Here is a 57,671-nt window from a genome sequence, read left to right as displayed (position 1 = left end):
CACCACGTATGGCGCGGCACTGTCACCGGAGACATACGCTGCCACCTCCACGTCGGAGCCGGCATGATGCAAGGCGTTGCCGATCAGGTTGTTCAGCAGGCGCTTCATCGACACCCGGCGCAATGCAAACGGCTGGATCGGCTCCAGACGCATGCGCACCTGTTCACCGTTCTGGTTATAGGGCGCAACCACCTCACGCACGAGGTCCGTGAGGTCGACTTCCTCCACCACCTCATCACGTCCATCGCGGATGAACGCCAGGAACTGATCCAGGATGGCGTCCATGTCCTCGATGTCGCGCACCATGTCATCGGTGAGGTCGGTATGGTCCCCCATCAACTCAAGGGACAAGCGCAATCGTGTCAACGGTGTGCGCAAATCATGGGACACCCCCGCCAGCATCAGCTCGCGCTCGCGCCCGGCCTGCTCGACGTCTTCCGCCATCTGGTTGAACGCGCCGTACACCTCGGTCATCTCACTGGGCGTGTCGCTGACCGGCAGGCGCACACTGCGCCCTTGACCCAGTTGGCGTGCGGCAAACACCAGACGCTTGAGTGGCTGGTTGAGCTGTCGGACGAAAATCCACGCAGACGCCGTTGAAAGCAGACCAATGGCCAGGAACCAGCCCAGCACATTCCAGATTTTCTGCCCGCGCAGCGGGTGCGGATAAAGCGGCACCTTGATCCAGGCATCACCCAGGCTGGGCGCCCTCACCCACAGCGCAGGCGAAACATGCATGCGCAGCCTCACCTCGGTGTCGGCGCCCAGTTCGGCCTGCATCTGGCGCTGGTAGATCTCGCTGTAAGGCCAATGCTGCTCGCCTTCAGGCACGCCGGCACCATCAACCCGAGTCAAGGTCGACGCCTTGGCTACTTTTTCTCGGTTCTCAGGGTCTACGGCCCAATACCCCCGCAACGTCAGGGCCACACCGTGGCTGTACTGCCGGTCCACCAGCACGTCTTCGTTCATCAACAGATAAACCAGCGTAAGTGCCTTGGAAAACAGAACGACGATAAGCACCAGCCAAAGGGTGCGCGAGAAGAAACTTTGTGGGAACCACAGCGGGGTTTTCATAGATGAAAGCTGCACACCTTGCAGGAACGAGCGGTGCTCGCAGAATTGCAGACGCCGGGCATCCCGTCGACTCTTATGGAGTCAAACGTCGGATACCCGTCCCTGCAAATCATCGGTCACTTGGTTGCGGTGCCATCCGGCACAAACACATAACCCACGCCCCACACCGTCTGGATATACCGAGGCTTGGACGGGTCCGGCTCGATCATCCGGCGCAGTCGGGAGATCTGCACGTCGATGGAGCGCTCCAGGGCGTCCCATTCACGGCCACGGGCCAGGTTCATCAGCTTGTCACGGGTCAACGGTTGGCGAGCGTTCATCACCAGAGCCTTGAGCACCGCGAATTCGCCGGTGGTAAGCATGTGCACTTCTTCGCCACGCTTGAGCTCACGGGTGGCCAACGACAGTTCGTAGTCGCCAAAGGTGACGCTTTCGTCTTCGCTGCCCGGTGCGCCCGGCACGGCCGGTGCCTGGCGACGCAATACGGCCTTGACCCGCGCCATCAGCTCATCCGGGTTGAACGGCTTGGCAAGGTAGTCGTCAGCGCCCAGTTCAAGGCCCTTGATGCGGCTCAACTCATCGCCCTTGGCGGTGAGCATGATGATTGGAATCTGGTTGTTGGCACCACGCAGGCGCTTGCAGGCAGTAAGGCCGTCTTCGCCGGGCAGCATCAGGTCGAGCACGACCAGGTTGAACACTTCACGCCCCAACAGGCGGTCCATTTGCTCGGTGTTCGGCACCGCGCGGGCACGGTAGCCCTTGGAGTTGAAAAACCGCTCCAGCAGGCTGCTCAGCCCAGGATCGTCATCAACGATGAGAATTTTTTCGCCTTCAGCAGTTTGTGCGGTGCTGCTCATTGGATGCTCCTCTTATCTCGGCGCGCATTATGGCGTAGCTGCCGTTATACGCACCGTGTGCATTGTTAGCAGATTTTTCATCTACTGCCAGCGAACCCGCGCCCTACAACCTCCGGCGCAGTACCCCCCAATGGCAGAACGCTGGTTATAATGCGGCGCCTCCGTGCAGGGCAACGTCAGATCGTTACCGTTTGCTGCCGGGCTTTTTTTACCCGCTTGTCGTGACTTTTTCGATTTCGAGGGTCAATAGCCAGCCTCTTGACCCAGGCAGCGGCGCCAGTCGGGCCGCTCAACCAGCCTCGCCGAGCCTTGTTTTTACGGGCCGGTGCGCTGATTTTAAGAATTTCAGGTGGTTTTATGGACAGCATCAACAGCCGCATCGCCGAGGAACTCGGTGTACGCCCACAACAGGTCGAAGCGGCCGTCGCTCTACTGGATGAAGGCTCCACGGTGCCCTTCATCGCCCGTTACCGAAAAGAAGTGACCGGCAGCCTCGACGACACCCAACTGCGTCACCTGGAAGAGCGCCTGCGCTACCTGCGAGAACTCGACGAACGGCGTATCAGCATCCTCGCCAGCATCGAGGAACAGGGCAAGTTGACTCCTCAACTGGAACGCGACATCAAACTCGCGGACACCAAGACCCGCCTCGAAGACCTTTACCTGCCATACAAACAGAAACGTCGTACAAAGGGCCAGATCGCCCTGGAAGCCGGCCTGGGCGATTTGGCCGATGGCCTGTTCAACGATCCATCGTTGACGCCGGAAACCGAAGCCGCCCGCTTCATCGACGCTGAAAAAGGCGTCGCCGACGTCAAGGCCGCCCTCGAAGGCGCCAAGTACATCCTGATGGAGCGCTTCGCCGAAAACGCCAGCCTCCTGGAAAAACTGCGTACCTACCTCAAGCAGGAAGCCATCCTCAGCGCCCGCGTCATCGCCGGCAAAGAGGAAGAAGGCGCCAAGTTCCGCGACTACTTCGAACACGACGAGCCGCTCAAAAGCATGCCGTCGCACCGCGCCCTGGCGATTTTCCGCGGCCGCAACGAAGGCATTCTCAGCTCCGCGCTGAAAGTCGGCGACGAACTGCCGGGCACCATGCACCCGTGCGAAGGCATGATCGGTCAACAATTCGGTATCCAGAACCAGAACCGCCCGGCAGACAAGTGGCTCGGCGAAGTGGTGCGCTGGACCTGGAAGGTCAAGCTCTACACCCACCTGGAAACCGACCTGCTGGGCGAGTTGCGCGACGGTGCCGAAACCGAAGCGATCAACGTGTTTGCCCACAACCTGCACGACCTGCTGCTGGCCGCACCGGCCGGCCCGCGTGCCACCCTGGGCCTCGACCCGGGCCTGCGCACCGGTTGCAAGGTCGCAGTGGTCGACGCCACCGGCAAGCTGCTGGACCACGCCACCGTGTACCCACACGTACCGCACAACAAGTGGGACCAGACCCTCGCGATCCTTGCCGCCCTGTGCGCCAAGCACGCGGTGGACCTGATTGCCATCGGCAACGGCACTGCCAGTCGCGAGACTGACAAGCTGGCCGCCGAGCTGATCAAAAAATACCCGGCCATGAAGATGACCAAGGTCATGGTCTCCGAGGCAGGCGCTTCGGTGTACTCGGCGTCGGAGCTGGCCTCCAAGGAATTCCCGGACCTCGACGTGTCGATCCGTGGCGCGGTGTCCATCGCCCGTCGCCTGCAAGACCCGTTGGCCGAACTGGTGAAAATCGACCCTAAATCCATCGGCGTCGGCCAGTACCAGCACGACGTATCGCAGCTGAAACTGGCACGCGGCCTGGATGCGGTGGTGGAAGACTGCGTAAACGCCGTGGGCGTAGACGTGAACACCGCTTCGGTGGCACTGCTGGCGCGAATTTCGGGCCTCAACGCGACCCTGGCGCAGAACATCGTCAGCCATCGCGACGAAAATGGCGCGTTCAAAACCCGTGCTGCGCTGAAAAAAGTCGCACGCCTGGGTGAAAAAACCTTTGAACAAGCGGCCGGCTTCCTGCGCGTCATGAACGGCGATAACCCGCTGGACGCCTCGGCAGTTCACCCGGAGGCCTACCCGCTGGTGCAACGCATTGCCGCCGAGACCGACCGTGATATCCGTTCGCTGATCGGCGACGCTGCGTTCCTCAAGCGCCTGGATCCAAAGAAGTACACCGACGAAACCTTCGGTGTGCCGACCATCACCGACATTCTGCAAGAGCTGGAAAAACCTGGCCGCGACCCACGTCCCGAGTTCAAGACCGCCGAGTTCCAGGACGGCGTCGAAGACCTCAAGGACCTGCAACCGGGCATGATCCTGGAAGGCGTGGTGACCAACGTGACCAACTTCGGTGCTTTCGTGGATATCGGCGTGCATCAGGACGGTTTGGTGCACATCTCTGCGCTTTCGGAGAAGTTCATCAAGGACCCGCGTGAAGCGGTCAAAGCTGGCGACGTGGTCAAGGTCAAGGTCATGGAAGTCGACATCCCGCGCAAACGCGTCGGCCTGTCGATGCGCATGAGCGATACCCCCGGCGAGAAAATCGACGGTGCTCGTGGCGCTCGCCCAGGTTCGGCACCGCGCCAGTCGCAGAACAACGCGCCGCGCAAGGAAGCGACGACTGCCGCGCCGAGCAACAACGCCATGGCGTCGCTGTTCGCCAATGCCAAACAGTTGAAGAAGCGTTGATGGACATCCCGGCCGGCTTGACCCAGAGCGCGTTCAGCGAACTGATCGGCTGCCGCCTGCAGCGCCTGGACGAAGGCGTTGCCGAGGTGGCCCTGACCCTGGAGCCGCACCTGCGCAACCGCGCGGGCAAGCTCCATGGCGGGGCGATTTTCAGCCTGGTGGACATCACCATGGGCCTGGCCTGTTCCAGCGCCCATGGTTTCGACCAACAGAGCGCCACCATCGAATGCAAAATCAACTATATTCGCGCCGTCGAAGACGGTGACGTGCTGTGCACCAGCCGGGTGATTCACGCCGGCCGGCGCACGTTGGTGGTCGAAGCCGACGTGTACCAGGGCGAAAGACTTGTCGCAAAAGCGCAGGGCACGTTCGCTGTCCTATAGCTCCCCACCCTCGATTTGAGTTAATTTCGGCGCTGCGATAACAGCGTCGGAATTTTCTCGCTGCGCTGTAGCCCAATTCATGGAGTGAAGTCGGCATTTTCAGAGCGGGTCAAATCGACTCAGAACCAGGCGATCACGCCAGTTTCCACTTCACCCTTGTAGACCGTCCTGCCCACCCCCATATTGGGGCGACTGACGCGTGAAGGAATCCAACTTGAGCGAACTTCTCAACCGCCGCCTGGCCCTGCTCGGCAAGCGCGAACACCTCTCCCTGCTAGAGCAGTGCTTGCACGGCATCGAGCGTGAATGCCTACGTGTCACCAGCGAGGGTCGCCTGGCGCAAACGCCACACCCCGAAGCCTTGGGCGCCGCGTTGACCAACGAACAGATCACCACTGACTATTCGGAATCGCTGCTGGAGTTCATCACCCCAGCCCTGCCCAACCCGGCCGACACCCTGAACAGCCTGGACAAGATCCATCGCTTTGCCTATTCCAAGCTGGGCAGCGAATACCTGTGGAGCCCCTCGATGCCGTGCCCGTTGCCGGCTGAGGAAGATATTCCGATCGCCTACTACGGCACCTCCAATATCGGCCAGCTCAAGTATGTGTACCGCAAGGGCCTGGCCCTGCGTTACGGCAAGACCATGCAGTGCATCGCCGGCATCCACTACAACTTCTCGCTGCCGGAACAGCTGTGGCCATTGCTCAAGGAAACAGAAGGATTTGTCGGCACCGACCGTGACTATCAGTCCACGGCCTATATCGCGTTGATCCGTAATTTCCGGCGCTACAGCTGGCTGTTGATGTACCTCTTTGGCGCCTCGCCAGCCCTGGACGCCGGTTTCCTGCGCGGGCGCTCGCACCAGCTTGAAGTGCTGGATGCCGACACGCTGTACCTGCCCTACGCCACCAGCCTGCGCATGAGCGACCTGGGTTACCAGAGCAACGCCCAGGCCGGCCTGACGCCGTGCTACAACGACTTGGCCAGCTACACCGACAGCCTGCGCGAAGCGGTGGCAACGCCCTACGCGCCCTACGTCGAAGTCGGCACGCACAAGGATGGTGAGTGGGTGCAGCTCAACACCAACATCCTGCAGATCGAAAACGAGTACTACTCCAATATCCGCCCCAAGCGTGTGACCTACACCGGCGAGCGGCCGATCCAGGCGCTGATGGCCCGTGGCATCCAGTACATCGAAGTGCGTTGCCTGGACATCAACCCGTTTCTGCCGATGGGTATCGACCTGCCGGAGTCGCGCTTCCTCGACGCGTTCCTGCTGTACTGCGCGCTGAACGACAGCCCGCTGTTCGCCAACAACGAGTGCGGCAACGCCACCTCCAACTTCCTCAGCGTGGTCAAGGAAGGCCGGCGTCCGGGCCTGCAATTGCAGCGTGACGGCCAGCCGGTGGACATGAAGGAATGGGCGGCCGAGTTGCTGGAGAAGATTGCCCCGCTGGCCGCCCTGCTCGATCAGAGCCATGGCATCACCGAGCACAGCGAGGCACTGGACGCCCAGTTGGCGAAGGTCAAAGACCCGTCCCTGACGCCGTCGGCCCAGGTATTGGCAGCCATGGCTGAGCGCAAGGAGAGCTTTGCCCAGTTCTCCCTGCATCAGAGCGAGGTCCATGCCGAATACTTCCGCAAAGAACCTTTGGCGCCTGAGGAACAAGCGCACTTTGAAGACCTGGCCCGTGCGTCGCTGGCGCAACAGGCAGAGCTGGAGCAGAACGAAGTGGGCGATTTCGATGTGTTTGTCGGCTCGTACCAGGCCAGCATCCTCGCCATCAGCAACTAACCTAAGGCTCGCTCCCCTGGGGAGCTGGCTTGTGTGGGAGCTGGCTTGCCTGCGATAGCGGTGGGTCAGCAACCCACCTGTTGACTGATACACCGCTATCGCAGGCAAGCCACACATTATTCTGCCAGCCTGAAAACAGGCGTCGCCATTTCCTCTCATAAGCTAATTCGAAAAAGTTATTTATTTTCGAATTATTAGATCATTTAGTCTCCTCTCACGCCGACCCTCGGCCGCCTGATTGAGGAGCTTCCCCTTGAAACTGCTGACCCCTCTGCGCCTGTTGGCTGCATTGTCCCTGGCCGGTGCCAGCCTGTTTGCCCAGGCGGCGGACGTGACCATTGCGTACCAGACCACCGTAGACCCGGCAAAAGTCGCCCAAGCCGACGGCGCCTATGAAAAGGCCACCAATGCCAAAATCGACTGGCGCAAATTCGACAATGGCGCCGACATCATCGCCGCCATTGCCTCCGGCGACGTGCAGATCGGCTACCTCGGTTCCAGCCCGCTCACCGCCGCGATAACCCGCAAAGTCCCGGTGCAAACCTTCCTCGTCGCCACCCAGATCGGCGGCGCCGAAGCCCTGGTGGCGCGTAACGGTTCGGGGATCAACAGCCCGCAGGATCTGATCGGCAAAAAAATCGCCGTGCCCTTCGTCTCCACCGGCCATTACAGCCTGCTCGCCGCGCTGAAACACTGGAACATCGACCCGGCCAAAGTCACCATTCTCAACCTCGCCCCGCCGGCCATCATTGCCGCCTGGAAGCGCGGTGATATCGACGCCACCTACGTGTGGGACCCGGCCCTGGGCGTGGCCAAGGAAAACGGCAAAGTGCTGATCACCTCCGGCGAACTGGCCAAGTTCGGCGCGCCGACGTTCGATGCCTGGATCGTGCGCAAGGATTTTGCCGAAAAGCACCCGGAGATCGTCACCGCCTTCGCCAAGGTCACTCTGGATGCCTACGCCGCCTACCGCAAAGACCCACAAGCCTGGCTCGCCGATGCCGGCAACGTCGACAAACTGGTGAAACTCTCCGGCGCCAAGGCCAGCGACATCCCCTTGCTGCTGCAAGGCAACGTCTACCCGCTGGCCGCTGACCAGGTGACCCTGCTGGGCGCACCAACCACCAAGGCCGTCACCGATACCGCTGTGTTCCTCAAGGAACAAGGCAAGGTCGATGCCGTATTGCCCGACTACGCCCCTTACGTCAGCGCCAAGTTCATTACTAACTGATCCAAGGAGTTCATCGCGATGGCCTTGCTACAGCTGGAGCGCATCAGCGCACAGTACCCAGGCGCCCCGGAACCGGTACTGTCCGATATTTCACTGGAGCTTGGGCCCCAGCAGCTGCTGGTTGCCCTAGGCCCGTCCGGCAGTGGCAAGACATCGTTGTTGAACCTGATTGCCGGATTCGTCGAACCGTCTGCCGGGCGCATCACCTTAGATGGCGTGCCGGTCAAGGGCCCCAGCGCCGAGCGCGGCGTGGTGTTCCAGGACGACGCCCTGCTGCCCTGGCAGGACGTGCTGGCCAACGTCGCCTTTGGCCTGGAACTGGCCGGCGTGCCCAAGGCGCAGCGCGAAGTGCGCGCCCGCGAAATGCTCGCGCTGGTGGACCTGGCCGGTTTCGACAGCCGGCGCATCTGGCAGCTCTCGGGCGGCCAGAAACAGCGCGTCGGCCTGGCCCGCGCCTTGGCGGCCGACCCTCGCGTATTGCTGATGGACGAACCCTTCGGCGCGCTGGATGCCTTTACCCGCGAACAAATGCAGGAGTTGCTGCTGCAAGTGTGGCGGCGCACGGCCAAGCCGGTATTCCTGATTACCCATGACATTGAGGAAGCAGTGTTCCTGGCCACGGACCTGATCCTGCTGGCGCCCAACCCCGGCCAGATCGTCGAACGCCTGCAGCTGGATTTCGGCCAACGTTACGCCGCCGGTGAATCAGCCCGCGCAATCAAGTCCGACCCGCGCTTTATCGAAACCCGTGAACATGTGCTGGGCAAAGTGTTCTCCCAACGGCAGGTATACGCATGAGCAGCTACGAACTTTCCGCCACGGCCAGCAAGCCGGTGTCACCTGCCGTTATTGCGGTACGCCGCAGCCTGAGCACGCGTTGGATCAGCGTGCTGACCCTGTTCGCTCTGCTCGCCCTTTGGTGGGCAGTGACCGCCACCGGCTTGATCGAACCTCTGTTCCTGCCGCCCCCGTCCGCCGTGTTGCAAAAAGGCTGGCTGCTGGCGACCACCGGCTACATGGATTCCACCTTGTGGCAGCACCTGGGCGCGAGCCTGAGCCGCATCGGCGTGGGCCTGGGTTTTGCGGTGCTGACCGCCGTGCCGGTGGGGATTGCCATCGGCGCCAACCGCATTGCCCGAGGCGTTTTCGATCCGTTGATCGAGTTCTACCGGCCGATTCCACCGCTGGCCTACCTGCCGCTGATCGTGATCTGGTGCGGCATTGGCGAGCTGTCCAAGGTGCTGCTGATTTACCTGGCGATTTTCGCCCCGATCGCCATCGCCACCGCAACCGGGGTGCGAACCGTCGACCCGGCCAAGCTGCGGGCTGCGCAGTCGTTGGGTGCCACCCGTGCGCAACTGATTCGCCATGTGATCCTGCCCAGCGCCCTGCCCGACATCCTCACCGGTGTGCGTATCGGCCTGGGCGTGGGCTGGTCGACCCTGGTCGCCGCCGAGTTGATTGCCGCCACCAGCGGCCTGGGTTTCATGGTGCAGTCGGCAGCGCAGTTTCTGGTCACCGATGTGGTGGTGCTGGGCATCCTGGTGATCGCCCTGATCGCCTTCGCCATGGAAATGGGCCTGCGTGCCTTGCAGCGTAAATTAGTGCCCTGGCATGGCCAGGCACACTGAGTGAAGAGTCCACAATGAGCAGCCTGAACATAACCCCATTAAGCACCGCCCTGGGCGCCCAGATCAGTGGCGTCGACATCACTCAGCCGCTGAACCTTGAGCAGCGCGACGCCATTGAACAGGCGTTGCTCCACTATTCGGTGCTGTTCTTCCGTGACCAGCCGATCACCCCGCAGCAACAGGCACGCTTCGCGGCCAATTTTGGCGACCTGCACATCCACCCGATCTACCCCAACGTGCCGGAACAGCCGCAAGTGCTGATCCTCGACACCGCGGTCACCGACGTGCGTGACAACGCCGTTTGGCACACCGACGTGACCTTCCTGCCCACGCCGGCTCTGGGCGCCGTGCTCAGTGCCAAGCTGCTGCCGGCGTTTGGCGGCGATACGCTGTGGGCCAGTGGCATTGCGGCGTATGAGGCGCTTTCCGAACCGTTGAAGGTATTGCTCAACGGGCTCACCGCCACCCACGATTTCACCAAATCCTTTCCGCTGGAGCGTTTTGGCAATACCGCCGAAGACTTGCTGCGCTGGGAAGAAACCCGCCGCAAGAACCCGCCGCTGTCACATCCGGTGGTGCGTACGCATCCGGTCAGTGGGCGTAAATCGCTGTTCGTCAGCGACGGTTTCACCACCCGAATCAATGAACTGGAACCGGCCGAAAGCGAGGCCATTCTCAAGCTGCTGTTCGCCCACGCCACCCGCCCGGAATTCACCATTCGCTGGCGTTGGCAGGAGAATGACGTAGCGTTCTGGGATAACCGCGTCACCCAGCATTACGCCGTGGATGACTACCGGCCGCAGCGGCGGGTGATGCACCGGGCAACGATTCTTGGGGATGTGCCGTTCTAGAATCCAGCGCAGATCAACTGTGCAAGCTGGCTTGCCTGCGATAGCGGTGGTTCAGCCACTGCACTATTGGCTGAAAAACCGCTATCGCGGGCAAGCCCGGCTCCCACATTTACCGAGTGCGGCAGCTTATTCGGCGGTGGACGGTTTTTCCCACAAGTTGATCCCACCTTCCTGCGCAAACCGATCAATCTCCGCCAGTTCCTCAGCACTGAAGCTCAAGTTCTTCAACGCCCCGACGTTCTCGATAATCTGCTCCGGTCGGCTTGCGCCGATCAGCGCACTGGTTATCCGTGGATCACGTAATGTCCACGCCAACGCCAACTGGGCCAGGCTCTGGCCACGGCGCTTGGCGATTTCATTCAGGCCGCGTACATGGGCGATGTTGGCTTCGGACAGGTGCTGGGCCTGCAACGAGCCACCACCCGGACGATTGACCCGCGCATCGGCCGGTACCCCGTTGAGGTATTTATCGGTCAACAAACCCTGGGCCAGCGGCGTGAAGGCGATCACCCCGGCGCCGAGCTCTTCGGTGGTGTCGAGCAGGTCTTTTTCCACCCAGCGGTTGAGCAGGTTATAAGCCGGTTGGTGAATCAACAGCGGCACTTTCCACTCTTGCAGCAGCGCGGCGATTTCACGGGTTTTGACCCCCGAATAAGACGAGATACCGATGTACAACGCCTTGCCTTGCTGCACAGCGGTGGCAAGGGCGCCGGCGGTTTCTTCCAGCGGCGTGTCGGGGTCGAAACGGTGCGAATAGAAGATATCCACATAATCGACGCCCAGGCGTTGCAGGCTCTGGTCCAGGCTGGCCAACACGTATTTGCGCGAACCGCCACCCTGGCCGTAAGGACCGGGCCACATGTCCCAGCCGGCTTTGCTGGAAATGATCAATTCGTCGCGGTAGTGCTTGAAGTCTTCACGCAGCAAACGGCCGAAGTTGATCTCGGCGCTGCCATAGGGCGGGCCGTAGTTGTTGGCCAGGTCGAAGTGGTTGATACCCAGGTCGAACGCCGTACGCAGCAGGGCGCGCTGGGTGTCGATCGGGGTACTGTCGCCGAAGTTGTGCCACAGCCCCAGGGACAGGGCCGGCAGCACCAACCCACTGCGGCCTACGCGGCGATAGGGAATAGATTCATAGCGGTTTTCGGCAGCAATGTACGTCATCGAATCCTCTCTTGATCTAGGGCAAATAAGGCCCGGGAATATGCATATTCCCGGGCCTTTTAAGCAGCTGAATCGCTTAAGTCTGCCTCTTCCTTTTACAGCAAAGACCTACTTGAGAGGAACGCTATCAGCGCACCATGTGCAGGAACTGCAGGTGGCGCTCGTACTGATCGAGGATGTCGTTGATGATCTGCTCTTTGGTGTAGCCGACCAGGTCGTAGTCCTGGCTGCCCTCGCTCAAGTGCACTTCCGCCCGGTAATAGCGACGGTTGTTGATCTCTTTCTTGCCGATACCACCGAGGGCGAACGACGGCGTGAAATAACCGCGCATCTGCACCTGATAGATAAACGGACGCTCCTCGCCATGGCCAATTTCGAGGCTGACGCTGTCGTTGGACGGGTCGGGCTGGGTTACTACCGTGAGGCCCTTCTCGACAAATACGGCCGTTACTTCTTCGATCGCCGGGCGCACCGTGGTGTCGAGGAAACGGTACACCTCGTCACGCGACGGGAAATGCACGGCCTGGCTCAAGCGCTGGCGCCAGCCGCCTCGACCTTTGCGTGAAGCCGATATCGGCGCCAGGGAATGCAACTGCGCAATCTGTTTTTGCGACTCCAGATAGAACGCCTTGTGCAGCCCCCACATCATCAGCAGCAAAATCAGCGAGAACGGCAGCGAGGTCAGGACCACCGCAGACTTCAACGAATCGATACTGCCGGCAAACAGCAAGGCACTGGTCACCAGGGCCGTCATTGCGCCCCAGAACACCCGCAGCCACTTCGGCCCGTCTTCATCCGCATTGCCGCCTTTGGACGACAGGGTGGACAGCACCACAGTGCCCGAGTCCGCCGAGGTCACGAAGAACACAAAACTGATAAACACCGTGACCGCGATTACCGTCTTGCTCCACGGGTAGGTTTCCAGCAGCAGGTAGAGACTCATCGACGGGTCATCGATGGCCGACTGGCCCAGCGCGGCCATGCCATGGTTGAGCACTTGGTCAATGGCGCTGTTACCGAAGATCGACATCCACGCCAGGGTAAAGCCCAGCGGAATCAGCAGCACGCCAAACACGAACTCGCGGATGGTGCGGCCACGGGAGATGCGCGCGATAAACAGACCCACGAACGGCGACCATGCGATCCACCAGGCCCAGTAGAACACTGTCCAGCCGCCCAGCCAGTCGCTCGGCTCGTTGTAGGCGTACACATCAAAACTCTTGGTCGGCAGCGCGCCCAAATAGTCACCGATGTTCTGGATCAAGGTGTTGAGCAAGTGCTGGGTAGGCCCTGCGAACAACACAAACAGCAGCAGCGCACAGGCCAGCAGCATGTTGATGTCGGACATCACCCGCACGCCCTTGTCGACACCGGCCACCGCGACAATGATCGCCGCGCCCATCATCAACGTGATCAGGCCCACCTGAATCCATTGGGTATGGGCAATACCAAACAGGTAGTCCAGGCCGGAATTGAGGTGCAACACGCCAAAGCCCATGTCGGCGCCCAGGCCGAACACCGTCGCGATGATGCCGAAGCCATCCACCGCATAACCGATAGGGCCATTGATGCGCTTGCCGATCAGCGGGTACAGCGCCGAGCGCAGGGCCAGCGGCAGGTTATGCCGGTAGGCGAAATAGGCCAGGGCCATGCCGACGAACGCAAACACGCCCCAACCATGCAGGCCCCAATGCAGGAACAGCACCTGCATGGCCTGGCGCGCTGCATCGGCATTCATCGCTTCGCCCTGGGGCGGCTGCACCAGGTGCGTCAACGGCTCCGAGACGCAGAAGAAAAACAGCGTGATGCTGATCCCGGCGGCGAACAACATGCCGGCCCAGGACAGGTAACTGAATTCGGGCTCGTCGTGGTCGGCACCGAGTTTTATCTTGCCGTAGCCCGATAGCGCGGTGACCACCACGAAGACCAGATACAGGGTCATCGCCAGCATGTAATACCAGCCGACCGTATTGGCCGCCCAGTTTTGCGCCGCCAGCAGCCAGGCACCGGCCTGTTGCGGGATAGCGATGACCGTGATGCCAAACAGCAGGATGACGGTGGCGGCAAAGTAGAAAACGGGCGCATTCATGCGCACCATGCCGCTGGAAGGGGTGGACGATGCACTCATGAACGATGCACCTCAAGGTTGCGGGATATGGCTGTAAAAAACGGACTCAGCAAAGGTAAGCCTCCTGTTGTGAGCGGGCAGCGAACCACCGGGTTTAACTTGAACGAACGTTCAAGTTAAACATGAATAGGCAGTTTTGGACTAATCGCAGGGCTGAGTGGTAGGTAATTCCTACACTAGCTCAGGGATTGGTATGACGGCTGAAGAAGGCAAATCGTTCAGCGACCCTACGTTGAAACTCATACGAAATGTGGGAGCTGGCTTGCCTGCGATAGCGGTGGGTCAGCCACCCATCTGTTGACTAATACACCGCTATCGCAGGCAAGCCAGCTCCCACACTGGTCGGCGGTTGGCTCAGGTATTACTTCTGCGCCCCATCATCATGCTGCAAGTTCGCCTGGGTGATATTCGCCCCCGCCGGCACGCTGCGGGTCAGCCACACATTACCGCCAATGGTCGAGCCCTGGCCGATGGTGATCCGCCCCAAAATCGTGGCCCCGGCGTAGATCACCACATCATTCTCAACGATGGGGTGGCGTGGATGGCCTTTTTGCAACTGCCCATCCTCATCGGCAGGGAAGCGCTTGGCCCCCAGTGTCACCGCCTGGTAGATACGCACGCGCTCGCCGATGATCGCCGTCTCGCCAATCACCACGCCCGTACCGTGGTCGATGAAGAAACTCGGACCGATCTGCGCGCCGGGGTGGATATCAATGCCGGTGGCCGAGTGGGCGATTTCCGCACTGATGCGCGCCAACAGCGGCAAGCCTGCGCGGTACAGGTGGTGGGCCAGGCGATGGTGGATCACCGCCAGGATGCCCGGGTAGCACAGCAGCACTTCATCCACACTGCGTGCGGCCGGGTCGCCGTGGTAGGCGGCCAGTACGTCGGTATCCAACAGGCTGCGCAGGGCCGGCAATGCCAGGGCGAAATCCTGGATCAGGCGAATGGCGTGGGCATCCACACCGCTGTCATCGTCGCCGCCTTGACGTGCCGCGTAGCGCAACTCCAGGCGAGCCTGGGCCAGCAAGGCGTTGAGCGCCACGTCGAGGGTATGCCCCACGTAGAAGTCTTCGCTTTCTTCACGCAGATCCACCGGGCCCAGGCGCATGGGAAATAGCGCGCCGCACAAGGCTTCGAGGATCTGCGCCACTGCCTCGCGGGACGGCAATTCACGGCCACCGTGTTCGCCGCTCAAGCGACCGTTGCGCGTTCGCCACTGATCCCGCGCGCCGCGCAGCTGGCTGACGATGGTCTGCAATTGCCAATGACTGGAACGCTCACTCACGGTATTCACTCCTGACGAAATGGCCATCACTTTACGGTATGCACCCTGGCAGCTCTTAAGAACCAATGGTGTGATCGTAAGAACTATTGTTCATAAGCGATTGACGGTTGCCCGATGAAAAGTGCCTGCCTATAGTCCTCCCCATCATTCAGTCACCGTGCGTAGCCATGATCAAACAACAGCTTGAGCGCTTTAACCGTCTGGAACTGCTGGGCGGTGCCACCGCTCTGGAAAAACTTGAACGGCTGTCGGCCTGGCTGGGCAGGGATATTTACGTCAAACGCGATGACACCACGCCCCTGGCCATGGGTGGCAACAAGTTACGCAAACTCGAATACCTGGCAGCCGACGCCATCGCCCAGGGCGCCGACACCCTGATCACCGCCGGCGCGATCCAGTCCAATCATGTGCGCCAGACCGCCGCCCTGGCCGCCAAGCTCGGCCTGGGCTGTGTGGCCCTGCTGGAAAATCCTACCGGCACCGAAGATCCCAACTACCTGGCCAATGGCAACCGCCTGCTGCTGGAACTGTTCGATGCCAAAGTCGAATTGGTGGAAAACCTCGACAACGCCGACGCCCAACTCGCCGCCCTCGCCGACCGCCTGCGCAGTAATGGCAAGAAGCCCTACCTGGTGCCGATCGGCGGCTCCAATGCCCTCGGCGCATTGGGTTACGTGCGCGCCGGGCTGGAGCTTGCGGCGCAGATTGAAGACAGCGCAATTGAGTTCGCCGCCGTGGTGCTTGCCTCTGGCAGTGCCGGCACCCACAGCGGCCTGGCCCTGGCCTTGAGCGAAGCACTGCCGCAGTTGCCGGTGATCGGCGTCACGGTGTCGCGCACCGAGCAAGCGCAACTCCCGAAAGTGCAGAGCCTGGCCGAACGCACTGCCGAGTTGCTGGGTGTGGCTATTCCCGAGGCCTTCAAAGTGACCCTGTGGGACGAGTATTTCGGCCCCCGCTATGGCGAGCCGAATGCAGGAACCCTCTCGGCGATCAAACTTTTGGCCAGCCAGGAAGGTCTGTTGCTGGACCCGGTCTATACCGGCAAGGCCATGGCCGGTTTGCTCGACGGCATCGGGCGCCAGCGGTTTGAAGAGGGGCCGATCATTTTCCTGCATACCGGTGGCGCGCCGGCATTGTTTGCCTATGACTCAGTATTCAACTGAATGAATGGGGTCATATTCAAAAATAGAATATGAAATTGTATTTTTATTATTTTCAAGACTTAAAAACCCACCTTATCATCGCGCCGAAGGCGAAGACGCGCTTCGCGCTTTAGGGCAGGATACGACTACCGCGTCACCTGCTTCGCTCACCATAAAAACACAGGGGCTCTCCATGACTATTTCTGCATTTCGTCGCACGCTGTTGGTTGGCACTTTGGGCCTGGCGCTTGGCGCCGGTTGGCTGGGCCAGGCAGTTGCCGGCGAGCAATTGAACACCATCAAGAAGGCCGGCGAGATCAAGATCGGCCTGGAAGGCACCTACCCACCGTTCAGCTTTGTCGATGAAAGCGGCAAGCTCAGCGGTTTCGAAGTGGAGCTGTCCGAAGCACTGGCCAAAGAGCTGGGCGTCAAGGTCAAGCTGCAAGCCACCCCTTGGGACGGCATCCTCGCCGCGCTGGAGTCCAAGCGCCTGGACGCCGTGGTCAACCAGGTGACCATCTCCGAGGAGCGTAAGAAAAAGTATGATTTCTCCAAGCCTTACACCGTGTCCGGTATCCAGGCGCTGGTGCTGAAAAAGAACGTCGACGCGATCAAGAAAGCCGACGACCTTGCCGGTAAAAAAGTCGGCGTGGGCCTGGGCACCAACTACGAACAATGGCTCAAGGACAATCAACCCAAAGCCATTATCAAGACCTACAACGACGACCCAACCAAATTCCAGGACCTGCGCATCGGTCGTATCGACGCGATCCTGATCGACCGCCTGGCTGCCCTCGAATACGCCAAGAAAGCCCCCGACACCGCTGCGGCCGGCGACGCCTTCTCCCGTCAGGAATCCGGTATCGCCCTGCGCAAAGGCGAGCCTGAATTGCTCGATGCGGTCAACACGGCCCTCGACAAACTGCGCGCCGACGGCACCTTGAAGAAGCTGTCCGAGAAGTACTTCAACGCTGACGTCACTCAATAATGGAAGCAGGTTTCCAACTCGCGCTGGACTCCGCGCCCTTTCTACTCAAGGGCGCGTACTACACGGTAATCCTCAGCCTTGGCGGGATGTTTTTCGGCTTGCTGCTGGGCTTCGGCCTGGCCTTGATGCGCCTGTCGCGCTTCAAGTTGCTGAGCTGGACCGCCCGTGTCTACGTGTCGTTCTTTCGCGGCACGCCGTTGCTGGTGCAGCTGTTCCTGATCTACTACGGCTTGCCGCAAGTAGGCATCGAGCTGGATCCGATCCCGGCAGCCATGATCGGCTTTTCGCTGAACATGGCCGCCTATGCCTGTGAAATCCTGCGGGCCGCCATCGCCTCTATCGAGCGTGGCCAGTGGGAAGCCGCTGCCAGTATCGGCATGACCCGTGCGCAGACGTTGCGCCGGGCCATCCTGCCTCAGGCGATGCGCACGGCGTTGCCGCCTTTGGGCAACAGCTTTATTTCATTGGTCAAGGACACGGCGCTGGCCGCCACCATCCAGGTGCCCGAACTGTTCCGTCAGGCCCAACTGGTATCGGCGCGTACCTTCGAAATTTTCACCATGTATCTGTCCGCAGCCCTGATCTACTGGATCCTGGCGAGCATCCTGGCGCATCTGCAAAATCGTCTGGAAGACCGGGTCAACCGGCATGACCTGGAGTCTTGAAGCATGATCGTGGTTGAAAAACTGACCAAACAATTCAACGGTCAGGTGGTGCTCAACGGAATCGACCTTGAGGTCAAGGAAGGCGAAGTGATCGCCATCATCGGCCCCAGCGGTTCCGGCAAGACCACCTTCCTGCGCTGCCTGAATTTTCTCGAAGAACCCACCAGCGGCCGCATCAAGGTGGGTGATATCCAGATCGACGGCAGCAAGCCGCTTAACCAGCAACAGGGCCTGGTACGGCGTCTGCGCCAACACGTGGGCTTTGTGTTCCAGAACTTCAACCTGTTCCCCCACCGTACCGCGCTGGAAAACGTCATCGAAGGCCCGATTGTGGTCAAGAAGATGCCACGGGAAGCGGCGATGGAGTTAGGCCGCAAACTGCTGGCCAGGGTTGGCCTGGCGGGCAAGGAAGCGTCCTACCCAAGGCGGTTGTCCGGCGGCCAGCAACAGCGTGTGGCGATTGCCCGCGCATTGGCCATGGAGCCGGAGGTGATCCTGTTCGACGAACCCACCTCAGCCCTCGACCCGGAACTGGTGGGCGAAGTATTGGCGACCATTCGCAGCCTGGCCGAAGAAAACCGCACCATGGTCATTGTCACCCACGAGATGAGCTTTGCGCGGGACGTGGCCAACCGGGTGATCTTTTTCGACAAGGGCGTGATCGTTGAACAGGGCGAAGCCAAAGCGTTGTTCGCCAACCCCAGGGAAGAACGCACCCGGCAGTTTTTGAGCAAATTCCTCGCCCACTGACGCCTCCCACTGTAGGAGCGAGCTTGCTCGGGAAGAACGTTAACGATAACCCGGTGAATCAGGTTGACCGAGTTGCCTGGGCGCTCTTCGCGAGCAAGCTCGCTCCTACAACGGGTTGCAGGTTGATCGCGTAAAAAACCCCTTCGCAAGCGCCTTAAAATCCCCCTCCCCGTCAGACCCTTCTGAATATCCTCAAACCCGCCGTTTAGCCTTTTGCCTCCATTGACGCTCCCCGGCCAACCCTCTTATCTAGCGCCTTGAGGATTGGATCCCATCCCGGCTACTGACTGAATCGTTCCTTTCGAATCGCCCTGTGCCTATGCGCCAAAGGTTCGGAACGATGACTGCTGGCTGCAACAAGGAGATTACTTATGACACACACTCAAACCCTGGCCATGCTGCCTGCCCCGAAGCTGCCCCAGGCGGTAGGAAACGGCATCAGCGCCCTGGCCTCCACGCATCTGCAGGTCGACATATCTCCCTACTCGGGCATGGAGGAAGGCGACCTGATCGAACTGTTCTGGAACAACTGCTTTGCCGCCTCGCGCAAGGTGACCGCGTGCAAGATCGGCACCTTCACTCATCTGTGGGTACCGGAAAGCTTTGTGCAGGACGGGCCGGCACGCGTCCACTACCAAGTCCTGCAAATCGGCCATGGCCCGATGCGCTCAGCCGTCGCCCTGGTGCGGGTCAAGACCAACTACCCCGGAGGCCAACCTGCGCCCTGCCTGAACCACGAAAGTGACGAAAACCAGAATCTCGCCCCTGTTGGCCTGCCCGAAACGATCCGCCGCTATGGCGTCAACAGCAACCAGGTGCGGCGCGGCATTCCGCTGACGATCGAACCTTACTTGAACATGAGCACCGGCGATGCGATCACCCTGCGCTGGGGTGACGTACGCCTGGATCTGCCGAAAATCCAGGCCAAAAACGTGGGTCTGGCAGTGCAGGTGTGGGTGCCGTCCCAAATCATTGTCGAAGCGGGCGACGACTGCCGGTTGGAAGTCACGTACTGCATCCTCGATCGCGTGGGCAATAATTCACGCTGGGCACCGGCCCGCACGCTGCGCATCGCCGCCTGCACACCAGCAACGCCAACCCAGCCTGCCTCGCCCGCGCCTGGCTATCAACCGCGTCGCTTCGGCTCACCCTGTGAACCGGGGTGACAGCCCTTCTATGCATATTCCTAAAAGTTAGTTTATTTAAAGAATTAACACGCTTAGGGTATATGCACCGGACCACCGGACATTCCTGATTTTTCTGTTTTTATTTCATTGAATGCGAGGTCGGTATGGTCAGAATTACCCCGGTGCATAACGCCAGGGCATTGCGTGCAGCCAAGGAGCGGCGCTGATGTCTAACTTGGCTCTAACACCCCCCCAGAGTGATCTGGACGTAGCCCCCCTGTTGTTGCCTGCCACGGTACTGCGCAACGACGCCCAGGCACTGAGTGCGGCCCATGAGCTGGCTCAGGCTGCGCGCCTGCAGGCCGCCACGCGCGACCAGCAGCGCAAGCTGCCGTGGGCGCAGCTGGAACAATTCACCCGCAGCGGCCTGGGCAGTATTTCCATTCCCCGCGAATACGGCGGCCCACAAGTGTCGTTTGTGACCCTGGCCGAAGTCTTCGCGATCATCAGCGCGGCCGACCCGGCACTCGGGCAGATCCCGCAGAACCATTTCGGCATCCTGCACGTGTTGCAGGGCACCGCCACCGAGCGTCAAAAAAAGCAGCTGTTCCAGAGCGTGCTCGACGGTTGGCGCATCGGCAACGGCGGCCCGGAACGCGGTACCAAAAACACCCTGGAGCTCAAGGCACGCCTCACGGCAGAAGGCGATGGGTTCGTGGTCAGCGGCCAGAAGTTCTACTCCACCGGCGCACTGTTTGCCCACTGGGTCGCGATAAAGGCGTTGAACGATGACGGCAAGCAAGTCATGGCCTTCGTGCGGCGTGGCAGTGAAGGGCTACGCATTGTCGATGACTGGTCGGGCTTCGGCCAACGCACTACTGCCAGCGGCACCGTGCTGCTTGACCGCGTGGCGGTAGAGCCGGAGCTGGTGATCGACAACTGGCGCCTGGGCGAAAGCCCGAATATCCAGGGTGCCGTTTCGCAACTGATCCAGGCGGCGATCGACGCCGGCATCGCCCGTGGCGCCCTCGACGACACGATCGCCTTTGTACGCGAGCGTTCACGCCCCTGGATCGACGCCAAAGTCGAGCGGGCCAGTGATGACCTGTATGTGATCGCCGATATCGGCAAGTTGAAGATCGAGCTCCATGCTGCCGAGGCACTGTTGCGCAAGGCCGGCCAGGTGCTGGACCAGGTCAGCGCGGCGCCGATCACCGCGCAGTCCGCCGCGCGCGCCTCGATTGCCGTGGCCGAGGCCAAGGTACTCACCACCGAAGTGGCATTGCAGGTCACCGAGAAGCTCTTCGAACTGGCCGGCAGCCGCGCCACCCTCGCCGAATTCAACCTTGACCGTCACTGGCGCAACGCCCGGGTGCATACCCTGCACGATCCGGTGCGCTGGAAGTATCACGCCATCGGCGCCTATCGACTGAACGGCACCTTACCTGCTCGTCATTCCTGGATTTAACCGACCAGAACACTTTTCCACGAGCTTCTGGAGAAACTCATGACTCTTTCTCAACACGTCGCGGTTATCACCAGCGATGAGCAAGCCCTTATTGTCGCCAGCGACCTTGCTGAAGACTTGCGCCGTGACAGCGCCCAGCGCGACCGCGAACGCCGCCTGCCGTGGCCCGAGCTGGACGTGTTTGCCCGCTCCGGTCTGTGGGGTATTACGGTGCCCAAGGCATTCGGCGGCGCAGGTGTATCCAATGTCACCCTGGCCAAGGTGATTGCACTGATTTCCCAGGCCGATGGCTCCCTGGGCCAGATCCCGCAGAATCATTTTTATGCCCTTGAAGTGCTGCGCGTTAACGGCAACCCCGAGCAGCAAAAGCGCCTGTACGCCGAGGTATTGGCCGGTCAACGCTTTGGCAACGCCTTGGCGGAACTGGGCACCAAGACCGCCCATGACCGCGTGACCAGCCTCACCCGCGATGGCGACGGGTTTCGCATCAACGGGCGCAAGTTCTACGCCACCGGCGCGATCTACGCTCAACGCATCCCCACCTCGGTGGTGGATGAACACGGCGTCCAGCAACTGGCCTTCGTACCCCGTGACAGCGAGGGGCTGACGGTGATCGACGACTGGAGCGGCTTCGGCCAGCGCACCACCGGCAGCGGCTCGGTGGTGTTCGATAACGTGTGGGTCGCAGCGCAGGACGTGATCCCGTTCCAGAGCGCCTTCGAACGCCCGACCACCGTAGGCCCCTTGGCGCAGATCCTTCACGCCGCCATCGACACCGGCATCGCCCGCGCAGCCTTTGAAGATGCGTTACATTTTGTGCGCACCAAGACCCGCCCGTGGATCGATTCCGGCAACGACAAGGCCACCGAAGACCCGCTGACTCTAAAGAGCTTCGGCCACCTGAGCATTCGCTTGCACGCCGCCGAGGCGTTGCTGGAGCGCTCCGGCGAATTCCTCGACCGCGCCCAGGCAGACAGCAATGCCCAGACCGTCGCCGCCGCGTCTATCGCCGTGGCCGAAGTGCGCGCCCTGAGCACCGAGATTTCCCTGGCGGCGGGCAGCACCTTGTTCGAACTGGCCGGCAGCCAGGCGACTTTGGCCGAGCATGGGCTGGACCGCCACTGGCGCAACGCCCGGGTGCACACCTTGCATGATCCGGTGCGCTGGAAATACCACGCGGTAGGCAACTATTACCTCAACGATGAAAACCCGCCGCTGCGGGGGACCATCTGATGAGCAAAAAAAAGATCCTGCTCAATGCCTTCAACATGAACTGCATCGGGCATATCAACCACGGTTTGTGGACTCACCCACGGGACAACTCGACCGAGTACAAGACCCTCCAATACTGGACCGAACTGGCGCAGATCCTTGAGCGCGGGTTGTTCGATGGTTTGTTTATCGCCGATATCGTCGGTGTCTATGACGTGTACCAGAACTCCATTGACGTACCGCTCAAGGAGTCCATCCAACTGCCGGTCAACGATCCGCTGCTGCTGGTCTCGGCCATGGCTGCCGTCACCCGGCACCTTGGCTTCGGCCTTACCGCCAACCTGACCTACGAGCCGCCGTATCTGTTCGCCCGGCGCATGTCCACGCTCGATCATCTGAGCCGTGGCCGCGTCGGCTGGAACATCGTCACCGGCTACCTCGACAGCGCCGCCAAGGCCATGGGCCTCACCGAACAGGTCGAACATGACCGGCGTTACGACCAGGCCGATGAATACCTGCAGGTGTTGTACAAACTCTGGGAAGGCAGCTGGGAAGACGACGCGGTGCTTAATGACCCGCAAACGCGGGTGTATGCGCAACCGGGCAAGGTGCACAAGGTGGAGCACCACGGCGAGTTTTATCAGGTAGAGGGTTACCACCTGTGCGAGCCATCGCCGCAGCGTACGCCTGTGCTGTTCCAGGCCGGCAGTTCCGAGCGTGGGCTGCTGTTCGCCGGGCGTCATGCCGAGTGCGTATTCATCAGCGGGCAGAACAAGGCCGCCACCAAACAACAAGTGGACAAGGTGCGCGCCAGCGCAGTGGAGGCTGGGCGCAACCCGGCTGACATCAAGGTGTTTATGGGCCTGAACGTGATCGTGGGCGCCACCGAAGCGCTGGCGTGGGCAAAGCACGCCGAGTACTTGAGCTATGCCAGTGCGGAAGCCGGCGTGGCGCACTTTTCGGCGTCCACGGCGATTGATTTTTCCGCCTACGCACTGGACGAACCGATCCAGTACGTGAAGAGCAATGCGATCCAGTCGGCTACCAAGAACCTGCAAAACAACGACTGGACCCGGCGCAAATTGCTCGAACAGCACGCCCTGGGTGGGCGCTATATCACCCTGGTGGGCTCGCCTGAGCAGGTTGCCGATGAGTTGGAATCCTGGATCAGCGAGACCGGCCTGGATGGCTTCAACCTGACGCGCGTTGTGACGCCGGAGAGCTACGTGGATTTCATTGACCTGGTGATACCGGAATTACAACGACGTGGCTCGTACAAAACCGAATATGAGCAGGGCACGCTGCGGGAAAAAGTCTTCCACGGCACCGCTCGCTTACCCGAACAACACACCGGCTCCAGCTACCGACACTGATCAAAAATGTGGGAGGGGCGGTGCGACGATTCGACTTGCTCCCGATAGCGGTGGGTCAGACACAGCTGTATTCACTGACACTCCCCATCGGGGGCAAGCCCCCTCCCACAGTTGACCTTGTAAGTCTTACCAATACCTTATGACTGGAAATTGATTATGAAAAAGACCCTGCTCACCCACCCAGTCAAAGCACTGGCCCTGGCCTTCGGCTTATTCAGCACAGCGGTGTTCGCCGCCGACGCGCCGCTGAAAATCGGCACCACCGCCGCGTTCGCCATTCCGCTGGAAGCGGCCGTAGAAGAGGCCGGCAAGCAGGGCCTGAAAGTCGAACTGGTCGAGTTCAGCGATTGGATCGCTCCCAACGTCAGCCTCGCCGCCGGCGACATCGACGTGAACTACTTCCAGCACATTCCCTTCCTGGAAAACGCCAAGGCCGCCGCCGGGTTTGACCTGGTGTCTTACGCACCGGGCATCATCAACAACGTCGGCCTGTATTCCAAGCAATACAAAAGCTTCAACGACCTGCCCGAAGGCGCCAGCGTGGCCATTGCCAACGACCCGATCAACAGCGGGCGCGGTCTGCAACTGCTGGCCAAGGCCGGGCTGATTACCCTCAAACCGGGCGTAGGCTACAAGGCCACCGAAGAAGACATCATCAGCAACCCGAAAAAACTCAAGATCCTGCAGGTGGAGGCCGTGCAACTGGTACGCGCCTATGACGATGCCGACCTGGTGCAGGGCTACCCGGCGTATATCCGCCTGTCCAAGACCTTCGATGCGGAGTCGGCGCTGCTGTTCGATGGCCTCGACCACCCGGAATACGTAATCCAGTTCGTGATTCAGCCCAAAAGCAATACCGACCCACGGGTGATCAAGTTCGTGGACATCTACCAGCATTCGCCCGTGGTACGTGCCGCCCTGGATAAATCTCTGGGCAAGCTCTACCAAGTCGGTTGGGACGAGAAAAAATGACCGCCGCCAACGCCCAACTACGCGACCTGGGCCGTGCGCCCAGGGACGCCCAGCAGACAGAACTGCACCCGGATCTGAACCACGCCCACGTGCGTTTTATCAACCTGGGCAAAACCTATGGCGGCACCGTACACGCCCTGCAAGGCATCGACCTGGCGATCCAGCGTGGCGAAGTGTTCGGCATCATCGGCCGCAGCGGTGCCGGCAAGTCATCGCTGATCCGCACCATCAACCGCCTGGAACAACCCAGCAGCGGGCGCGTGCTGATCGATCAGGTGGACATCGGCGGCTTCGATGAGGACCACCTGGTCGCACTGCGCCGGCGCATCGGCATGATCTTCCAGCACTTCAACCTGATGTCGGCCAAGACCGTATGGCAGAACGTCGAACTACCTCTCAAGGTCGCCGGCGTGACCCAGGCACAACGCGTGCGTAAGGTGCATGAACTGCTGGAGCTGGTAGGTCTGCAAGACAAACACAAGGCGTATCCGGCGCAGCTTTCCGGAGGTCAGAAACAGCGCGTCGGCATCGCCCGCGCGCTGGTGCACGACCCCGAAATTCTGCTGTGCGACGAGGCCACCTCGGCCCTCGATCCGGAGACCACCCAATCGATCCTCGGCCTGCTGCGCGAGATCAACCAACGCCTGGGCCTGACCATTGTATTGATCACCCATGAAATGGCAGTGATCCGCGAGATCTGCGACCGCGTGGTGGTGCTGGAACACGGGCGCATCGTCGAGCAAGGCCCGGTGTGGCAAGTGTTCGGCAACCCGCAACATGAGGTCAGCAGAACCCTGCTCGCACCCCTGCAACATGGCCTGCCGCCCGAAGTGCAAAGCCGCCTGCAGCCGACACAAACCTCGGCTGATGCGGCGCTGGTGCTGCGCTTGCAATTCACCGGCAGCGATACCGACGAACCGGACCTGGCCGCACTGTTCAGCGCCCTCGGCGGCCGCGTGCGCTTGCTGCAAGGCGGTGTGGAACGCATCCAGGGTCATGCCCTGGGGCAATTACTGCTGGCGGTGAATGGCTCGCCGCACAATGCCGAAGAACTGCGTAACCGCGCCGGCAATTGGGCACAACGGGTGGAGGTGCTGGGCTATGTGGTTTGATCGTTTAGTACAGGGCGCCATCGACACCTTGTTGATGGTCGGTGTGTCGTCGCTGATTGCATTACTGGTGGGCATTCCGCTGGCGGTGTTCCTGGTCACCAGCGACAAGGGCGGCATCTACCAGGCACCGGCGCTTAACCGCGTGCTGGGAGCGTTCGTGAATCTGTTCCGCTCTATTCCGTTCCTGATCCTGATGGTGGCGCTGATCCCGTTCACGCGCTTGATCGTCGGCACCACCTATGGCGTCTGGGCGGCAGTGGTACCGCTGACCATCGCCGCCACACCGTTCTTTGCACGCATCGCCGAAGTGAGCCTGCGCGAGGTCGACCACGGCCTGATCGAAGCCGCTCAGGCCATGGGCTGCCGCCGCTGGCACATCATCTGGCATGTGCTGCTACCGGAAGCTCTGCCCGGAATCGTCGGCGGGTTCACCATCACCCTGGTCACCATGATCAACTCATCGGCCATGGCCGGGGCGATTGGCGCCGGTGGCCTGGGCGACATTGCCTACCGCTATGGCTACCAGCGCTTTGACACACAGATCATGCTGACCGTGATTGTGTTGCTGGTGGTGCTGGTGGCGGTGATTCAACTGAGTGGGGACCGCTTGGCGCGGGTGTTGAACAAGCGCTGAGTGCGCGTTCATACCTGTCAACTATGACAGTTGTTGACCATGTTCTTTGTATATCTAATCAGACCGTGAACGTTTCCCCAAGGACGGACTGATGATGAAAGCACACCTAATGAAAATCGCGGGCAGCCTGTTGGCGAGTGTACTTGCATTGACGGCCAATGCTGCCCACTACGTCAAATTGGGGCCTATGGCTGGGCAGTGCGAAACCACCAGCATCAACGACAACGCTATTGCTGTCGGCAACTGCTCGCCCCCCAGCTCCAGCGCCAACAATATTCCCTGGGTGTCGAACGTGAACACAGCAGATTCACAAGTGGCGTTGGCGTCACTGGTTGCGGGCCAACCCTGTTACGCCAACGCTGTCTCCAACGGCAGCTGGATTAGTGGCACCTGTAAGAATGCCAATAATAGCGTCACAGCCGTAACATGGAACGTCACCACACCGGGCAATCCGACAGCGCTCGCACCGCTCCCTGGCACATTGTTACGCGCTGCTGATGTGCAGACCATCATTAACGCGTTCAATCAGCGTGGCGATATGGTTGGATCAAGCATCAGTAGCAACGGCAAGGAGTTCTCCACCATTGTGTGGCTCGCTGGAACCGACACGCCTAAGCGAGTTTACTCATCGCTGATTGGACTGGCTGGATACAACGACGGATGTTCCCCGGTGGACATCAACAATGTTCTCATGAGTGGCTACCCTAGCATTGCCATGAACTGTCCAGGCAACGACGGCATTCCCATTCCTAAAATAGCGCAGGCTAACGCCACTGGTTATACCGTGACATCCTTGCCCCTCGCTACCGGGGCCAACCATTGCGTGGTCACTGGCCTCAATAACGCCCTACAATCCATAGGCTTTTGCGAGTATCCCAACACCAATGCCAACCCGGCCCGAACAGCAGTCTGGAATACACCCACGTCGGCTCCGCTGACTCTGAATCTGGCAATCGGCACCATGAACTATGGACGCGCAATCAATAGCAACGGAATTGCCCTGGTAGAGCGCAAGGATAACGACGGCAGGACCAGCTATTTCACGTGGATTCCTCCTGCCGGAATATTTGGTATCCAGCTGATTGAGCCTCCACCGAAAACATGGACCCAGGCATTCAGCATTGCTGACAACAACACGGTGGCTCTGAACAGGACTAATGATGCTCAGTACACAGTCGGATGTATCTGGCATCCTGCTTCCGGTGAAAATCCTGCCAAATACAGCTGCCTTGAAGCAATTAACGGTGGCCGAAACAGTGCGCTCAAGGCCGTTTCCCAAAGCGGGAATTATGCCGCTGGTCAGAACGTTGATAGCGAGCAGGACGTTCAAGCTGTGGCGGTAAAACTTTACTGAAAGGGATGCTTACGAGCTCAAACACCATTTAATACTCGACACATTCGACCCAGGAGATTCAGCACATGCCAAACCTCATGACTTCCAGCGGCTTCGTGTCGGCCGTCTTCGTGCTGTTCGCTACCGTAAACGAAAATGCAGCAGCCACTCCCATCTCTTCTGCACCGACATTCGTTGTGCCACAGAACTTCGCAATCGTTGTCCGAGCCGGGGAAAACGGTTTTTCTTGGGTCAGCTCTCGAACCGATAACCGTTCGATGCAGGAGGTGAGGGCAGTGGGCTCCGCCCGCCTGGAAACCCGCTAGCTCACGGGCACTCATCCAGCTGGGCAACGCTGGCGCGGGGCACGAAGGTGATGGTTTTTTCCTTGGCCTGCCAGGGCCGCACGATGTAGCTGCCATCCGAGTCGGCCATCACCCGCAGTTTCACGCTGCGCTTGGGGTTGTCGGCGTCTACCAGCACGCCGGGAACCTTGGCCTCTGCCGCCCAGGTCATCAACGTACAAACGCGCCCTCCCGAGGCGGAGCCTTGCAACGGCAGGCCGCCCAACTTGGCCCCGCTCGCCGGGATCAGCCCGAGTAAAACGATGAGGGCAAAGGCCACCAGTGAGGCGAACGCCACCGGGTTTTTCTGAACGCGCATGCGCACCACCAGGCAGGCGGCGCTCCCTTGGATCAGGAACAGCACGGCCATTTCGGCGGCCATGAACGGCGCAAAGAACACGGCGCTGTCGGAGTACTCGCTGAAGGCGCGGGAGACCGGCACCGTCACCATCAGAATGACCACCATTTGAACCACCCCGGCGCCAGCACTGGCCAGCCAGAACTCCCCGGACAACTCACGCAGGGCAACATGGGCGGGCCTGGCGCGAATGATGATGCCGACATAGGCCACTACCGCCGCCATGATCGCCACGATCCAACTGAGCGTCAGCAACAGCCCACTTTCGGCGTTCACGGACAGGTACACGGCGGACATCCAGAACACGAACATCACCAATAGGCTGGCCGCCCAATGTCCCAGTAAACGCCTGTGCTGGGCCGTCTCTTGCGGCGACTGCGGGCTGAGATTGAGTTGATCACTCAGGCGCACACCGGTGCCGTTCAGGCGCGTGAACAAGATGAACGTGGGCACCAGGATTGACGCGCCCATCATGCCGATCACAAATACCAACATGGCGAACATCGCCGGCAATGCGGTGAACGCCGACGCCGACAGGATACTCAGCGGCACCTTTTCCATCTGGATGTACTGGTACAGGTACAGGCCTGCCACCGAGAGAATCCCCACCGTCAGCGGCCAGGCACGCTCATTGAGCCACAACAGGCCATTGCTCAATCTCGTGGCGTATTGGTCTACCTTGTTCGGCGCGGTGTCGTTGCCAACGGGTGAACGTTTTTCCTCTTCCATGGATGGATAACTCTCTTTGAATTAAAGCCGAATCTTACCCAGAATCCCGCGGGGCGGTATGTCGGAATACCACAGTACGAACCCAGTGAAGTGCACTACATCGAATACACGTCTTTAAACTGAATCAGACGGAGCCTGAGGTTCCCTGTCACGAGTGCGGAGCAAACGCTGAAACTACTCGCCTATACCTGTTAACTTTGACAGTTGTTGATTGTTTTCTGCGTGTATCTAATCAAACAGAATCTCTCGCCAAGGATGGACTGATGATGAAAATGCACTCTTTAGGGTTTGCAGGTTGCCTGTTACTGAGCGCGGCCAGCTTGACCGTCAACGCTGCCGCCTACACCAACTTAGGGCATGAAGCGGGAGCACAATGCGAAACCTCCGGCATCAACGACAGTGGTATCGCTGTGGGCAATTGCACTCCGGCCAGTGCCAGCGCCAACAATGTCCCTTGGTTAGCAGATACGAACACAGAGAACTCACAAGTAGCGCTCAAGCCATTGGTTGCTGAACAGCCTTGCCGCGCCCTCAATATCTCGAACGCCGGCTGGATCGGCGGTATCTGCAAGAACGCAAACAATGTCAACACCGCCGTGGTCTGGAACGCCACTCCAAATAACACTCCGACACCTCTCAAGCCGCTTCCTGGGGTAGTGCTGCCGTTGCGTGCCGCGGACGTAAAAACAATCATCATGGCGTCCAATCAACGCGGGGATATGGTTGGATGGAGCATCAGCAGCAATCAGGAGCTATCTACCGTCATATGGCTCGCGGGGGATGACACGCCTAAGCGGGTATTTTCTTCGCTGCTTGGACTGCTTGGGTACAACGATAAATGCGTTCCAGTGGGCGTCAGTGACAGCCTTTCGAATGGCTACCCCAGCATTGCCATGAACTGTCCCAGCACCAACGGCATCACAATTCCCCAAGTAGCTAAGGCTAACGTTACGACCTATACCATAAGCTCTTTACCCATAGCGACTGGAGCCAATCGTTGCTATGTCAAAGGGATCAATAACACACTGCAATCGGTAGGTTACTGCGAGTATCCCGATACCGCCACCAACCCGGTCCGGACAGCAGCCTGGATGACACCGACGACAGCGCCTCTGACCTTGACCCTTTCTATCAAGTCCAAAAATGCCGGACGCGCAATCAATAACTCAGGGGTTGTGCTGGCATCACGGCAGGACGATACCGGTAGAGTGAGCGACTTAACGTGGATTCCCCTAGCGGGGTTGGCGGGCATTCAGCTGATTCAGCCCCCGACGGGAGCCGTGTCGACACAAGCGTTCGGTATTGCCGATAACAATACTGTTGCGCTTAACAGCGACGTTGATCAGTACCTCACCGGCTGTATCTGGTCACCTGCAACCGGTGGAAACGCTGCGACCACCCATTGTCTGGCTTCGATTGGTGGAGGCAAAAAAAACTGGCTGAGCACCTTCTCTCAAAGCGGAAGCTACGCCGGGGGTGTAAACCTCAACAGCACCCAGGATATGGATGCGGTAGCAGTGGAGCTGCCCTGAGTGCATTAATACTTGAGGCAGCAAACGCCACTTCATGCCAACGATCTATAACTTCAGGGAAAAATCATGTCAAAACTCATGACGTCGAACAGCCTTGCGTCTGTCACATTGTTATTTAGTGTTGCTATAAGCGGTACCGCTGCAGGCACCCCATCGATGACAGGGGAGGTAATTTCTGAACTTGTCCTAGACAACGCCACCGCCATCTCTTTTCCACTTGAACCTTGGCCTTTGCCACCACCTGAAACGCGGAAGGTGGTAGGACAATTTTGCTACCTATTTCCTTGTAAGACGGGCGGTCCTGATTGGCACAATATTTACGAAGATTAGTTAAGCCTAGATTGTGGTAGCGGCCCAGGCATCGGATATAGTTGCTGTGTTCTCACTGAAGTAGCCCTATGAAACTCGAACCCGACGACCTCAACCAGATCACCGCCACCACCCTGGGCCATTACAACAAGGTGGCCGAAGACTTTCGTGAAGGCACCCGCGATCACGATGTGAGCCAGAACATCGACGCGCTGCTGCGGCATATCCAGGGCACGCCGCCGTTCACCGTGCTGGATTTCGGCTGTGGGCCGGGACGGGATTTGCAGACGTTTACGCGCATGGGGCATATCGCCGTGGGCCTGGATGGCTCCGAGCGGTTTGCGCAGATGGCGCGGGAGGACAGTGGCTGTGAAGTGTTGCAGCAGGACTTTCTTAAACTGGCCCTGCCCGCCGAGCGCTTCGATGGAGTGTTTGCCAATGCGGTGCTGTTTCATATTCCCAAGCAGGAACTGCCCCGGGTGCTCCAAGAGCTGCATGGCGCATTGAAGCCTGGAGGCGTGCTGTTCAGCTCCAACCCTCGGGGTGAGAACCAGGAAGGATGGAATGGGCCGCGGTATGGGTCTTATCACGATCTGGAGGCGTGGCGGGGCTTACTGACCGAGGCCGGATTCGAAGAGCTGGAGCATTACTATCGGCCGGCCGGGTTGCCGCGGGAGCAGCAGCCTTGGTTGGCCAGTGTGTGGCGTAAGATTTAGTGCTGCATCGCCTGTACCTGCCTCATCGCAGGCAAGCCAGCTCCCACCTTTGGAATGCGTTCCCCTGTGGGAGCCGGGCTTGCCCGCGATGGCGCCGTAACGGGCAGCGTTATTTCACCTGATACACCACCGGCTCCTTCCCCTCCACCAGCACCGTCACACTGCGCCCGGCATACCCCTGTTTTTCCACCGCCGAGAAATTCGCCACCAGCCGCGTCCCATCTGCGAAGGTGGTTTGCTGCAAGAGTTTGTCCACCGTCAGCCAGCGAAAATCAGTCATCGCCTGAGTCGCCAACCGCTGATGCAGAGGCCGAAAAAACCGGTCCTGGCGCTGAATCACCGGCAGCCTGTCCTTGAGTGTCGCCGCACTCAAGTGATACAGCGGCGGTACGTTGTAGAGCAGTTGGGCCAGTTCATTTTCAGCCCGTACATTGCTCAGCTTGAGGTTGTCGAACAGCCAGTGATGGGTGGTGATCACCGAGCCATGGAATACCGCCTGATACAACGGCAACCGCAGCGTCGGGTCGAAATACACCGTGCGCAGCGACGCTTTCAACGGCACAGGTTTGAAGAACACCGCCGGCTGCGCCGCCGGGTACCAGTTACCGACGTAGTACGGTGATTGCCGGTCGCGGGTCATGTCCCGGTCGCCCCAGCCAATGACCGGTGTTTGCATACCATGGGCAAACAGAATGCCCTGGGCGGTGATGGCGTTGCCGTCTTCGGAGCCCGCGGGCAGTTTTAGTGAAGTGTTGATCCAGCGCGAGGCGTCGATATTACCCTGGGCATTCTGCGCCTGAGTCATGGAAGCGCCGTCGCGGTAGCTGTCGAAGACCATGCTGGTGGCATACGCATCGAGGAACCAGGCATTGAAACCGGCTGCGGCCTGCACCGCTCGCACCCGAGCCTCCAGCAGCGGTCGCACACAGCGCGGGTCTGTGTAGTGGCCAGATTGCTGAAAACCGGTTTTCGGCTGGCCGTTTTTCAACACGATTGCGCAGTCGCGGTAGGCCTTGCCGCCCAGGTGGGCAGTGGCCCAGTCCGGATTTTCGCTGGCCGACAGCGCCGTTTCATACGAGTCGTAAGGCGCCATCAGGTAGCCGGCAGCCACGCCTGCGCGAATCGCTTCGGGGTGCCAGAGCCCGCCTTCCCACCCATCGCCCAGGGTCAACAGCAGACGCGAGAGCCCCGCGTCACGCAAGGCCTGGAGGGTGGAATTACCCCAGGTTTCGGGACGATCACTCAAGGCCGCGGCGAAATCCCGGGCCAGCTCGCTACGCACCTCGCCGTAGCGAGCGGCAAGGCGATTCATGTCGGGTTCTTCCACTTGCCAGGCTTGCCGGGCCTTCTGGTTGATGGCCGCATTGAGGCCGCGCAACAGCACGGTTTGCTCATAACGATTCAACGGGGTTGTCTGCGCCAGCACCTTCGCCGGTTCTTGGTCCAGCAGCCCGCCGAGCTCGTGGGTACGCAGCCGCTTGATCAACGCTGGCCAATCACGCACATCATCCAGCGTCAGCAAGCCGTTGCCCCAGAGGTAAACGTGACTGGCACCGAGCAACTTTACCGCCTCGGGAGTTTGCCGCAGCTTGTCCGCCAGAGGCTCGTAACGGCCCTGCTCGATCAACCACTGGCGATAACGCTTGGCGCCGGCCAACGGGTCGGCATCGCCCAGGTACAGGCGCAGCGTCATCGGCACGTCGGGGGCCAGGGGTGTGAAGTCATGGAACGCTGACAACGCCAGGCCCTGGCCGTCCGGCTGCCATTCAAGGCGATTGTTGTAGGGGTTGGTCAGCAGCCAGTTAAGCGTAAAGCGCCCGTGATCCAGGCCCCACAGGGGCAAGCTCAGGTCCTGGGTGGTATTGACCTCGCCGCGCTCAAGCAGGAACGCTTTCCAAACGGCGTTATCAACGGGGACATAATGCCCTTCAGCCAACGGCCAGATCAGCGCCTGGCCCATGGCCGTGGCTGGCTGGCGCAGCAGGGCCAGTTCACCTGGCTCGCGGGCGCTGATAGACAGGGACAGTTCGCGCTGCTCAAGCCGGGCCGTCAGACGGTAGGCGCCGCTGTCCCATTGCCAGGAGGCCTGTGCGGCATCAGCTTGCAAAGCACTGACGGCGTGCGCGGTGACACCGCTGGAGGCTTGTACCGGGGCCTCGCCCGCTGGCGTGACACGCAGGGCCAGGGTTGCGGGGTTGAGGTCAACGCGCCACAGGGCGTTTTCCAGCACGGTGGAGGCAAAGACTGAGGGCGCAAGAACAAGCGCACAGAGCACAAGGATAGGACGCAGGCACTGCATGGGTATCGACCTGGACGGAGAAGTGAGGTCGAGAGGGTAAAACATGCAGCCGTTGGCCGGGGCAACAAGTGGACTTTTCGGAAGCTTCCCACAGCCTCAAGCGAGATCAAGATCCAAATGTGGGAGGGGGCTCGCCCCCGATAGCCATGGGTATCTACAACTTATGTAACCACTGCCGACGCTAACCACGATGCGAAGCGAGCCGCTCTTGCTCTTGCTCTTGATCTGCTTTTGATCTCAGGCGCCCCGTCAAACCACGCTGGCCGGAATTCGACAGGGATTTGGGGGGTAAACCGGCAGGGATGCCGGTTTAGCCGCCCCGCGCCATGGATGGCGCGTGGCGGCGGCCCCCCAAATCAATGGCGGATTACGGGCACACCGAGCCTAGGCGAGGTGCCGAGTGGTGGGGCAAGAGCCTTTTGGTTACTTTGGGGCTCTTTTCCAAAGTGACCCGCTGTAAAAGCGGAACCAATAGCAGCCGCTACCCAAATAACGGATATGCACTCGATCAAAGTCCAGCATCCTGGTCGGCTCTTAGGCCGCCATCGGGGGCAAGCCCCCTCCCACAGGTCCGGCGGCTCACCAAAGAGTTGTGTAGATACCTATGCCCCGATAGCGGTAGTCCAGTCAGTGATGGGTTGACTGATCACCGCCATCGGGAACGAGCCCCTCCCACAGTTTTAGCTGCGTTGTTCCTGTTGCTCTTGCTTAGGCTCGCGGATCTTGTACCAGGCCACATACAGCGCCGGCAGGAACAACAGCGTCAGCAACGTGGCGATAATAATCCCGCCAATCATCGCGTAAGCCATCGGCCCCCAGAACACTTCCCGGGCAATGGGGATCATGCCCAGGCTCGCCGCCGCCGCGGTGAGCAGAATCGGCCGACGCCGGTGTTCGGTCGCTTCCACCACCGCATCCCACGGCGTATAGCCGGCCACTTCATACTCGTGAATCTGCGTCACCAGGATCACCGAGTTGCGAATGATGATGCCGATCAGCGCCAGGATCCCCAGGATCGCCACAAAGCCCATCGGCGTACCGGTGGGGATCAACGCCAGTACCACGCCGATCAGCCCCAGCGGCGCGACGCTGGCCACCAGGAACATCTTCTGCACGCTGTGCAACTGGATCATCAGGAACGTGGCCATCAGGAACAGCATCAACGGCACCACGCTGGCAATCGGGCCCTGGGCCTTGCCGCTTTCCTCCACGGTGCCGCCGGTGGCGACTTTGTAGCCCACCGGCAGGCCGTCGCTGAATTTCTGAATGGTCGGCGCCAACTGCTTGACCAGGTCGGTCGGCTGCATCTCATCGCGCACCGCGGCCTTGATGGTAATCGTCGGTTTGCGATCACGACGCCACACCAGCGGCTGCTCCAGTTCGTAACGCACCGTGGCAAAGGCCAGCAATGGAATCGAGGTGCCGTTGGGCGTCACGATCTGCAGGTTCTGCAAGGTTTCCGGCGTACCGCGCTCGGCATCTTCGGCGCGACCGACCACGTTGATCAGGTAGATATCGTCGTGTACCTGGGTCACCGCCGCGCCGCTGACCACGCTGTTCATCAACTGCGCCACGTCTTCGGACGACAGCCCCAGTTGCCGCGCCTTGTCCTGGGCGATGTCGACGCGCAGCACTTTGCCCGGCTCGTTCCAGTCGTAGATGATCTCGCCCAAGTGGGTGTTCTGATCCAGCAAGGTCGCCAGTTCGATGGCGTGTTTGCGCACCTGGTCGGTGTCTTTACCGGACACGCGATACTGGATCGGCCGCCCGACCGGCGGGCCCATTTCCAGCGGCTGCACGTAGCTGCCGATACCGACAAAATCATCGCGCAAGCGTTGTTGCAGGCGGGCGATCAGGGCGCCACGCTCTTCCAGGCCCTTGCTCACAATCACCAGTTGCGCGTAGTAGGGGTTTTCCAACTGCTGGTCCAGCGGCAGGTAAAAACGGATAGCGCCCTGGCCGATGTAGGTGCTCCAGCGAGCGATGTCCGGGTCGTCCTTGATGATCGCTTCGAGGCGGTCAACCGCCTTGCGCGTCTCATTGATCGAGGCGTTTTGCGGCAGGTTCAGATCAACCAGGATTTCCGGGCGATCCGACGACGGGAAAAACTGGTTCTGCACAAACTGCATGGAAAACACCGAGGCCGCAAACAGCGCCACGGTAATACCGATAGCCCACCAGCGGTTGCGCATGGCCCAGAGCATACCGCCATTGAACGCACGGCCAATGCGCCCAGGCTCGGCGTTATGCGGCTTCACATTGGCGCTGAGAATATGCACGCCGATCACCGGCGCAAACAGCACCGCCACGACCCAAGACACCAGCATCGCCACGGCAATCACCGCGAACAGGGTAAAGGTGTACTCGCCCGCCGAACTGGCGTTGAGGCCAATCGGTACGAAACCGGCCACGGTCACCAGCGTACCGGTGAGCATCGGGAAGGCCGTGGAGGTATAGGCGTAGGTGGCGGCCTGCTCCTTGGTTTCGCCTTTTTCCAGGCGCGTGATCATCATCTCCACGGTGATCATCGCGTCGTCCACTAACAGGCCCAGAGCAATGATCAAGGCGCCCAACGAGACCCGCTGCATGGTGATGCCGCTGTATTCCATGAACACGAACACCAGCGCCAGCACCAGCGGGATCGAGCACGCGACCACCAGCCCGGCGCGCATGCCGAGGCTGATAAAGCTCACCACCAGAACAATGATCACGGCTTCGAACAACGCGCTGGTAAAGCCGCCCACGGCCTCTTCCACCACTTCGGCCTGGTCGGACACCTTGTGCACACCAACGCCCACCGGCAGGTCGGCGGTCAGCTCGTCCATGCGCCCGTGCAGCGCCTTGCCGAACGACTGAATATTGCCGCCCTTCTGCATGGCGATCGCCAAGCCAATTGCCGGTTTGCCGTTGAAGCGGAACATCGGCCGCGCCGGGTCCACATAGCCACGGCTGATGTCGGCAATATCCGCCAGCCGATAGAAGCGGTCATTGAGACGCAGGTTGACGTTGGCCAGGTCTTTCTCCGAGGCGAACTGCCCCGAGGTGCGCACCGAAATCCGCTCCGGCCCGGCCTCGATCACCCCGGCCGGCGTTACCGCATTCTGCGATTGCAGGCTTTGCACGACCTGGCGCTGGTCAATGCCCAATGCCGCCAGTTTGCGCGTGGAGAAGTTCAGGTAGATCACTTCGTCCTGCTGGCCGATCATCTCGACCTTGCCCAGCCCCGGCACCGAGCGGATTTCGGCGCGCACCTGCTCTACATAGTCGCGCAACTGGCGCATCGACAAGCCGTCGCCAGTAAAGGCGTACACCGAGCCGAATACGTCTCCGAACTCATCGTTGAACGACGGCCCCTGCAAGCCCTGGGGGAAGGTGCCGCGAATGTCGTCGATCTTCTTGCGAACCTGGTACCAGATCTCCGGAATGGCCTTGGCGCTGGTGGTGTCCTTGAGGAACACAAACACCGTGGACTCACCCGGTCGCGTATAGCTTTTCACATAGTCGAGGGAGTCGAGTTCTTCGAGTTTTTTCTCGATGCGATCAGTGACCTGCTTGAGGGTTTCCTCCTGGGTCGCGCCCGGCCAGCGGGTCTGGATCACCATGGTCTTGATGGTGAACGAGGGGTCTTCCTCGCGGCCCAGGTTCATATACGAGAACACGCCCATCAGCAGCGCGACGAACATCAGGTACCAGACGAAGGACTGATGCTTGAGGGCCCAGTCGGATAAGTTGAAGCTCCCTTTCATCGCGGGCTGTCCTCGTCGATTTTGACTTTTTGCCCGGGTTTCAGGCTGTTCACGCCGGCTGTGACAATGCGCTCGCCAGCTTTGATGCCGCCATTGACCAGGACGCTGTCGGCATCCCGGCTGACCACACTGACGTCGCGTGGCTGCACGCTCTGGCTCTGGGTATCAAGCAGCCAAATGCGCGTCTTGCCGTCGACTTCCTGCAAGGCGCTCAGGGGCAATTCGATACGCGGCGTAATGGCGCTGCTCAAGGTCACGCTGATAGCGGTGCCCAGGCGGAACGCGGCGGGGGTATCGGTCAGGCTCAGGCGTGCGCGGCGGGTGCGCGTGGCGCTTTGAGCCTGGGGCTCGATCTCGCGCACGATGGCGGTGGTCTGCACGCTGGGGTCCAGTTGACCGGCGACCAGAAACACCACATCCGCCGGCAGGCGCTCGGCCAGGCCCGCGGGCAGATCGATCACCGCTTCCTTGATGTCGGGGCGAGCCAGGGTCACCACCTGCTGCCCGGCGCTGACGACCTGACCAGCCTCGGCATTCCAGGCGGTGACGATGCCAGCGTGGTCGGTGCGCAGTTCGGCGTAGTTGAGCTGGTCCCTGGCCTGGTTGACCGAGGCACGGGCCTGATCAAGGGTGGCCTGGGTGGTTTTCAGATCGGTCTGCGCCACATCCAACTGAGCCTGGGCGCCGACGCCGCGATTGAACAGCTCTTGCTGACGACGGGCATTGGCCTGGACATTAATGAACTGTGCCTGCACGCGAGCAAGGTCGCCCTGGGCGGCACGCAATTGGTTCTGCTGGTCGGTGGGGTCGAGCACGGCAAGCAAGGCGCCCTTCTCTACCTCGGCGCCCACGTCGACGGCGCGACGGGCAATACGGCCCGGCACTCGGAAACCCAGGTTGCTTTCATAGCGGGCCTGGATAGTGCCGGCGAAACGGCCGAGGTTTTCCTGGTCTTGCGCCTTCACTTCCATGGACAACACCGGGCGCACAGGCTCCGGCGGCGCCTCTTCCCTGGAGCAAGCCATCAGCACCAGGCTGGCGGCGACGATAACCGTCAACTGCTTCATGGCTGGGCTCCTTGCTGGGCGATCTCGACCACCATGCCGGGGTGCAGCAATTGCCCACCGGCCACTACGACTTTTTCGCCGCCTTTAAGGCCCTCGCCAATAATCACTTTGCCGGTGAGGTAACGGGCCACCGTGACCTTGTGCAGTTGCGCCTTGCCGTCGGCATCCACCAGCCATACGGCGGGTTCGCTGAGGTCTTTGGTCAAGGCCGCCCAGGGCAATTCGATGCTGGCCTTGGCCGGGCCGTTGGCGGTGGCGCTCACCACCGAGCCCAGTTCCATGCCTTTGGGCAGGCTTTGCAGAGCGATCTTCACTTGTACCGTGCCGGTATTGGCCGCCACTGCCGGCGTCACTTCACGCACCTTGCCCACGGCCTTGATGCTCGGGTTGTCGAGCAGGCTGACGGTAATCGGCGCATCGGGCGGCGGCTCCACCAGCAGGGATTCGTACACGTTGAATACCGCGTCACGCTCGCCATCACGGGCCAGGCTGAAGATCGGTACGGTGGCTTGTACCACCTGGCCGACCTCGGCCTGGCGCGCCGTGATGATCCCCGGTGCATCGGCGACCAGCGCCGTGTAACCGAGTTGCTCACGGGCATTGGCCAATTGCGCCTGGGCGGCGGCCAAAGCGCTTTGACTGCTGCGCAACGCGGCCTGGGCAGCATCGTATTCGCTGCGACTGGTGTAGCCCTTGGGCAAGAGTTTTTCCTGGCGTACGAAGGCGGCAGCGGTCTGCTTGACTCGCGCCTGCTCGGCCACGACCTGGGCCTGGGCCGAATCGACGTTGGTTTGCAGGTCCTTGGGGTCGAGCCTGGCCAGGACTTGCCTGGCCGTGACGCGGTCGCCCACGTCGACCATGCGCTGGATGATCTTGCCGCCCACGCGAAAGGACAGATCGGTTTGCACCCGCGCCTGGATATCACCCGTCAGCGTCACTGCCGCGGCAAAATCCGCCGACTGCACGGTTTGCACGAACACCCGTGAATGCTGCTTGGGCTCGGCTTTGTCCTGGCCACAGCCGCTGAGCAGCGCCAGGAGGCCAAGGCTGAAAATAAATGTCGAGGTGCGACCGCCCATGCAGGCTCCTTTTGCGTGATGCCGACGTTCAAGTGTGTATGCGACTGTGAGCTTAGATCAGGGTTCCTTATCTGCATGGAGGATCCCATACTCCAATGGTTCCCATGCTGACTAAATACACATGCTTAAAACCCTCGCGGTGGCCAATTACCGCTCGATCAACAAATTGGTGGTGCCCCTGGACCGGCTGAACCTGGTCACTGGCCCCAATGGCAGCGGCAAGTCCAACCTGTATCGCGCCCTGCGCCTGTTGGCCGAAACCGCCCAGGGCGGGGTGATCAATGCGCTGGCCCGCGAAGGCGGGCTGGATTCGACCTTCTGGGCGGGGCCGGAAACCATCACCCGGCGCATGCGCAGCGGCGAAGTGCCGGTCGAATCCAATGTGCGCCAGGGCGTCAAGCGCCTGCGCCTGGGGTTTGCCGCCGAGGATTTCAGCTACGCGATCTCTTTGGGCTTACCCGAAAAAACCCTCTCGGCCTTCAAACTGGACCCCGAAGTAAAAAAGGAATGCATCTGGGCCGGCCACGTCTACCGTCCGGCCAGCCTGCTGGTGCAGCGCTCAGGGCCGATGGTGCGTGCCCGCGAAGGCCGTGCCTGGGATGTGCTGGCGCAGCACACGCCGAACTACCACAGCCTGTTCGATCAGGTCGGCAGCCTGCGTGGCTCGCCGGAAGTGCTGCTGTTGCGCGAAAGCATTCGTGGCTGGCGCTTTTACGATCACTTTCGCAGCGACGTGGACGCGCCAGTGCGCCAGCCACAGTTGGGCACGCGCACGCCGGTGTTGCACCACGATGGCCGCGATCTGGCGGCCGCGTTGCAGACCATCCGCGAGATTGGCGATCCCGAGGCGCTGCAACGCGCCGTGAGCGATGCATTCCCGGGCGCGCGTCTGCACATTGAACCGTTGCAGGGCGGACGCTTTGCCATCGAGTTCTATCAGGAAGGTTTGCTGCGGCCGTTGTCGGCGGCGGAGCTGTCGGACGGCACCTTGCGTTACCTGTTGCTGATCGCAGCGCTGCTGACGCCACGCCCGCCGACCATGATGGTGCTGAACGAACCGGAAACCAGCTTGCATCCGGACCTGTTGCCCGCCTTGGCGCGCTTGATCATCGAGGCGTCGAAACAGTGCCAGGTGTGGGTGGTGTCCCACGCCAGCCGCTTGATCGCGGCCTTGCAGCAGGATGAGGAGTGTAATTCGATTGTGCTGGAGAAGGTGTTGGGGGAGACGCGGATTGTGGGGCAAGGGATTCTGGATGCGCCGGCCTGGCATTGGCCGCAGTGATGGCGGCGGCACGAGACAACATTAAGCCCACCATGCCACCGGCAAACCTAGAAAACCCACCGAAGCGGGTTTTCTCACTGCTCAAATCACGTCATCCAACCGCAGACGAATCAAACCCGCGCCGTTCAATCACCGTAAACACATCCGCCACATCCTGGACCATGATCCGAGCGGTATTGGCGACGGTATTGATGTCGTGCTCGGCATAGTCGGACACGTTGGAACAGGCCATCAGATGCAGGTAAGCGAGTGCCGCGTTTAGACGTTCGCTTGCACAAGCGTGCAACTCACTGAGTGGGGCATCGCTGTCGATCAGCAGCACGGGGTATTCGGTTGCGGTTTGGGACATGGGGGTGAAGCGGCGGGGCGGGTGTTGAGTAGTCATGGTAATAATCCTTAAGAAAGAAAAATCGCCACCGTTTTGCTGCGAAACAAATGAGGTGGCAGCTGTGCGCGGGTTCGCAGACCGGGGATTATTACCAGAACCCGGCAGACCCGAAGATCTCCCACGCACAACCGCCATAAAACGAGAGGCAGCTGTGAATCGGCTGCACGATGTTCGACGGTATTGGTAATAATTTTCAGGGCTGCGAAACCCTGTCGCTGACCGAGGTCGACGACGGGGCGAACTATAAGGTGCCGTCAGCCCGCGTGCAACTGATGGGATATTTCCGACAGCTCATCACAGTCCGAAATGTCGGATGCCTCTTGATTGTCGCCACCCTATTGAGGCGTCAAATTTCGCCAGCATAGAGTGGCGCCCTCAACAAGCTGCAAAGCATAACGCAGACGCTGCGACCGTAAACCCCAAGACGCCAACTGCCCGATCGACTGCAAACCACAGATCGACAAGGAGTCCCAATGCCCCGCCAAAGCGACCTGCGCTACACCTTCGACCCCTTGAAGAGGGATGCCTTCGATGTGGTGTCGTTCAAGCTCGAAGAAGGCCTGTCCCAGCCGTTCAAACTAGAGCTGGAGCTGGCCAGCCACAACGCCGCCATCGATTTCAATCGCGTGCTGGATCTGGCGGGGCTGTTCACCATTTGGCGCGGTGAATCACCGGTGCGCTACGTCCACGGCCTAGTCAGCCTGTTCACCCAAGGCGATACCGGTTTTCGACGTACCCGTTACAGCGTCGTGCTGGAACCGACGCTGAAGCGTTTCGAACTGCGTTCCAACTGGCGCATATTCCAAGGCAAGAACGTGCCCGACATCATCGTTGAAGTGCTCAAGGAGCAACGCCTGACGGACGTCAAAACGTATCTCTGCTTCGACCATCAACCCCGCGAATACTGCGTGCAGGCGGGCGAAACCGACCTCGACTTCCTCGCCCGCCTCGCCGCCGAAGAAGGGCTGCTCTACACCTTCGAACACCGCACCGACGGCCACACCCTGTGGCTCACCGACCGAGTTGGCGGCCTGGGCACCATCGGCACCCACGAACATTGCCCCGTGATCTATCAACCGATGGGCGGTGGAGACGCCTTGGAACCGGCCTTGCATCGCTTCCACTACACCGAGCAAGTGCGCACCGCCGTACAGGTGCATCGCGACTACACCTTCACCCACCCGAGCTACAACCAGCAACACACCGCCACCGGTGACCAGGATCTGAACAACCAGCACAAGGACTACGAACGCTACGACTATCCCGGACGCTACAAGCGCGATATTGCGGGTAAACCCTTCACCAAAACGCGCCTCACCGCCCTGCGCAACGACGCCAAGCTGGCACACGTGGCCGGCGACGATGCGCGCTTGCAACCTGGCCTGGCGTTCGACCTCAACGAGCATCCTCGCGAAAATTTCAATGATCGCTGGCGCACAATTGCCGTCAAGCATGAAGGCAAACAGCACAGCAGTCTGGAGGAGGAAGCGTTCGGCAGCGACAGCGGCACGTTCTACGAAATGAAGGCCAGCGCGATCCACTGGATGTCCGACTGGAAAGCGCCGCTGTGCGAAAAGCCGTGCATCGACGGCCCGCAGATTGCCACGGTGGTAGGCCCCCCGGGCGAAGAGATTTATTGCGACGAATGGGGCCGGGTCAAAGTGCAGTTTCCGTGGGACCGCTCGGATAAAAACAACGATCAGCGTTCGTGCTGGATTCGCGTCACGCAAGGCTGGGCCGGTGCTACCTGGGGCTCCATGGCCATCCCACGTGTGGGTCAGGAACTGGTGATCAGCTTTTTAGCCGGTGATCCTGACCAGCCGATTGCCACGGGTCGCGCCTACCGCGAGACCAACCGGCCGCCCTACGAGCTACCCAAACACAAGACGCGGATGACCATCAAGAGCCGGACCCATAAGGGCGCAGGTTTCAATGAGCTGCGTTTTGAAGATGAGTTGGGCCAGCAGGAGGTGTACATCCATGCCGAGAAAGACAAGAACGTCCATATCAAACACAACAACGGCATCTTTGTCGGCAACGACCGCCGCGAGAACGTTGGGCACGACGAGCATATTGAAATTGGCCACGACCGCAGCGAAAGGGTGGGTAACGATGAGCGAATTGAGGTGGTGCAGGACCGCATTCAGACGCTGGGCCGCGACCATCGGACCCACATTGGCAGGGATCGTACGGAGGAGGTAGGCAACAACCGATACGACAAAGTCGCCGCCGACCATGACATCCGTATCGGCGGGAATGCTGAGCATTGTGTAAAGAGTCACTATCGGCTGGCTGCCGGAGAAGGCATTGCGCAGAAAACCACAGTGTTTGAAGTCGCAGCGGGCCAACGAATTGTCTTGAAGGCCCCCGGAGGCAGCCTCACGATTGACAGCGACGGTATTACCCTTGATGGGCTGACCATCAAACTCAAAGGTCCCGTGACCGCCGATACGCTGGGCACCGGCAATCCATTCACAAGCCAGCAGCGCTCGTCGGCCCCTCCACCCGGCGACTTCCTGGGGCGCTATACGCTGCTCAAGAGCGATCAACGCGCCTTCGCTGGCTATCGGTATAGCATCACCGACGGTGCTGCCGTCCTCGCCGAGGGCCTGACTCACTCATCGGGTGAAACAGACTGGGCAATGACGCCGACGACCCACGCCGTACAAGCCCATAAAGCAATCGTACGTGAGGATCAGCGCGTCACCGAGACCTGGCGACCCAGCGTTGCACTCATTGAAGAACAAGCCGTGGCTCACGATGACGCGGGGCTTTTTCCAGATGACTTTCTTGATCAATACCTGGAACTGGGAGACCTCGACTGATGCCAGCCCCAGCCGCCGCTGCGATCCTTGCAGGCGCATACCGCGCGTATCGTGTGTATCAGGCTCACGAAGCCGCCATGAGCGCCGCCGATCTTGCGCGGCTCGCCAGTGAAATCGCTGAGCGCAAGAGCAGTATCAAGCACGTCTTGCAGCAGGCCATTGAGGCGCTGACCCGTGAAATCGAGATCAAGAGTTCAACCTTTGCCGTGGTGGACCGAGGTGGCAATAGCACCGTTTCGCGGCGCGGCAATGAAAACGTGACCTTCAAGGAATACATCGAACGCAAGGTGCCGTTCCGCCCGGCCATCAGCCAGGTGTGCAACGTCGCGTTGCAGATGCCTATCAAGGTGCCGCGCCGCCTGCGCAAGACCGTCGCGGGCGACAGTGTGACGACTACCATTGAGGTCGCGCTCAAGCAAACCACCGCTTCGTTGCTGTTTGAGGCGATCGACGAAGTGTTGGAGTGGCGCAGCCCGCTCAAGGCTGAGCCCAACTACAACCGTAACAGCGCAAAAGCCTTGCTGGGCGAGCCCGAAACTCGGCCCAAGCGGTTTGGCAAGGTGTTTCCGTTCTGGCCGCGCCCGTGGGAGAGCCTGGCTCCGGACTTGGTGGTGGTCGAGTACCGGCAGGAGGCGTTTGAAACGGACAATGTGTTTGCGGCGATTGAAATAAAGTTTCCGGGGGACTGGGTAAAAGATAAGCAAATGATGAGTTACGTAGAGCTGATGACGCCGAAAACAGGCGTTAATCGAGAGAAAATCGGCACAGAAAAAGTAGCGCTGCTGCGGGTGCCGGAGGATTGCATCGGCTTTGAAGTAGATGACAAAAAATCGCCGCAAAACCAACAAGCAAGGAAGAAAAACTAATTATGAGTACTACTCATCAGATGTTTACCGCCGAAGAGCGAGACCTTTTTGTCGAGTTGTTGAAGGAGTGGCCTAACTCAGAGTCAGGCACTGAAGAGTCCTCGCATGGCGTCAGCCCTTTCATCAGCTTCTATTTCCCACCAGGGCCGGATAACCACCAAGAAATAGCACTGTTGATGGTGGATATTCACGAAGACTTTGAGCAACTACTTGGGAAGCCCTACACCATTGGCACCCACCCGATTTCAGAACGTCCACATCCTTACGGCTCATCACGTTTACCGGATCTACGCGAGCAGGCCAGGAAAGCCTCCCGCTCCGAGCACTTTGTTTTCAAATTCACCGATGAAAAAAACCACGCCTCCTCACCTACCACGGCGGGGTACTTCTGGCGCACGTGGTTTATAAGAGACGAAGAGAGGAGAACCGCCTACTCCTCCATCATGTTTTACTACCGTTGGCAATGGTGGCAAGACAACCGCGAAGCGTGGCGCCGCTTTGTACTCAAGACCATTGACCTGCTCAAGGCACATCAGGTCTACAGCGGCTTTGCCATGGCCAACCCACTTCAGTTCGGCACACGGTCCGCCATCACTACTTGGGAGCGGTCGCTGGCTCCCAGCTTCTATGGCCTGGATATTGACTTCCCTTTTGGCATGCAGAGCGCACTGCGCAACGGCATCCGCCCGCCCACCTGGGCCTTCCTGCTCGCCGACCACTGGCGCGAAAAACTTGACCTCACCCGCGAGCAAGTACGCGCGGCACTCGCCCACCCGCGCATCAGTATCACCGAGTTACACAGCGGCCAGTGGATTGAGCTGGGCGAACAGCCCGAGCTGTACCCCGTCGAGCTAGGCGTCCCTGAACTGCCCATGCTCCTGAACAAACTCCTCAAACCTATCCGCTATGACGACTTGGGATTGCTCGGCTTCGGCCAATGGGACGGCGATCCCAACGAGCGTTTCACCGATGCAGACAGTCTCCGCTGGATGGCCCGTTTCGACGCGGACAGCGACTGGCCCACACCGGCAACACGCTTTAGAAGGCCGCCGGATATCTCCCCTGCCCAGGTCTCCAACAAAGTGATTGCGCTTAGCATCGTTTCAGGCATGGCGTGCACTCAAAGCGGCTGGTGGCTCGTCCCTGGTCAGGCGTACTCCCGACGCGCCTTCACGCAGGGCGATACCCTGCCCACCCTCGCCAGCGAGTCAGGCGACGAAGCGGTGTTCTGGCAACGCGACTTTGATCAAACGCCATCCGGTTTCGCCAACAGCCAGGAGCCCGCACCTCGCGCCGGACGCTGGGAAATGGAACTCGATCGTTGCGTAGATTGTGAAGTCAAGTTGAACGAGCGCCTCCCCCTCCATCAAGGGCAGGTCGTTCGCTGGCTCTGGGCCGTGCACGGTCTGCGCGCACGCAGTGGCGAACCTTGTCCTTATCACGGGTTGTGGGTTTGCGAGTACAAACCCAGCACTCTGCAACTGTTTTACGATGGACACCAGATGCCTTGGGTTGGCGGAGAGAAAGTTGTCTGGCTTTGGTTGGGAACGGTAGCTCACTTCTTTTATGAAGGCCCGTGATGTCTCCAACTAAGCCGTGCCGGTAGGGCCGCGTGACCGACCGTTCAGTAGCCAGGTCGAGGGAAGCCCTCGACCCAAGCACAACTCAGCCCTGCCACTTCCCGCCTTCAACAATCACACTCTCAGGCTTGGTGTCATCGCTCAGTTCTTTTCGCACATATTGGTCATAGAGCTTGAGCAAAAACTTCTCCTCACCCAGCTTCGCCAGCTCGGCATTCACCCAGTCACGCAGCTCGGTATTGCCCTTCTTCACCGCCGGGGCAATCGGGGCTTCAGCACCCAGTTTCTCTTCCAGTACGCGGTAGCCAGGGTTCTGCTTGGCCCAACTGAACAGCACCAGGTTGTCTTGCGCATAGGCATCCCCACGGCCGGCCGACAATGCTTGCAGCGACTCGGAGTTCTTCTCGAACTTGAGCAGTTTCCACTCTGGGTGGTTCTTGGTCAGCCAGATGTCGGCCGTGGTGCCGGTGGTGACGATGGTGGTGCGCGTCGACAGGTCATCCAGGTTTTTTACCGTGCTGTCATTCGGTACCAGGGCCTGTACCGCGACTTTCAGATTGGGATTGGTGAAGTCCACCGCTTCCTTGCGCTCGGGCGTCACAGTCATGTTGGCGAGGATCAGGTCGACCTTGTCGCTTTGCAGGAACGGAATGCGGCTGGCCGGTTCCACGGCGACAAATTCCACCTTGCTTTCGTCGCCCAGCAGGTCCTTGGCGAATTGACGGCCAATGTCGGTATCGAAGCCGACGTAGCGGCCGGCCTCGTCGACAAAGCCAAACGGTGGCTTGTCAGTGAAGACGCCAACGATCAGCTTGTCCCGCGCTTTTATTTTGTCGATATAGCTGACAGCCGCGGGTTTTACCGGCTCTTCGGCCTTTTTATCGCAGCCGGCCAGCAAGGCGACGGCAAACAGTGGCAGCAGTAACTTTTTCATATCAGCTCCAGTTCCTTGATCTTTTTGGGCAGTGTTGAAACGAAGGAGAACTTCTCCAGGAACTGCTGCGCGCGTGCGGTCTGCGGGTTCGTAAAGAATGCCTCGGGGGTGTTGTGTTCGAGGATGCGACCGGCCTCCATGAACACCACGCGGTCGGCAACCGCACGGGCGAAGGCCATTTCGTGGGTGACGATCAGCAAGGTCATGCCATCGCGGGCCAGGCCCTGAATCACTTCCAGCACTTCCTTGACCATCTCCGGGTCGAGGGCGGCGGTGACTTCGTCGAAAAGCATGACCTGGGGGTTCATGCACAACGAGCGCACGATGGCGATGCGTTGCTGCTGGCCGCCGGAAAGCTGGCGTGGGAAGGCGTCGCGCTTGTCGGCCAGGCCCACGCGCTCCAGTAAGTTTTCCGCCTGCTCACGGGCCTCGCGGGGGTCGCGCTTTTGCACTTTCAGCGGGCCGAGCAGGATGTTGTCGAGCACGCTCATGTGCGGGAACAGGTGGTAGCTCTGGAACACCATGCCGATGTCCTGGCGCACCTGGCGCCAGTCGGTAGTTTTATCCAGCAGCTCAATGCCTGCAAAGCGCAAGTGTCCGCTGTGTGCCACTTCCAGCCCATTGAGGCAGCGCAGCAAGGTGCTTTTGCCACAGCCGCTGGGGCCTAAGATCACCACCACTTCGCCGCGTTGCACGCTCAGGTCGATGCCCTTGAGCACCTGCGCCTCACCGAAGAATTTGTTGAAACCCTGAAACTCGATCAATGCGCTCATGCCTGGGCCCAGCGCCGTTCCAGCAGCTTGGAGGCGGCTGACAACGGGTAGCAGATAAAGAAGAAAAACAGGAACAGCGCGCCGTAGATCAATACCGACTCGTAGGTGCGCTCGATGATTTGCTGGCCAACCTTGATCACATCCACCACGCCGATCAGCACCGCAAGGGAACTGGTTTTGATAATGCGCGTGTAGACATTGATGGTCGGCGGCGTCATGCGTTTAAGAGCCTGGGGCAGCAGCACATAGCCGTACAACTGCGGGCCGGACAGGCCGATCAACAAGCCCGCTTCGCGCTGGCCACGCGGCAGCGAATGCAACGCACCGCGCACCACCTCACCGACTTCGCTGGCGCCCCATAGCGACAACACCAGCACCGCGCACCAGAAACTGGGCAGGCTCACGCCAAAGAAGATCGGCAAACCGAAAAACAGCAGGTACAACCACACCAGCACCGGAATGGCGCGGAACAGTTCCAGGTAGACCCGCAACACGCCGTTGATCGCCTTGTTATTCAAGGTGCGCAGCACGCCATACAGCACGCCGCCGACCGTACTGAAGGCGATGCTCAAAAACGAAATCGACAGGGTTTGCGCAGCGCCCTTGCCCAGTTGCGGCAACGACACCCACAGCAACTCAAGACCCGAACTGGCCATGCTGGAGCCTCCTTTCCAGGCGGCTGAGCAGCAGCGATAACGGCAAAAACAGCAGCACGCAAATCAGCGTCAGCACAGCGAGCATTTCGTAGGTCTTGTAGTAGAGGGCGATGTAACTCTTGGTGGTGTAGAGAATTTCCGGCACTGCCACTGCGGAAACCACTGTGGTTTCCTTGAGCAGAAAGATGAAATTGGCGAACAGCGCCGGCAGGCTGAGGATACCGGCCTGGGGCAGGATCACATGGCGCAGCAGTTGCCAGTCGGACAGGCCGATGGATTTGCCCGACTCGATCTGCGCCAGCGGCACTGCTTCCACACCGGCGCGCAACACTTCGGTGAGGTAAGCGCCGCCGAGAAAGGTCATGGTGATGATTGCCGCCCAGAACCCGGAAATATTCAAACCCAGGGCCGGCAGCGCGAAGTAGACGAAGAACAGCTGAATCAACAGCGGCGTGTTACGCGCCAGTTCCACATACAACGCCACCAGGCGTGACAGGTAGGGCGTGCGAAACACCAACAAGGCTGCGTTGATCAGCGCCACCAACAAGGAGGTGCCGATGGCGATCAAGCCCACTTGCAGGGTCACGCCCACGGCTTGCAGGAACGCCGGCAAGGTGCTGAGGATAAAAGCGAAATCGAAGGTCATGTGCAGTCCATATCGCCGCATGGGTAATGCCGCGAGCGCAGTCCGTGCTGACGTGGATAACGTCAGCTAGCGCGAACTTTAAAGGTATAAAAATCAAATTTTAAATACCTAGATAGCATATTCATATCACCAAAAAACTGACCTCTGTGGGAGCTGGCTTGCCTGCGATATCGGTGTATCAGGACTGGATGAGTTGACTGACACACCACCATCGCAGCATAGGTATCTACACAACCCTGTAGCGCTCAACGGTAACCACGATGCGAAGCGAGCCGCTCTTGATCTTGATCTGCTTTTGATCTTAGGCGCCCCGTTAAACCACGCTGGCCGGAATTCGACAGGGATTTGGGGGGGTAAACCGGCAGGGATGCCGGTTTAGCCGCCCCGCGCCATGGATGGCGCGTGGCGGCGGCCCCCCAAATCACTGGCGGATTACTGGCACACCGAGCCTAGGCGAGGTGCCGAGTGGTGGGGCGAGGACCTTTTGGTTACTTTTGGCTGGGCCGGCATTCCGGTCCTTCCAAAAGTGACCCGCTGTCAGAGCGGAACCCTAAGTGGCCGTGACCGCAGCAATGGATATGTACACGGTCCAACTGTGTTAACCGTTAGGCCGTCTTCGCAGGCAAGCCAGCTCCCACATTTGTACTGAGGCGCGTCAGGTAGATAAGCGTCGGCTGTCAGGCCGTCACGGGAGCAAGCTCCCACAGTTTTGAATGTATTTCAGATAAAAAAACGCCGACGCTGTAGTAGCCGTCGGCGTTGAAACCTTGAAGGGGGTTTTGACTTACATCAGAACGCCGGCACGACTGCGCCGTTGTACTTCTTCTCGATGAACGCTTTGACTTCCGGACTGGTCAGGGCCTTGGACAGTTTCTGGATAGCGTCGCTGTCCTTGTTGTCCGGGCGGGCCACCAGGAAGTTTACGTAAGGTGATTTGGCGTCTTCGATGATCAACGCGTCCTTGGCCGGGTTCAGGCCCGCTTCCAGGGCGTAGTTGGTGTTGATCAGGTCCAGGTCAACCTGGTCCAGTACGCGTGGCAGCAGAGCCGACTCCAGCTCCTTGAACTTCAGGTTCTTCGGGTTGCTGGCGATGTCTTTCGGCGTGGCCAGGGCGTTGGTCGGGTCTTTCAAGGTGATCACGCCAGCTTTCTGCAGCAGCAACAACGCGCGGCCGCTGTTAGAGCCTTCGTTCGGGATGGCCACGGTGGCGCCATCTTTCAGATCTTCAATTTTCTTGATTTTTTTCGAGTAACCGCCAAAGGGTTCGACGTGCACGCCGACCACGGTGACCAGGTTGGTGCCCTTGCCCTTGTTGAAGTTTTCCAGGTACGGCAGGGTCTGGAAGTAGTTGGCGTCCAGGCGTTTCTCGGCGACTTGCACGTTTGGCTGCACGTAGTCGGTGAAGACCTTGATTTCCAGGTCCACGCCTTCCTTGGCCAGGGTCGGTTTGATCAGCTCAAGGATTTCGGCGTGCGGAATCGGCGTGGCCGCTACCACCAGCTTTTCGTTGGCCTGGGCGAAGCCGACAGTCAGGGCAGCCGCCAGGGCGGTAAACAACAGAACCTTTTTCATGCAGTGTCCTTTTCTAACGACCATTTTTTATGTGAGGTGCCAGCGAAGTGCTATCGCGGCGTGGAAAGGACAATACCTATATTTTTTATTCCCGAACAATATCTTTTATTCACGTTGATATTCCATTTTGCTCATACAGGAAGGCACGCAACGATTCGCGCTCGGTTGCGCTGGCGCTGGCGAAAATTCTTCGCACTTGCTCCAGCGGTGAGCCTGCCACCGGCAGGTTCAAATGCTCGGGCAAGATTTCATCGCCGCTGCTCACCAGCAAGGCAAAGTGAATGACGTTTTCCAGTTCGCGGGTATTACCCGGCCAGCTGTGACGCTCAAGCACCTGTTGGGCAGCATCGCTGATCAACGGCACGGGCAGGTCCAGGCGCTGGCTGTAAATGCCGAGGAAGTATTCGGCCAGGGATAAAATATCCCCCACTCGCTCGCGCAACGCCGGCAGGTCCAGCTGGCCTTCGCTCAAATAATGAAACAGACGCTCGTGAAACTTGCCGACGGCCACGGCCTGGGCCAGGTCGATACTGGTGGCGGCCACCAGGCGCACATCCACCGGGCTCGGCTGTTGGGCACCGACACGGGTGACCTCGTGGTTTTCCAGCGCCGCGAGCAATTTCACCTGGATCGGCAGCGGCAAGTCGCCGATTTCATCCAGATACAAGGTGCCGCCATTGGCCGAACCGAACCAGCCTGCGCGGCTGCTGGCTGCGCCACTGTGGGTGCCGGCGGCATAGCCGAACAATTCGGCGTCGGCATAGGTGGGGCTGATAGCGCCGCAGTTGACCGACACAAACAAGCCGGTGCGATCACTGCCACGATGTATGTGCCGTGCCAGCAGTTCCTTGCCACTGCCGGTCTCGCCGCGGATCAACACAGGCAGGGTGCGCGGTGCGAGGCTTTCCAGCTCTTCGCGCAATTGGCGTGAGCGCGGATCGACGAACACCAGTGCTTTGGCGCGGATGCTCAACGGGCTTTTGTCCGCGTCCGGGAAGGTCAGCAGTGGCTGGCCGAAAGTTTCATGACTCATGACAGACTCCCGCCCCCAATCCACTCAGGGACGGGGCGTTGAAAAATATTAGGCGCTGCGCCGGGCGTGATGCTCCAGGCGATTTTGCAGGCGATAGAGGAAGGCGAAACCCTGCTCCCAGCGTCGATGGCCGGACTTCACATTGATATGCCCCGCACCCGCCAAAATACCGGCCTCGGCGCCCCACAAACGCGCCAGTTCCAGAGCCCGAGGGGCACTGACGGCACTGTCGTTGTCGGAGCTGACTACCTGGCTGGGAAACGGCAGCAGGTCGGTGGGAATCGGCGCAAAGTTACGCAGGGCGGGTGCACAGGCCGGACGTTCGACATCCGCCGGGGCGACCAGCAACGCGCCGCGTACCTGCCGCAAGAAATGCACGGGCGCGGTGGCGGCCCAGTGGGCAACAGTGATGCATCCCAGGCTATGGGCGATCAGGATGACCGGCGTGTTGTCAGCGGCAATCGCTTCGGCCAGCGCCGCCACCCAATCTTCACGGCGCGGCGTCAACCAATCGGCCTGTTCCACCCGCGCGCTGTTGGGCAAGCTGTTCTGCCAATGGGTTTGCCAATGATCTTCTGGCGATCCTTGCCAGCCCGGCACGATCAAATAACGAATCGACTCGCTGTGCATGGGTGTGCCCTCCTGCAGCGTTTAACGTTGCTGGTCAGTATAGGGTGAGGTTCACACACCAATAAGGAATAAAAAAGAATTTATTAATAACCAAATAGAATTTACATCTTTTTCAGAATTTGCTTGTACCCGCCCCTTCATTAAAACCGGCCATTGCGCCCCGGCAACCGCGGCGCAATGACCGAGCCAACCTCAGCGAGAATGATACATAGAGTGTTCCGAGCCGATAGCAACTCCGAACTTATGGTTCATCGCCATATAATAATCCCGCACTTGTGTAAGTTTTTCCGCATACGCTTGCGGAAGTAAAATACGCGCATTCATCAGATCCGTCAGCTCCTCAACTTCTGAAAAAAATCCATATTCTTTTTGCGCCAATACATCACCAAACATTCTCGGCCCAGTGATCTCGAAAATTTTCTTTTCATACTCGTTATACATTTGCCGCTCTGCGGCTGTCGAGTTTTCCTTCAGAAAGGGACGATTAGTGTTCAGCCATTCTTCGTTTGCCTTGTATCGCTCATACGCTGTCTCCAGAATCTCGTCAAATACAGGGTTGTCTGGATGGCTGGCAAAATTACTGGTGTTGAACCCATTGAAGTCCGTAGGTTCGTAAGTAACCGGCACGTTCATCAAGATATCATTGGGCGTGGCTTTCAATGTGACCTCGCCCACATTAAAGGTCAGTGCATCATCCGTATCCAGATAGATACCGCCGTACTTTTTCATTAGCACCGCGCGCATGACGTCCGATGACGCCGCTAAATTCTGCCCGCGTCCTGAACGGAAAAACTGATACATCTCGCCATATTGACCTGCATTCAGAGCCTGAAAACTTTCATCGGTCTTTACATCATGAACTTCAAGCCCGCCCACTTTATGATCCAATGCTGAATGTATTTTCTGAAAAGTATCGGCGTCATTGGCATCGACGTGAACAATCGATTTATACCCGGGGCTTTTCCGGGAATTTTCCATAATATTATTGAGCAGATTTTCCGGCATTTCATTGCCGGCCCAAAAATAGTGGATCACTTTCGGCACCTCTGTAGCACCGGACGGCAGTACCGGCATCCTCGGTAGTTTCAGTACCGTGGTTGTCATCGAAGCCGGCGCATTTTTACTGCCTTCAATCGCTTCGGCTTGAGTGCCACTCAGCCACCGTCCTTGACCTTTGCGCCAATAAAAGATGTCGTTCACCTGACCATTGGCCTGGAGCCCGCGCCAAAGACCCGCTTCGACGTCATACGTAACTTTGGTACCGTATTGACCGACATAAACCATGTAATCCTTCCCGATCATGCGCCTCACGTCATCCATGGGAACCCTGACCTCCTCAAGGATCACTGGAGGCGAGACGGGCCCCATCGGGTATCCGATATGCCCATTGACACGTTGTGGTGGCCTGAAAAATGGGCGCGCTTGTTCAGTCACTTGGGTGGGTGTGCCGGTTGCAGCATCAACCCCTGCTGAAACGCCACCGCCGGACACCCTCTCTGTCAGCGCTTTCGCCAGTGGTGCCCCCGCGTGAGTGGCCAACGGCGGTACGGCGTTCAACACGCCGAACACAATGCGGTCGGAAGCCGTTGCTTTTCCCTGGACGGCATCATCAATACCGATACCGGTCTGGGCAGCCCCGGCGGCCAGGAAGAAAACATCCAGCCCTATAGCGACTTCGGGCATGACCAGTGCCAGGGGCGTCATGAACATGGCGACCTTGGTAGCCTCTTCCACGACATGCAGCACCTTGTTCTTGGTGTAATCCCCGTCACTGACAATCGCATTGTCGGCGTCCGAATAGGACCGCGCCTTTTGCCGAACCTTGACCGCTTCGAAAGGATCGCCGTGCAACTGCTCAACGGCGATGAAACGATCCGGCACCCAACCGTTGAGGCTCGAAAGGAAAGCATTGCCTGAGGCCTGCGCATCGGACCAGTTTCCCATCCCTTGCAGGGTCTGACGCACCCCGTCTGAAAACGATCTGTCAGCTTGATCCTTGAGGGAAAAGTGCGTCAACAAGGATGCGCGCTTTACGGGATCCGAGGCTTGGCTGGCCAGCCACGTTGTCATTTGCTGCGGATTATCGAAGCGATGTATTGGCGAGGAGTTGCCAGGGATGTAAAGCAACGTCAACTGGGTTTTCCGATCAGTCACACACATCAAGTCAGTGGACTGAAACCCATTGATGCTCAGCAGGCCGATGTCCAGATCCGGGTCCTTCACGGCAGGCCCTTCAAAGTCCTGAACCGTCAGCTCGGACCAATCCTTTTGCGCAACAGGCCCCAACGCGCGCTGGGCGAGTGCCGTCTCGGCAGGGCCAAGGCTCCCTTCCAGGCGCTGCAGATTGATGGCTTTGACGAAGGAGATTTTACTCAGTGCCGTATAAGAATCACTGTGCTTGTCCCAAAACCCATCCAGGGTTTTCTTATACATTTGGGTCCGGTCTGTATCCCAGACTAATGCCTTGAAGTCATCCACCGGTATGGAAACGCGGGTGTCGGCGTTATAGAGAGCATCGCCCGGCGCACTGGGCTCCCGGTAAATACCTTGTCGAGTGTTTGCTTCCTGCACCCAACCGTCAATCTGGTTGTAAATATATACCGCCGGCGAAAAGTACTTGCCAATCTTCACAAACCAGCTTTCATCTTGCTCAATTGTTACATCTTGCCTGTTTTTCAATGCCGCTTGTGTCAAGGTGATTTTTTCCACCACCTCTTTTTCATTTTCACCGTTATTTTTAAATGTCACCAGATAGGTTTTATCCGGATCAATATCCACATCCCATTGCTGCTTTATCCTGGCAGATAAAATAGTGGAAATTTCTTTTTCTGGCGTTACAAAATCGGCGGTTTGCTTACTGATATAAGATTCTAAACGAGTGTTTTTCTTCAATGCCGCGTTGCTCCCGCCTCCTGGCTTAGGGCTTGCTTCAGCACTCTGCAGTAAACTCTGTTTTCTCTTATAGTCAGCCAGCGTGGGCAAGATACAGGCTGATGGATGTCTCAGGCCGGGCATACGATCATTCGAAGTTGCCATTACCGCAGGCTTTTCTTCAGGCTTTTCAACCGTTAAATGGGGATTGACGAACGTATTCACGACGTGGACAGGAACGCGTATAGACATGCAATTACTCCATTAATTAAATCACTCTATGCGCCGACCAGCATAATCATGCAACCGAGAATTGCACGCTCGGAAACATGTAAATTCTTTTCCTGTGCAACATCTGTAAACAGGCAATGCTTAAATAAAAAAAGGGCCGCACCCTGCCAAGGAAAGCGGCCCAAAAACTGTCGAGACTTTTTGAAACTAACGTGCGGTGATCACCGACAACTTGGTGATGCCCGCGCGCTCAATCGACGCCATGGCTCGTGCCACTTCGCCGTAGTTCACTCCATCGTCAGCCTGCAGTTGCACCCGCACATCGGGGTCCTTGGCCTTGGCCGACTGCAGGTTGAATTCCAGCAGATCCGGCTGGATTTCGTCCTTGTTGATAAACAATTTGCCGGCGCCATCGATGCTCACCACCAGCGGGTCTTTCTGCTCAACCGGCGCCACGGCCTGGGTCTTGGGCAGGTTGATCGGGATCGAGTTGGTCAGCAGCGGCGCGGTGACGATAAACACCACCAGCAATACCAGCATCACGTCCACCAGCGGCGTGACGTTGATCTCGCTCAGCACCTCATCACTGTCTTGCGTGGAAAAGGCCATGTCAGGACGCCTCCTTCACTTTCTGCGGGCTGCCGGCGCCGGCCTTGGTCAGGACCGGGTGCAGCAGCACGCGGAACGCGTTTTTCTGCGCCAGGCTGTAGAAGTCGTGGGCAAAGTCATCCAGGTCTGCCGCTGTCAGCTTCAGGCGGCGCAGGAAATAGTTGTAGACCAGCACCGCAGGCACCGCGACGGCGATCCCCACACCGGTCGCCACAAGCGCCGCGCCAATGGGCCCCGCCACGGTTTCCAGGCTGGCGGACCCGGCAGCGCTGATCCCCTTCAGCGCTTCCATGATCCCCCACACAGTGCCGAACAGGCCGATAAACGGCGAGGTGCTGCCGATACTGGCGACCACCGCCAGGCCAGTTTCCAGGGAGCGGCGCTCGCGCACGATTTGCTGGCGCAGGGCGCGTTCGAGGCGGTCCTGGTGATTGATCGCCTGGCTCAGATCCGCAGCGTGAGGGGTATCACCCACCTGGATCGCCGCATAACCGGCCTGGGCCACTCGCGCAGCGGCACCGGGCTGGGTTTCGGCGAGTTCGGCGGCCGAGTCGAGGCTCGATGCCGCCCAGAACTGCTTGTGGAACTTGCGATCCTGGGCCTTGAGGCGACCGAACTGCACGCCCTTGAGCAGGGCCAGGCCCCAGGTGGCGACCGAAAAGACCACCAGCAGCCAGATCACCGCGCTTTCGATGGATTCAAGTGGAGACGCTAATGCCATGATGTTTTTCCT

General features: G+C 59.6%; 46 protein-coding genes (1 of these 46 only partly in view). 25 read left to right on the top strand and 21 right to left on the bottom strand.

All coding sequences use genetic code 11. From position 1 onward, the window contains the following. Positions 1-1,074 carry the 5' portion of an ATP-binding protein gene (locus TX23_RS12325; RefSeq protein ID WP_057702402.1) on the bottom strand. It extends 240 nt beyond the left edge of the window, so the window shows 1,074 of its 1,314 coding nt (coding positions 1-1,074); its start codon is at positions 1,072-1,074; its stop codon lies beyond the left edge, outside the window. A gap of 116 nt (positions 1,075-1,190) precedes the next feature. Continuing rightward, positions 1,191-1,931, bottom strand: coding sequence for an osmolarity response regulator transcription factor OmpR (gene ompR, locus TX23_RS12320; RefSeq protein ID WP_003187669.1), 741 nt, complete (start codon positions 1,929-1,931; stop codon positions 1,191-1,193). A gap of 357 nt (positions 1,932-2,288) precedes the next feature. On the opposite strand from ompR, the gene TX23_RS12315 reads away from it, so the two are divergent. The 7 genes from TX23_RS12315 to tauD all read left to right on the top strand — a co-directional run bounded on the left by TX23_RS12315 (position 2,289) and on the right by tauD (position 10,507). After that, positions 2,289-4,613, top strand: coding sequence for a Tex family protein (locus TX23_RS12315; RefSeq protein ID WP_057702401.1), 2,325 nt, complete (start codon positions 2,289-2,291; stop codon positions 4,611-4,613). Continuing rightward, positions 4,613-4,996 carry a PaaI family thioesterase gene (locus TX23_RS12310; protein WP_057702400.1) on the top strand — a complete coding sequence of 128 codons (384 nt, stop codon included), beginning with the start codon at positions 4,613-4,615 and terminating at the stop codon, positions 4,994-4,996. The genes TX23_RS12315 and TX23_RS12310 overlap by 1 nt, the downstream gene beginning before the upstream one ends. 214 nt (positions 4,997-5,210) lie before the next feature. Next, positions 5,211-6,794: a glutamate--cysteine ligase gene (gene gshA / locus TX23_RS12305; protein WP_057702399.1), complete on the top strand. Its 1,584-nt coding sequence runs from the start codon at positions 5,211-5,213 to the stop codon at positions 6,792-6,794. Between the two features lie 253 nt (positions 6,795-7,047). Continuing rightward, entirely contained in the window at positions 7,048-8,025 is a 978-nt protein-coding gene (tauA, locus tag TX23_RS12300) for a taurine ABC transporter substrate-binding protein (RefSeq protein WP_057702398.1), read from the top strand. Between the two features lie 18 nt (positions 8,026-8,043). Continuing rightward, complete coding sequence (gene tauB, locus TX23_RS12295; RefSeq protein WP_014716468.1) at positions 8,044-8,823, top strand: taurine ABC transporter ATP-binding subunit; 780 nt, start codon at positions 8,044-8,046, stop codon at positions 8,821-8,823. Next, positions 8,820-9,656 carry a taurine ABC transporter permease TauC gene (gene tauC / locus TX23_RS12290; protein ID WP_057702397.1) on the top strand — a complete coding sequence of 279 codons (837 nt, stop codon included), beginning with the start codon at positions 8,820-8,822 and terminating at the stop codon, positions 9,654-9,656. Before tauB ends, tauC begins: the two co-directional genes overlap by 4 nt. A gap of 14 nt (positions 9,657-9,670) precedes the next feature. Continuing rightward, on the top strand, positions 9,671-10,507 hold the full coding sequence (gene tauD, locus TX23_RS12285) for a taurine dioxygenase (RefSeq protein WP_057702396.1): 837 nt from the start codon (positions 9,671-9,673) through the stop codon (positions 10,505-10,507). Positions 10,508-10,633: 126 nt separating this feature from the next. Here tauD and mgrA read toward each other — a convergent pair whose 3' ends face one another. The 3 genes from mgrA to epsC form a co-directional block, all read right to left on the bottom strand. Then, positions 10,634-11,671: an L-glyceraldehyde 3-phosphate reductase gene (gene mgrA, locus TX23_RS12280; protein WP_057702395.1), complete on the bottom strand. Its 1,038-nt coding sequence runs from the start codon at positions 11,669-11,671 to the stop codon at positions 10,634-10,636. 127 nt (positions 11,672-11,798) lie between these two features. Beyond that, positions 11,799-13,760 carry a choline transporter BetT gene (gene betT, locus TX23_RS12275; RefSeq protein WP_169856569.1) on the bottom strand — a complete coding sequence of 654 codons (1,962 nt, stop codon included), beginning with the start codon at positions 13,758-13,760 and terminating at the stop codon, positions 11,799-11,801. A 400-nt stretch (positions 13,761-14,160) separates the two neighbouring features. Then, on the bottom strand, positions 14,161-15,087 hold the full coding sequence (gene epsC / locus TX23_RS12270) for a serine O-acetyltransferase EpsC (RefSeq protein WP_057702394.1): 927 nt from the start codon (positions 15,085-15,087) through the stop codon (positions 14,161-14,163). Between the two features lie 167 nt (positions 15,088-15,254). Between epsC and TX23_RS12265 the strand changes: the two genes are divergently transcribed. The 12 genes from TX23_RS12265 (at position 15,255) to TX23_RS12210 (ending at position 27,884) form a co-directional block, all read left to right on the top strand. After that, entirely contained in the window at positions 15,255-16,250 is a 996-nt protein-coding gene (locus TX23_RS12265) for a D-cysteine desulfhydrase (protein WP_057702393.1), read from the top strand. A gap of 172 nt (positions 16,251-16,422) precedes the next feature. Beyond that, entirely contained in the window at positions 16,423-17,217 is a 795-nt protein-coding gene (tcyJ, locus tag TX23_RS12260; protein ID WP_057702392.1) for a cystine ABC transporter substrate-binding protein, read from the top strand. Next, on the top strand, positions 17,217-17,882 hold the full coding sequence (gene tcyL / locus TX23_RS12255) for a cystine ABC transporter permease (RefSeq protein ID WP_003187646.1): 666 nt from the start codon (positions 17,217-17,219) through the stop codon (positions 17,880-17,882). The genes tcyJ and tcyL overlap by 1 nt, the downstream gene beginning before the upstream one ends. 3 nt (positions 17,883-17,885) lie before the next feature. After that, positions 17,886-18,632 carry an L-cystine ABC transporter ATP-binding protein TcyN gene (gene tcyN, locus TX23_RS12250; protein ID WP_057702391.1) on the top strand — a complete coding sequence of 249 codons (747 nt, stop codon included), beginning with the start codon at positions 17,886-17,888 and terminating at the stop codon, positions 18,630-18,632. Positions 18,633-19,003: 371 nt separating this feature from the next. After that, positions 19,004-19,798 carry a hypothetical protein gene (locus tag TX23_RS12245; RefSeq protein ID WP_057702390.1) on the top strand — a complete coding sequence of 265 codons (795 nt, stop codon included), beginning with the start codon at positions 19,004-19,006 and terminating at the stop codon, positions 19,796-19,798. Positions 19,799-19,985: 187 nt separating this feature from the next. After that, positions 19,986-21,227 carry an SfnB family sulfur acquisition oxidoreductase gene (locus TX23_RS12240; RefSeq protein WP_057702389.1) on the top strand — a complete coding sequence of 414 codons (1,242 nt, stop codon included), beginning with the start codon at positions 19,986-19,988 and terminating at the stop codon, positions 21,225-21,227. A 39-nt stretch (positions 21,228-21,266) separates the two neighbouring features. After that, on the top strand, positions 21,267-22,460 hold the full coding sequence (locus TX23_RS12235; RefSeq protein WP_057702388.1) for an SfnB family sulfur acquisition oxidoreductase: 1,194 nt from the start codon (positions 21,267-21,269) through the stop codon (positions 22,458-22,460). Further along, positions 22,460-23,812 carry an LLM class flavin-dependent oxidoreductase gene (locus TX23_RS12230; protein WP_057702387.1) on the top strand — a complete coding sequence of 451 codons (1,353 nt, stop codon included), beginning with the start codon at positions 22,460-22,462 and terminating at the stop codon, positions 23,810-23,812. The genes TX23_RS12235 and TX23_RS12230 overlap by 1 nt, the downstream gene beginning before the upstream one ends. A gap of 156 nt (positions 23,813-23,968) precedes the next feature. Further along, positions 23,969-24,784: a MetQ/NlpA family ABC transporter substrate-binding protein gene (locus tag TX23_RS12225; protein WP_057702386.1), complete on the top strand. Its 816-nt coding sequence runs from the start codon at positions 23,969-23,971 to the stop codon at positions 24,782-24,784. Further along, positions 24,781-25,896, top strand: a complete 1,116-nt coding sequence (locus TX23_RS12220; RefSeq protein WP_057702385.1) for a methionine ABC transporter ATP-binding protein — start codon at positions 24,781-24,783, stop codon at positions 25,894-25,896. The genes TX23_RS12225 and TX23_RS12220 overlap by 4 nt, the downstream gene beginning before the upstream one ends. Continuing rightward, on the top strand, positions 25,886-26,530 hold the full coding sequence (locus TX23_RS12215; RefSeq protein ID WP_003187635.1) for a methionine ABC transporter permease: 645 nt from the start codon (positions 25,886-25,888) through the stop codon (positions 26,528-26,530). The genes TX23_RS12220 and TX23_RS12215 overlap by 11 nt, the downstream gene beginning before the upstream one ends. Positions 26,531-26,621: 91 nt before the next feature. After that, positions 26,622-27,884: a hypothetical protein gene (locus TX23_RS12210; RefSeq protein WP_057702384.1), complete on the top strand. Its 1,263-nt coding sequence runs from the start codon at positions 26,622-26,624 to the stop codon at positions 27,882-27,884. A gap of 306 nt (positions 27,885-28,190) precedes the next feature. Here TX23_RS12210 and TX23_RS12200 read toward each other — a convergent pair whose 3' ends face one another. Continuing rightward, on the bottom strand, positions 28,191-29,294 hold the full coding sequence (locus tag TX23_RS12200) for a hypothetical protein (RefSeq protein ID WP_032894144.1): 1,104 nt from the start codon (positions 29,292-29,294) through the stop codon (positions 28,191-28,193). 263 nt (positions 29,295-29,557) lie between these two features. On the opposite strand from TX23_RS12200, the gene TX23_RS12195 reads away from it, so the two are divergent. Together TX23_RS12195 and TX23_RS12190 are read left to right on the top strand one after the other, a co-directional pair. After that, a complete protein-coding gene (locus TX23_RS12195; protein ID WP_057702382.1) occupies positions 29,558-30,826 on the top strand; it encodes a hypothetical protein in 1,269 nt (422 codons plus the stop codon). A 398-nt stretch (positions 30,827-31,224) separates the two neighbouring features. Further along, positions 31,225-31,851, top strand: coding sequence for a class I SAM-dependent methyltransferase (locus tag TX23_RS12190; protein ID WP_057702381.1), 627 nt, complete (start codon positions 31,225-31,227; stop codon positions 31,849-31,851). A 109-nt stretch (positions 31,852-31,960) separates the two neighbouring features. Here the strand turns inward: TX23_RS12190 and TX23_RS12185 are convergent, their stop codons facing one another. The 4 genes from TX23_RS12185 to TX23_RS12170 all read right to left on the bottom strand — a co-directional run bounded on the left by TX23_RS12185 (position 31,961) and on the right by TX23_RS12170 (position 40,042). After that, the gene (locus TX23_RS12185) at positions 31,961-34,150 is read right to left on the bottom strand and encodes a glycoside hydrolase (protein WP_057702380.1); all 2,190 of its coding nucleotides are present in this window, start codon (positions 34,148-34,150) and stop codon (positions 31,961-31,963) included. A gap of 680 nt (positions 34,151-34,830) precedes the next feature. Beyond that, on the bottom strand, positions 34,831-37,896 hold the full coding sequence (locus TX23_RS12180) for an efflux RND transporter permease subunit (RefSeq protein ID WP_057702379.1): 3,066 nt from the start codon (positions 37,894-37,896) through the stop codon (positions 34,831-34,833). Further along, positions 37,893-38,963, bottom strand: a complete 1,071-nt coding sequence (locus tag TX23_RS12175) for an efflux RND transporter periplasmic adaptor subunit (protein WP_057702378.1) — start codon at positions 38,961-38,963, stop codon at positions 37,893-37,895. Before TX23_RS12175 ends, TX23_RS12180 begins: the two co-directional genes overlap by 4 nt. Further along, entirely contained in the window at positions 38,960-40,042 is a 1,083-nt protein-coding gene (locus TX23_RS12170; RefSeq protein ID WP_057702377.1) for an efflux RND transporter periplasmic adaptor subunit, read from the bottom strand. The genes TX23_RS12175 and TX23_RS12170 overlap by 4 nt, the downstream gene beginning before the upstream one ends. A gap of 121 nt (positions 40,043-40,163) precedes the next feature. Between TX23_RS12170 and TX23_RS12165 the strand changes: the two genes are divergently transcribed. Then, on the top strand, positions 40,164-41,324 hold the full coding sequence (locus TX23_RS12165; protein ID WP_057702376.1) for an AAA family ATPase: 1,161 nt from the start codon (positions 40,164-40,166) through the stop codon (positions 41,322-41,324). Between the two features lie 91 nt (positions 41,325-41,415). On the opposite strand, the gene TX23_RS12160 is transcribed toward TX23_RS12165, so the two are convergent. After that, positions 41,416-41,709, bottom strand: a complete 294-nt coding sequence (locus TX23_RS12160) for a hypothetical protein (RefSeq protein ID WP_057702375.1) — start codon at positions 41,707-41,709, stop codon at positions 41,416-41,418. A 476-nt stretch (positions 41,710-42,185) separates the two neighbouring features. On the opposite strand from TX23_RS12160, the gene TX23_RS12150 reads away from it, so the two are divergent. From TX23_RS12150 to TX23_RS12140, 3 genes are read left to right on the top strand one after another with little or no spacing between them, the layout of a single operon-like run. Next, entirely contained in the window at positions 42,186-44,537 is a 2,352-nt protein-coding gene (locus tag TX23_RS12150; RefSeq protein ID WP_057702373.1) for a type VI secretion system Vgr family protein, read from the top strand. Continuing rightward, positions 44,537-45,403, top strand: coding sequence for a hypothetical protein (locus TX23_RS12145; protein ID WP_057702372.1), 867 nt, complete (start codon positions 44,537-44,539; stop codon positions 45,401-45,403). Before TX23_RS12150 ends, TX23_RS12145 begins: the two co-directional genes overlap by 1 nt. 2 nt (positions 45,404-45,405) lie before the next feature. Continuing rightward, a complete protein-coding gene (locus TX23_RS12140) occupies positions 45,406-46,983 on the top strand; it encodes a type VI immunity family protein (RefSeq protein WP_057702371.1) in 1,578 nt (525 codons plus the stop codon). A gap of 85 nt (positions 46,984-47,068) precedes the next feature. On the opposite strand, the gene TX23_RS12135 is transcribed toward TX23_RS12140, so the two are convergent. The 10 genes from TX23_RS12135 to TX23_RS12090 form a co-directional block, all read right to left on the bottom strand. Beyond that, positions 47,069-47,917: a transporter substrate-binding domain-containing protein gene (locus tag TX23_RS12135; protein WP_057702370.1), complete on the bottom strand. Its 849-nt coding sequence runs from the start codon at positions 47,915-47,917 to the stop codon at positions 47,069-47,071. Beyond that, positions 47,914-48,690 (bottom strand): amino acid ABC transporter ATP-binding protein, encoded by a 777-nt coding sequence (locus TX23_RS12130; protein ID WP_057702369.1) that lies wholly within the window; start codon positions 48,688-48,690, stop codon positions 47,914-47,916. The genes TX23_RS12135 and TX23_RS12130 overlap by 4 nt, the downstream gene beginning before the upstream one ends. Further along, the gene (locus tag TX23_RS12125) at positions 48,687-49,346 is read right to left on the bottom strand and encodes an amino acid ABC transporter permease (protein WP_057702368.1); all 660 of its coding nucleotides are present in this window, start codon (positions 49,344-49,346) and stop codon (positions 48,687-48,689) included. The genes TX23_RS12130 and TX23_RS12125 overlap by 4 nt, the downstream gene beginning before the upstream one ends. Beyond that, positions 49,327-49,992, bottom strand: coding sequence for an amino acid ABC transporter permease (locus tag TX23_RS12120; RefSeq protein WP_005783759.1), 666 nt, complete (start codon positions 49,990-49,992; stop codon positions 49,327-49,329). The genes TX23_RS12125 and TX23_RS12120 overlap by 20 nt, the downstream gene beginning before the upstream one ends. Before the next feature lie 789 nt (positions 49,993-50,781). After that, positions 50,782-51,564, bottom strand: coding sequence for a MetQ/NlpA family ABC transporter substrate-binding protein (locus TX23_RS12115; protein ID WP_057702367.1), 783 nt, complete (start codon positions 51,562-51,564; stop codon positions 50,782-50,784). Positions 51,565-51,673: 109 nt separating this feature from the next. Further along, positions 51,674-52,597 (bottom strand): sigma 54-interacting transcriptional regulator, encoded by a 924-nt coding sequence (locus TX23_RS12110; protein ID WP_057702366.1) that lies wholly within the window; start codon positions 52,595-52,597, stop codon positions 51,674-51,676. A 48-nt stretch (positions 52,598-52,645) separates the two neighbouring features. After that, positions 52,646-53,227, bottom strand: a complete 582-nt coding sequence (locus tag TX23_RS12105) for an alpha/beta hydrolase (protein WP_057702365.1) — start codon at positions 53,225-53,227, stop codon at positions 52,646-52,648. A gap of 192 nt (positions 53,228-53,419) precedes the next feature. Then, positions 53,420-56,350, bottom strand: coding sequence for a glycosyltransferase family 32 protein (locus TX23_RS12100; protein WP_157243915.1), 2,931 nt, complete (start codon positions 56,348-56,350; stop codon positions 53,420-53,422). A gap of 186 nt (positions 56,351-56,536) precedes the next feature. After that, positions 56,537-56,938 carry an ExbD/TolR family protein gene (locus TX23_RS12095; RefSeq protein WP_005783751.1) on the bottom strand — a complete coding sequence of 134 codons (402 nt, stop codon included), beginning with the start codon at positions 56,936-56,938 and terminating at the stop codon, positions 56,537-56,539. Between the two features lies 1 nt (position 56,939). Next, positions 56,940-57,662: a MotA/TolQ/ExbB proton channel family protein gene (locus tag TX23_RS12090; RefSeq protein WP_087149501.1), complete on the bottom strand. Its 723-nt coding sequence runs from the start codon at positions 57,660-57,662 to the stop codon at positions 56,940-56,942. Between the last annotated feature and the right edge of the window lie 9 nt (positions 57,663-57,671).

Source organism: Pseudomonas paralactis (assembly GCF_001439735.1).
Taxonomy (GTDB): Bacteria; Pseudomonadota; Gammaproteobacteria; order Pseudomonadales; family Pseudomonadaceae; genus Aquipseudomonas; species Aquipseudomonas paralactis.
This window is presented reverse-complemented; position numbering and strand designations above follow the sequence as displayed.

Bases quoted from the DNA above. Each gene is read 5' to 3' on its own strand.
- ompR (WP_003187669.1), bottom strand. From the start codon at position 1,931: ATGAGCAGCACCGCACAAACTGCTGAAGGCGAAAAAATTCTCATCGTT.
- TX23_RS12315 (WP_057702401.1), top strand. From the start codon at position 2,289: ATGGACAGCATCAACAGCCGCATCGCCGAGGAACTCGGTGTACGCCCA.
- TX23_RS12310 (WP_057702400.1), top strand. From the start codon at position 4,613: ATGGACATCCCGGCCGGCTTGACCCAGAGCGCGTTCAGCGAACTGATC.
- tauB (WP_014716468.1), top strand. From the start codon at position 8,044: ATGGCCTTGCTACAGCTGGAGCGCATCAGCGCACAGTACCCAGGCGCC.
- tauC (WP_057702397.1), top strand. From the start codon at position 8,820: ATGAGCAGCTACGAACTTTCCGCCACGGCCAGCAAGCCGGTGTCACCT.
- tauD (WP_057702396.1), top strand. From the start codon at position 9,671: ATGAGCAGCCTGAACATAACCCCATTAAGCACCGCCCTGGGCGCCCAG.
- mgrA (WP_057702395.1), bottom strand. From the start codon at position 11,671: ATGACGTACATTGCTGCCGAAAACCGCTATGAATCTATTCCCTATCGC.
- betT (WP_169856569.1), bottom strand. From the start codon at position 13,760: ATGAATGCGCCCGTTTTCTACTTTGCCGCCACCGTCATCCTGCTGTTT.
- TX23_RS12265 (WP_057702393.1), top strand. From the start codon at position 15,255: ATGATCAAACAACAGCTTGAGCGCTTTAACCGTCTGGAACTGCTGGGC.
- tcyJ (WP_057702392.1), top strand. From the start codon at position 16,423: ATGACTATTTCTGCATTTCGTCGCACGCTGTTGGTTGGCACTTTGGGC.
- tcyL (WP_003187646.1), top strand. From the start codon at position 17,217: ATGGAAGCAGGTTTCCAACTCGCGCTGGACTCCGCGCCCTTTCTACTC.
- tcyN (WP_057702391.1), top strand. From the start codon at position 17,886: ATGATCGTGGTTGAAAAACTGACCAAACAATTCAACGGTCAGGTGGTG.
- TX23_RS12245 (WP_057702390.1), top strand. From the start codon at position 19,004: ATGACACACACTCAAACCCTGGCCATGCTGCCTGCCCCGAAGCTGCCC.
- TX23_RS12240 (WP_057702389.1), top strand. From the start codon at position 19,986: ATGTCTAACTTGGCTCTAACACCCCCCCAGAGTGATCTGGACGTAGCC.
- TX23_RS12235 (WP_057702388.1), top strand. From the start codon at position 21,267: ATGACTCTTTCTCAACACGTCGCGGTTATCACCAGCGATGAGCAAGCC.
- TX23_RS12230 (WP_057702387.1), top strand. From the start codon at position 22,460: ATGAGCAAAAAAAAGATCCTGCTCAATGCCTTCAACATGAACTGCATC.
- TX23_RS12225 (WP_057702386.1), top strand. From the start codon at position 23,969: ATGAAAAAGACCCTGCTCACCCACCCAGTCAAAGCACTGGCCCTGGCC.
- TX23_RS12220 (WP_057702385.1), top strand. From the start codon at position 24,781: ATGACCGCCGCCAACGCCCAACTACGCGACCTGGGCCGTGCGCCCAGG.
- TX23_RS12215 (WP_003187635.1), top strand. From the start codon at position 25,886: ATGTGGTTTGATCGTTTAGTACAGGGCGCCATCGACACCTTGTTGATG.
- TX23_RS12210 (WP_057702384.1), top strand. From the start codon at position 26,622: ATGATGAAAGCACACCTAATGAAAATCGCGGGCAGCCTGTTGGCGAGT.
- TX23_RS12200 (WP_032894144.1), bottom strand. From the start codon at position 29,294: ATGGAAGAGGAAAAACGTTCACCCGTTGGCAACGACACCGCGCCGAAC.
- TX23_RS12195 (WP_057702382.1), top strand. From the start codon at position 29,558: ATGATGAAAATGCACTCTTTAGGGTTTGCAGGTTGCCTGTTACTGAGC.
- TX23_RS12190 (WP_057702381.1), top strand. From the start codon at position 31,225: ATGAAACTCGAACCCGACGACCTCAACCAGATCACCGCCACCACCCTG.
- TX23_RS12185 (WP_057702380.1), bottom strand. From the start codon at position 34,150: ATGCAGTGCCTGCGTCCTATCCTTGTGCTCTGTGCGCTTGTTCTTGCG.
- TX23_RS12180 (WP_057702379.1), bottom strand. From the start codon at position 37,896: ATGAAAGGGAGCTTCAACTTATCCGACTGGGCCCTCAAGCATCAGTCC.
- TX23_RS12175 (WP_057702378.1), bottom strand. From the start codon at position 38,963: ATGAAGCAGTTGACGGTTATCGTCGCCGCCAGCCTGGTGCTGATGGCT.
- TX23_RS12170 (WP_057702377.1), bottom strand. From the start codon at position 40,042: ATGGGCGGTCGCACCTCGACATTTATTTTCAGCCTTGGCCTCCTGGCG.
- TX23_RS12165 (WP_057702376.1), top strand. From the start codon at position 40,164: ATGCTTAAAACCCTCGCGGTGGCCAATTACCGCTCGATCAACAAATTG.
- TX23_RS12160 (WP_057702375.1), bottom strand. From the start codon at position 41,709: ATGACTACTCAACACCCGCCCCGCCGCTTCACCCCCATGTCCCAAACC.
- TX23_RS12150 (WP_057702373.1), top strand. From the start codon at position 42,186: ATGCCCCGCCAAAGCGACCTGCGCTACACCTTCGACCCCTTGAAGAGG.
- TX23_RS12145 (WP_057702372.1), top strand. From the start codon at position 44,537: ATGCCAGCCCCAGCCGCCGCTGCGATCCTTGCAGGCGCATACCGCGCG.
- TX23_RS12140 (WP_057702371.1), top strand. From the start codon at position 45,406: ATGAGTACTACTCATCAGATGTTTACCGCCGAAGAGCGAGACCTTTTT.
- TX23_RS12135 (WP_057702370.1), bottom strand. From the start codon at position 47,917: ATGAAAAAGTTACTGCTGCCACTGTTTGCCGTCGCCTTGCTGGCCGGC.
- TX23_RS12130 (WP_057702369.1), bottom strand. From the start codon at position 48,690: ATGAGCGCATTGATCGAGTTTCAGGGTTTCAACAAATTCTTCGGTGAG.
- TX23_RS12125 (WP_057702368.1), bottom strand. From the start codon at position 49,346: ATGGCCAGTTCGGGTCTTGAGTTGCTGTGGGTGTCGTTGCCGCAACTG.
- TX23_RS12120 (WP_005783759.1), bottom strand. From the start codon at position 49,992: ATGACCTTCGATTTCGCTTTTATCCTCAGCACCTTGCCGGCGTTCCTG.
- TX23_RS12115 (WP_057702367.1), bottom strand. From the start codon at position 51,564: ATGAAAAAGGTTCTGTTGTTTACCGCCCTGGCGGCTGCCCTGACTGTC.
- TX23_RS12110 (WP_057702366.1), bottom strand. From the start codon at position 52,597: ATGAGTCATGAAACTTTCGGCCAGCCACTGCTGACCTTCCCGGACGCG.
- TX23_RS12105 (WP_057702365.1), bottom strand. From the start codon at position 53,227: ATGCACAGCGAGTCGATTCGTTATTTGATCGTGCCGGGCTGGCAAGGA.
- TX23_RS12100 (WP_157243915.1), bottom strand. From the start codon at position 56,350: ATGTCTATACGCGTTCCTGTCCACGTCGTGAATACGTTCGTCAATCCC.
- TX23_RS12095 (WP_005783751.1), bottom strand. From the start codon at position 56,938: ATGGCCTTTTCCACGCAAGACAGTGATGAGGTGCTGAGCGAGATCAAC.